The sequence below is a fragment of the Phragmitibacter flavus genome (assembly GCF_005780165.1).
Classification (GTDB): domain Bacteria; phylum Verrucomicrobiota; class Verrucomicrobiia; order Verrucomicrobiales; family Verrucomicrobiaceae; genus Phragmitibacter; species Phragmitibacter flavus.
The window spans coordinates 1-57,671 of sequence record NZ_VAUV01000024.1 but is presented as its reverse complement, the minus strand read 5'-3'; the positions used below and the strand labels follow the sequence as shown (position 1 = coordinate 57,671).

Sequence of the window (57,671 nt, the reverse complement as noted above, 5' to 3'; positions counted from 1 at the left end):
ACCCTTCCAGCAAACCGAACGCATCATGCCGGGACAACCTCGCCCGGGTGGTCGCCGGACTGCTCAAGCCACACAAAAATCGCGCCAGTTGCCGCGGAGCTCTTAACGCCGCATGCCCCTCGGCCATCACCGCCTGAATCTGCTGCACGTGTTCCGTGGTGATCAGCGGCTCAGGCGATTTCGGCAATTGCCTCGGAACGGTCAGCCCTTCCACGCAGCTGCTGCAAGTTCCACAATCTTCCTCCATCACCTCCCCGAAATGCCGCAGCAGATGCCGCGTTAAACATCCTGGATCACTCGCCAACCCCACCACTTCTTCAAGCCGCTTGGCGTCCGCCACCTCCCGCGCCGCAAACAATGCCTGCATGCGTTTGCAAATCACTGCTGGATCACGCTGTCCCGCGTTTTCACACAAGCGATAGCGATGCCTCAACCCGCTCGGTTTTAAAGTGATGTCCCCCGCCTCCTCCATCCACAGCAGCGCTTTCATGATGCGCTCGCGACCGTCCCCCGTCGCCTCCATGGCCACCGTCATGTCCAAAGTGAGCCAGCGATAACCCCGCTTGCCACTGTCAAAAAGCCGCTTCAAAAACTGCTGCCGCTCCGGCTTGTGTCCCGACAACACCCGCTCCTCGCCGTGCGTAAAATGCACCTGATACCCATTGTAAAACGCCCCCAACGGTTGCAACACGCCCTCCAGTTCCAGATAAGTCAGCACCGTTTCCAGCACCAACGGCCGGATGTCGACCGTGTGCGCTAGGTCATACCGGCTGATGTCAAACTCCGACCCCTTCCGCAGCAAATGATCCACCAACTGCTTCAACGCAAGCGCTGTCGGCGTGTCCCCATACACAAAATTGCGCAGCACCCCCAAGTCGTCCAGACACGCCAGCATCTCGCAATGCGCAGGCAATCCGTCCCGGCCCGCGCGACCCGTTTCCTGCTGATAATTCTCCAGCGTTTTTGGCAGATTGTAGTGAAACACCGCCCGCACATCCGCCTTGTCGATCCCCATCCCAAACGCTATCGTCGCCACCATCACGTCCACCGTTCCGCGCATGAAGGCCTCCTGCACCTCCGCGCGCACCTCATCCGGCAACCCTGCATGATAGGCCCTCGCATTCACCCCCTGTTTGGCCAGATGCGTGGCCACCTGTTCCGCCGTCTGTTGCAGCGTCACATACACCACCGCAGGAAACAAACGCCCTTTGCCCGACTGCTTCAGCCTGCGCGTCAAAACCTCCAATCGTTTGTCCACCGCACTCGGCGTCACCAGCAACGCCAGATTCGCCCGCCGAAACGGAGTCTGCACATGATCGACCTCCTTTATGTCAAACGCCTTGCGAATGTCCGTCGCCACCGCCGGAGTCGCGGTCGCCGTCAACGCCAGCACCGGATGCAGCTTCAAGCGACGCGCCACTGCTGCCAGCCGCAGATACTCCGGTCGGAAATTGTGACCCCATTCCGAAATGCAATGCGCCTCATCAATCGCCAGCAGAGCAATCTTTGTCTGCCCGAGCCGTTCCATGAACGATTCATTCATCAATCGTTCCGGCGCGATATACAGCAGCTTCAACCGTCCCGCGCGCATGTCCGCAAACACCCCCTGCACCTCCGCTGCCGACAACGTGGAATCCAACCTTGCCGCCGCAATGCCGCGCGCCTTCAACGCCTCCACCTGATCCTTCATCAACGCAATCAACGGCGAGATCACCAGCGTCAATCCTTCCATCAACAACGCCGGCAACTGATAACAAATCGACTTGCCTCCACCCGTCGGAAACACTGCCAGCGCCGACTTCCCCGCCAGCAATGCCTCGACCACACGCTCCTGCCCCGGGCGGAAACCTTCATGCCCAAAATGTTCCTTTAATGCCCCGCGCAAATTCATCGTCTCCATCACCCCTCCGTGTTCCGCATGAAATCCGCGATCTGCGCAAAAAACGCCCCCAGCACTGGTGCGACCTCCACCGGCACCTCCGCCTCCCGCATCGCCTGCCCCATCAAATCCAGCCAGCGATCCCGCTCCGCCACCCCAATCTTGAACGGCAAATGCCGGCCCCTCAAACGCGGATGCCCGCGCTCTCTGATGTAGGTGTCCGGCCCGCCAAACCGATAGATCAAAAAATCCCGCAAGCGCTTTTCCGCGCCCTCCCAATCATCATCCGGATACATCGGCCCAATCAAATCATCGTCCTTCACCCGGGCATAAAACGCCCCCACCATTCGCGTTATCTTTTCATCACCGAGTTGGGCATGCAGTTGATCAATCACAAAAAATAGAACGGGGGCTAAAAGTTAAAATCACCGACCTATCCATACAGCAAGTGCCCGGCACCGCATGCCACTTTTCACTTTTGACTTTCAACTTTTAACTTTTCTCGACATCTTACCATCATGCCTGTCCGGCCCCCTCACTCCCATGCGCTGCGAGCTTTGCTCTGCCTGCTCATGGTCGTGGTCATGATCGGGTGCAGTCTGCATTCGGCGTTCGCCGCGAAACCTCCCGCGCTGGAGGTTCTTTTTCAACTTCCCCTCGCCCCGGCCGGACTCACCATGGTCCCCAACGGCAACTACCTTCTCAGCGTCAGCTTTGAACAACGCCCGCAAAACCGCATCGTCGAGATCAACAAAAAAGGCGAATCCAAACCCTTCCCCAATGAAAGCGTCAGCCAGGCCGCCCCGGGCGATCCCCTACAACTCGACGCCATTGAAGGCATGCAGGCTGACAAACACGGCATCGTGTGGATGATCGATCACGGTCGCCGCAGCGAGATCACGCCCAAGGTCGTTGCTTGGGACTACGACAAAAACCGTCTGCAGCGCGTGATCCATCTTGGAGCCCCCGCCATCCTTCCCAGCTCGCTCCTCGACGACCTCGTGCTCGATCCCGAAACGCCCTTCATCTACATTGGCGATCCCGCCAGCGGCCCCGACGCGGCCCTGATCGTTCTCGACCTCAACACCGGCATGGCACGCCGTGTTCTGCAAGGTCATCCTTCCGTTCTTGCCAACCCCGGACTCGAACTCATCATCGATCACCAACCGCAGGTTACCAAACGACTCGACGGCACCATCACCGATCCTCAAGGCGGCATCAATCCCATCGCCATCGACCGCAAAGGTGAATGGCTCTACTTCGGTCCCATGCGATCCACCTGGCTCTTCCGCATCCGCACCGAGCACCTGCGCAACGACTTACTCAGCGCCGAGCAGCTCGCCAGTCATGTTGAGCAATACGCCTCCAAACCCCTCTGCAACGGCATCACCATCGATGCCAAAAACAACATCTACGTCTCCGATCTCGCCGCCAAAAGCATCGGCATGATCACCGCCGGCAGCAAACAATACACCCACCTCATCACCGATCCCCGTCTGCTATGGCCCGATGGACTCTGCTTCGGCACCGATGGCAAACTCTACTTCTTCAACAACGCCAGCAAACTCTACAACGTCGGGGCCGCCATCGCCCCACTCGGTTCCCCCCCGCCCGCCACCAACTACCTCTTCCGCATCCAAACCCCTGCCTCCGGTCGCGTTGGCGATTGAAACGCGGCCAAGTGGCAAGTAAGGCAGTAGGCACCTCCTGTTCGACGGGCAGGCCCATGCCCAGACCGGGTTCAAGCCGGCCCCACCAAACCGCAGCTCACCCATAACATCCAGTCGACCTCACGTCTCCGACTTCCGCATTCCGACTTCCGCATTCCGACTTCCGACTTCCCACTTCCCACTTCCAACTTCCGCCTCCGCCCCCAATTCCCCAAAAATTCCAGTTGAGAACCTTACGATCCTGCGCAAGTTATCTATCCTGCTGCAGGAATCATGCTCACGTGGCGGAATTGGTAGACGCGCTAGATTCAGGTTCTAGTGAGTAACATCGTGGAGGTTCGAGTCCTCTCGTGAGCACCATCTCCCCTTTTCGCCGAAACCCGCGAGCCCCCCTTGCGCACTGGAGATCGCCACCATGGAGGAGAAGGAGATGACAGGTCAAGATTCAGGATTCGTCCGCAATGCATTTGCATCCATCGCCGGACGCTACGTGCTCACCAACCACGTGCTCAGCCTCGGCATCGACGTCCTCTGGCGCAAAACCACCGCCCGCCGCGTCCAGGCCCTCAATCCCAAGTTCGTTCTCGACCTCGCCACCGGCAGCGGAGACCTCGCCGCCGAGATCCAGTCCCGCTGCCCCGACGCCCACATCCTCGGTGCCGATTTCTCAGAGCCCATGCTCGACCAGGCCCGTCTGCGCGGACTCAAAAACCTCATCGTCGCCGATGCCCTCGACCTCCCCATCGAAGACGCCACCGCCGATGTCGTCACGGTCGCCTTCGGCCTCCGCAACATGGCTTCCTGGGCCGACGCCCTCAAAGAAATGGCCCGCGTTCTCAAACCTGGCGGTTCCCTCTTCGTCCTCGATTTTTCCCTGCCCACCTCGCGCCCGCTGCGGGCCGCGCACCTGTTTTACCTGCGTCATTTCATGCCACGCATCGCTGGACTTCTCACCGGAGAACGCGCCGCTTATCAATACCTCTGCGGTTCCATTGAAAAGTTCCCCTCAGGCAACGCCATGTGCCAATTGATTGATTCCAATGGTTTCACCGACTGCACCTGCACACCGCTTCATGGCGGCATCGCCTCGCTTTACGAAGCAAAACGATAAAGGACGCAAAAATTTTAAAAAATCTTTGAGCGCTCCTTCCCGATAAAGGTCTAATTCGAGCTACTGCGCTGAAGGCCCCAACTTCTTCAGTGTCAGCGTTCAATTCCCATGAACCTCGCTTCCAGTCCCTACCCTGAAGTCGATGTCGTGGTTGCGGACTCCCCCACCTTCAGCCTGGCAGTCGTTGATGATCACGCGATCATCCGTGCTATTTTTAAAAGTATTGCCGAAGACGCCCCCGATCTCCGGCTCACCTGGACCGCTCCAGACTTGGCCGCCGCGCGCCAGCAACTCGTCAAGACCCGCCCCCATCTGCTCATCGTGGACGTCTCATTGCCGGATGGAGACGGCTTCGAGCTCACTGAACAAGTGCTGCAAACCTGGCCCACCACCCGCGTTCTCATGATTTCCATGCACGACGACATCGATTATGCCCGTCGTGCCCGTGACCTGGGAGCCTGCGGATACGTTGCCAAAACCACCTCACCAAAAAATCTGCTCCGCGTGCTTCAACGTATTTGCGACGGCGACGAATATTTCGATGGCATCTGAACCACGTCGCCACCCTCCATCGGTCCTCGGCTTCAAACCCTGCGTCGCCAAAAGCCGCACGTCCAGGTTGGCCCTCGCTTTGCGTTCAAAAAAACTTGAGCCCATGCGCGGGCTGAAACGTAATGATGGTGCATCCCCAATGACGCAAGCAATCACTTGCATTTTCAGCAGTCTCTCCTTCACTTCCCGTCTCATGGCTCCCCGTCCCACCGCGTTGTTCAGCTTCAGCATTCTCGTCCTCGCCTCCCTGTCCTCCTGCGCAGTCGGCCCCAACTACACCAAACCGGAAACTCCGGTGGACGAAAAATTCAGCACCAAGGAATCCGGTTTCTCGACCGCCGCCGCCGTTCCCCTGTGGTGGCGCAAGTTCAACGATGCCAAGCTGAACTCTCTCATCGACCGCGCCATTGCCGCCAACCACGACCTGCGCATCGCCGCCGCCAACATTGAAGAAGCCCGCGCCCTGCGCAACTCCGTCCGTTTCGACTACTTCCCCACCGTCACCTCCGGCGGAAGCTACACCAACCAACGCTCCAGCACCCAGACCAGCCAGGGCCGCTTCACCGGCTTCGGCGGGGGGGGCAGCAACGGTCGCGGTTCTGAAGTTTATGAAGCCGGATTCGACGCCACTTGGGAACTCGACCTCTGGGGACGCGTCCGCCGTTCCAACTGGGCTGCCCGTGCCGACGTCGAAAGCGCCGAAGCCACCCGCAACGCCGTCATGGTCGCCATCACCGGTGAGGTCGCCTCCGCCTACCTCGACCTTCGCGGATTGCAGAATCAACTCGCCGTCGCCCGCCGAAACGCCAACAACCAGGGCGAAACCCTCAAGCTCACCGAAAGCCTCCTTCAAGGCGGTCGCGGCACCGAGCTCGACACCTCCCGCTCCCGGGCACTGCTGAACTCCACCCTGGCCGCCATTCCCCTCATCGAAAGCGCCATCCATCAGGACATCCATCGCCTCAGCGTCCTCGTCGGCGCCCAGCCATCGGCTTTGAAAAGCGAACTCATCAAGTCCCGCCCCATGCCCGCCCTGCCGAGCCTGGTGCGCATCGGCAATCCTGCTGACCTTCTCCGCCGTCGTCCCGATGTTTACGCGGTCGAAAAACAACTCGAGGCCGCCACCCAGCGTGTCGGAGTTGCCACCGCCGACCTCTTCCCGAGTGTCACCTTCAACGGCACCGCCGCCCTTCAAGCTGAAAGCTTCAGTGGCCTGGGTCGCTCTGGAGCCGATGCCACCTCCTTCGGTCCCAGCATCCGTTGGGCCGCCTTCGACCTCGGTCGTGTTCAGGCACAGATCAAAGCCTCCAGTGCCCGCACCCAACGCAGTCTCGCTGAATACGAACAAACCGTTCTCGGAGCCCTCGAAGAAACCGAAAACGCTCTCGTCGCTTATGGGCGTCAACGCGCCCGCCGCAACTACCTGCGCGAGTCCGCCAATGCCTCCCAACAAGCCGCCGACCTCGCTCGTGAGCGTTATCAAAACGGGGTCGCCGACTTTCTCACCGTCCTGGACGCCCAGCGCGAACTGCTCGACGCCCAAAGTCAGCTAGCCGAAAGCGAAACCCTCACCGCCACCTCCCTCGTTGCCATCTACAAAGCACTCGGCGGCGGCTGGGAAACCAACGGCCGCACCGAGAAGTAAAAAAGTAGAAGGCTCGTCCTCGAGCCTTTCAGTCTCCTTTTATCCACCCGCGTTTGCACTGGCAACCAACGCGGCCCCATATTAAGATAGAAAGACCATCCCGATGGTCTTTCTTTTTTTATCCATCCCTCCTTCCTTTCCATCTTTTCCTCTGATGAAAGCCCTAGCTGCATCCCTCCTCTTCGCTGCCTTAGCCATCAATATCAGCGTCGCCCAACCCGCTGCTTCCGCTCGAGATCCCGCACCTGTCAATCAACGCGCTGTTCCTCTTTGGCCCGAAGGTGCCCCTGATGCCAAGGGACCCGGCCCCGAACACCAGCCAACCCTCGACGTCTACTGTCCCGAAACCAACTCCAGCGGCGCGGCCGTCGTCATCTGCCCCGGCGGCGGTTATGGAGGACTCGCCCTCGACCACGAAGGCAAACAAGTCGCCCAATACTACAACAGCATCGGCGTCACCGCCTTTGTCCTCACTTATCGTCACAGCGGCACCGGCTACCATCACCCCACCCCGCTCAACGATGCCAAACGTGCCATCCGCTGGGTGCGCGACCACGCCGAAGAATACAACATCGACTCCTCCCGCATCGGCATCACCGGCTTCAGCGCCGGGGGACACCTCGCCAGCACCGCCGGCACCCTCTTCGACAAAGGCAACCCCGATGCCCCCGACAAAATCGAACGCGCCTCCTCCCGTCCCGACTTCCTCGTGCTCGGCTACCCTGTCATCTCCATGTCCGACACCTACACCCACAAAGGCAGCCGCAACAACCTTCTCGGACCCGACAAAAAAGCGGACGACGAGCTCGCCAAAAAGCTCTCCAGCCAGCACAACGTCACCGCCGAAACCCCGCCCACCTTCATCTTTCAAACCGATGAAGACACCGCCGTCCCCGCCGAAAACGCCGTCGCTTTTTACCTCGCCCTTCGCCAGAACAAAATCCCCGCCGAACTCCACATCTACCAGCGCGGTGTCCACGGCGTCGGCCTCATGCAAGGCGATCCCATCCTCTCCACCTGGAGCCGACACCTCACCCACTGGCTCCGCAACAACCGCTTCCTCCGTCCCTCCGCCACCGGTGAGGTCAGCGGCAAAATCACCATCAACGGCAAACCCATCACCTGGGGCAGCATCACCTTTGTTCCTGAGGACAACCTCCTCCCCCTCATCACCGCCCGCATCCGCAACGGCGAATTCAGCGCCAAAAACCGCGACCAGATTCCCGTCGGCAAACATCATCTAAAAATCATGTTCTCCGCCGCTGACGCCAATCTCAGCACCCAACAAGCCCCCGCCGGCATCGCTGAAACCACCAAAATCTCCCCCAACAGTCCCGACGAACTCACCACCGAAGTCAGAGAAGGCGTCAACAACCTCACCCTCGACCTCAACTGGGCTCAGTAATTGAGTGTCTTAGCCTTAGATGCGGCCATTGCCACCAACCCGGTTTCAGGATGACGAGCGGCAAAAACCGCCGGGTTGCGTATATGCCATCCTGGGAGGAGGGGCCGGGGGGTGCCTGCTACCAGTGGCGCTGCTTTTCATCGCAGCCGCTTTTGGTGACACAGGTGGTCCGTTATTCTGGCCATTGATAAGTGTCCCCCTCGGCCTGATCGGGATGGCGGTTGGGCTCTCTATTCATTCTAGAAAATCAAAATGATGAATGAATGGTGATTGACCTCTCCTCCCCTCCCACTCTTCATCCGCTCATCCAGCAACCGCTGAACCACATGGATCAACTCCAACGGTTCATACGGCTTCGGCAGCACCGCCGCAAAACCATACGCTGAAGGCTGCGCCATCGCCGGATCATCCGAATACCCGCTACTGACCAAAGCCAACACCTGCGGATCCAAGGCCCGCAACTTCTCCATCGTGCGCACTCCGCCCATCCCATTCGGAATGCTCAAATCCAGAATCACCACATCAAAAGCGCGCCCTTCCTTCATCGACTGCTCATAAAGCCGCACCGTCTCCAATCCATCCACCGTCTCCGTCACCTCATACCCCTGACTCTGTAATCCACGGCAGATCAATGCCCGCACCAGGTGATCATCTTCCAGCACCAGAATTCTCGGCGTCCTGCCCGGTCCTGGTCCTTTCATCTCCAGCATTTCCGGCTCCCCATCATTCCCAGCCGCATCCTCTTCCACCGGCAGAAAAAACCGCACCCTTGTGCCTCGCGGTTTCACCGCATAAACATTGATCGTTCCCCCATGCGCCCGGGCAATGGATTCACAAACCGTCAACCCCAAACCCGTCGCGTTTTGCTTCTTCCGCGTCGTGAAATACGGCTCAAAAATGTGCGGCAAATTCTGCGCCTCAATCCCTTCCCCATTGTCCTCCACCTCCAGCACCATTCCCGCCAGCGACTCCGGCGCATCCTTCAACACATCATGTCCAAACATGCTGCTCGGATCCGCTGCCTCACACTTCACCACAATCCGACCACCCCTCGACGTCGCCTGCTCGGCATTGCGCACCAGGTTCCCCAACAAACGCCGAATCTGATTCGGATCCAACGCCATCGACGGCAGTCCTTCCTGCACCTCGATCCCATACTCAATCCCCACCACCTTCGGATGCTGCTCAAAAAAATGCTTCACCAGATCCGCCAGCGCAATGGCCCGCTTCACCGGCGCTCCCCCTCGAGCAAACGTCAACAACTGCTGCACCAAACCCTGCGCCAAAAGCGTCGCCTGCCGTGCCGACTGAATCTCCATCACCGGTCCACCCGCCCCCAGCCGGTGTTCGGCCAAAGACAGATTGCCCAGCAACACCGTCAGTAGATTGTTGAAGTCGTGCGCAAACCCACGCGCCAGCAATCCCAACGACTCCAGCCGGTCCAACCGGTTGCCGCGCTCCCATTCCAGCTTGCGCGTCGTGATGTCCTTCATCCACATCAGGCGCCCGTCGCCATGCGGATACGATCTCACCTCATACCACGCCCCGCTGCCCTCCATAAAAATCTCCGCCCCCAGCGCTTCGCGTCGCTCCCACGCCTTTACAAAAGCCGCCTCATGCATTTCCCGCGCCGACTCCGGCAACAGCTCCCACCACCATCGCCCCCGCAAATTTTCTCCCACCGCACCCAGCCATCTCGCCGCCGCCCCGTTGGCAAAAACAATCTTCCACTCCGCATCCACCGCCAGCAACGGATCGGTCACGCTGTCCACCAAATTCGAATCCCTTTCCTTCGCCGCCGCCTCAACCTTCGACAAACGCCGGAATAAAATCGCCACCCCCTGCACCTCACCCATCGCATCATGCAGCACCGAGCAACGATCCTCAATCAATCCCACCTCCCCCAGCTTGTTTTTCAAACTCAGCAACCTCGGCACTCCCGTCGCCGCTGAAAAGGACTTCACCTCGCCACCATCCGGCAAATTCACCTGATAAACCGAACTCAGATCGCGCCCCAACAATTCGTTGCCCTCCATCCCCAGCATCAGCGTCGCTGCTCGATTTACCCACTTCACCCGCCCCGCAAAATCCGCCACCAAAAGACCTTCGTCCAGTCCATCCAGCACTTCCATCACTCCCAGCTCCGGCAATTTTGCCTCCATCACACGCAAGCGCCGCGCGACCGCCGCCTGCACCGAAACCGCCAGTTGTTCCTTGCTGAACGGCACCAGCACACACTCCCCTAAATCGTTCCCTAAAACCTCCGAAATCCGCTCCACTTCATCCGCACTCATCAAGTGCACCACCGCCACCGGACCGCCCTCCAACAACAACTGACGCGCCACTGTCAGGATCCGCTGCACATCTTTCTCCTCACTCCCCATCACCACCACATCCACCTCACGCCGCCCCGCCAGATCCAGTGCATCCTGTAACCCGAGTCTCTCTGACTCCGCCCCCACCAATTCAAACCCCGCCTCAATCAAAGCCTCACCCGCCAGCGATCGAACCCCCGCCCCACAGTCAACCATCAACACACTAAGTTTATCAGGGGTATCCATATTTTCCACAGCCGGACTATCGTTGAGTTCCCAAGACTCACGCAAGCAGAAAATCGTCTTCTTCCCCCGTTGAGACCTTGGTTAAGCCCGCTTCACCGGAAACTGCAAAACCACCTCAGCCCCGCCATTCGCGCCATGGTTCATCTTGATCTCCCCACCCAACTGACCCGCAAAAACCCGTAAAATTTTCAGACCCATGCCTTCATGGTGATGATCATCAAAATCCGCCGCGAATCCAATGCCGTCGTCCACCACCGAAAGCGCCCCCATCTCCCCATTCCAATGCAATGCCACTTCCACCACGCCGATCCGATCCCCGGGAAACGCATGCTTGAACACGTTGGAAACCATCTCATTCAACGCCAGTGACAAGGGCAGCAACCACTTCTCCGGCACCTGCTTCTTCGACAAATCGATCTCCACATGCACCCGCCCCGCAGGCACATCAAAACACTCACGCAACCGCTCAATCAACCCCGCCACAAACGCCTTGAAATTCATCTCCTCGCCCGCCGCCATCCGCGACAAATGATGATGCAACGCCGCAATCGAGCCGATGCGATTCTGACTCGAACGCAACGCATGTCGTGCTTCTTCGTTGCGCAACGTGTTCAACTGCAGATTCAGCATCGAGTTGATGATCTGCAATTGATCCTTCACCCGCTGATGCGTCTCCCCAATCACCACCCGCTGCTGCTCCATCGCGTGATCCAGATCGACATCCACTTCTTCCGCATCCACCCCAACGGTCGCAGCCACTTTCTGCTTCTGCTTCAATTTCAACTGCACCGCCAGCGGCGAATCTCCCACTGCATTCAGAACAAATGAGCCAACACTTCGGCCGTGAACCTTGTGATAAAAAGTCCACTCGACCACCTTGCCGCCAAACGCCAGCGCATGGTGCTTCGCCAGATCCTGACAAAACCCCGTCGCGTCCGAGGGACGGAACAACAAATGCAAACCACGACCGAGAATCTCTTCCTTCGCAAACCCAAAAATCTCAGTCGCCTCCTCCGTCCAAGAGGCCACGCGACCATGCGCATCGGTCGACAACAACTCCACCTGCTCCGACTCCAGCGACTCTTCTTCCTCATCCTCCATCTCCTGAAATCGATCCACCAGCATCAGCGGGTGACGAAATTCCGCAGCCGCCTTCTCAACAGGAATTCGAACTTGTGGCTCAGCTTGAACCTGCGCCTCCGCCTTCTCTTCCGTCTCAGTCTTCGCCTTCGACTTCGACTCCAATTCCTGCATGAAGTGCACCGTAAACAACGCACGACGCTCCACATCCATCACCAGTGCCACCCGCATCGCCACCTTCGCCACCGACCCATTCGCGAGCGGCAACAACGCCTCCAATTCGCCCGAAGACGCATCACACAAATTCATCCCCTCCAGCACCTCCGCCCGTCGCTTCACGGATGCCTCATCCATCCACTGATTCAGACGCATCCGACGCAACTCCGCCCGCGGATGCCCGAGCAGCACTTCTGCCGCCGGGTTCGCATCAAACACCGCCCCACTGCGATCCGTCAACACCACCGGCAACGGATTCTCATGCACCAAGGTGCGGAACTTCGCCTCGGTCGACCTCAACATTTCCTCACCCCGACGCATCTCCGTCACATCCTGCAACATCAGCATCATCCCCCCGCCCGGCAACGCCACCGGACGAATCTCAATGTCCTTCAACAAATCGTCCATCGAAACCAGCGTCAGCACCTGCACCAGTTGACGCCTCCAGATGTCTTCCTGCCAGCGCCGCGCCACCTCCCGGGCGTGCACCGCATCGCGACAACCCAAAATCAACCACTCATCCACCCTTTGCCCCTCCATCACCTCGCGACCCAGCAAATGCCGCAAGCGTGCATTTTGAAAAATCAGCCGCCCCTTCTCATCCAGCACCAGCAAACCACAAGGCGCCAGATCCAACACTGACCGCAGCCGGCTCTCCCTCTGCCGTGAAAGCTTCTCTGCATCCGCCGCTTCCGCCAGCCGACGCTGAATCTCCATCGCCTCACCCCGCGCTTCCATCAAAGGCGCTTCAGCAGCCGAAATCGAAAGCGAAAGCGGCACCTGCACCGGGGGCAACATCGGCACCCCCTCAAGTCCCACCACCAGCGCCACCGCTGCCTGCCCCTCTTTCGGCTCACCCATCGGCGTAAACAACCAATGCGCCGGCACCTCGCTCGTTGCCTCCTCATCCGTCGAAAGCGAAGTGCGGATCACCTCCTGCGCCCGTCCCTCCGCCAGCACCGATTGCAGCACTTGCTCGACCCGCTCCCGCAAAGCCCCCTGCCCGCTGCGCTCGCCCAGCACCTCCCAAAAACTCGTCACCCCCTCCTCCAAACCCTTCGGCAGCAAAAAGGTCGAAGCCCCGCAGCTGGCCCGCAAAATTCTCCCGTTCACATCCACCGCCAGCATCGGCAACCTCCCCATCCACATCGCTTCCATCCCGTCCGTGGCGGCTCCACTTTCATTCAGCGATGGCGTTGAATTGGTCGTCGAAGCCGTCGCTTCATCCGGCAAGGGAGCCTGCAATCGCGAACACGAAATCATGATCCCGCCAATGCGCGTATCCGCGTTTCTCCATGGACGCACCTCCCATCGATACACCATTGGCCGGCCATTCTGCATCATCGCATCCCGATCACACTTCACCACCTGACCCTGCAACGCCCTCTCATACACATGACGCCAGCCCGGATGCAGCATCGGAAACAGTTCGTAATGACTGCGCCCCACCAACTCCACCTCCGCCAGCTTAAAATCCTCCACCCAACGACTGTTCGCCAGCAAATAGCGCATCTCCAGATCAAACATCGCCATCGCCACCGGCACATTGTCCAGCAACAACCGAAAATGTTCCATTCCCACACTCTCAATGGCCGATTCCACCCTCTTGGGAGCCACCAGTCCCTTTGCCAGATCACCGTGCGCCGGTCCGACAATCGAAAACGGTGAAACCACCCCACCACTCCCTCCACCCAGTTTGCTAAATGGAGAAGCAACTTCTTGCGAACGATCTGGAGTTTGAGACACCGATCCTGCTTCGAGAATTTGTTTCAAAAAAGAAGGGGACGGTGAAGACATAACAGCAAATTGTTAAAATTTCTCATCCATGAATAATCTTCTTGAGAAGATTCTCAAGTTAGAAATGTATGGAAGACTGAAATTTATTAAAATAATCTTTCCGTAATTTCCATACTTTGCAATGTGAAAATCATAGTAATTGTGGAAAAAAGCAGCGGGTTATGCTCGATGGTAAGGATCACCCCTAAGCATTCCGTAGGCGCGATACAATTGTTCATAAAACAAAACCAGCGCCATCTCGTGCTGCAACGTCATCTTTGACAAACGCCAGCATTCGTCCGCTTCCGACCTCAGCGATTCATCATGTCCATCCGCTCCACCAATCAACACACTCACTCGTTTTAACGAAGCATTTTCCTGTTTCTGCACCCAGCCCGACAGCTCCACACTGGTCAAATCCCTGCCTCTCTCATCCAACACCACCCGCCACGAACCTTTCGACGCCTCCAGCGCCCGCTGCGCCACCTGGGCCGGCGTTCCCTCCTTCAGAACCACCATCTCCACCTGCGCCATGCGTGTCAGCCGACGCGCATAGTCCTCCAAACCCGCCTTCGCCCAAGTCAAAGCTGGTTTGCCTACCGTGATCACCTGCCATTTCATATTTGATTAATCAATTAAACCTTCCTTCGCGCGATCCAATGCTACGCAAAAATTAGATGAGGTTGCATCATGTGCCTTCACCTCTACACTCCGGCAACAAGCCACCTTTTGCATCCATGGTCCACGCAAAAACCCTGATCCCTCGAGTTCTCGTGCTCATCATTGCTGCCCTCTTCAGCAGCATCTCGACCAGCGCCCCCGCCGCGACAAAGAAAGCCAGGATCAAAACAGGCATCGCCGTTCCCTACGCCTCCGACCACGCCCGCTCGCCCTACACCCGCCCTGCCAAGCTGGTCAAACTCGACGGTGCCCGCCCGGGTGACACCATTATCTGCCCCTACACCAAGCGTCCCTTCATCGTTCCCGGCCAGCGCGACGCCCTCAACAATGCCCAATTGCCGACCCAGGCTCCCTCCAAACCGGTCGCCAAATCCAAAATTAAACCCAAACCTAAAGCCACCACTTCCAAGCCGGTCACCAAACCCCAGCTCGTCAAAAAACAGCTCCCGTCTCCTGCTGCTGCCGCTGCTGCTCCTACTCCCGATCCTGCTCCTGCTCCTCTGGAATCTGCGCCCTCACCCACTCCCGCCCTGCTGAATCCAACCGAACCGGCCCCCTCGGTCGACGCCACTCCATCCGCACCCAATCCCATCATGTCCGAGCCTGAAACAACTCCTACCTCACAGACAACAGCAGCCACGCCCCCCACGTCCACACCTTCGATTCCGCCCATTCCCTACGCCGAAAACATTCCCGGCCAGCCCGGCTTTGTTCGCAGCCCGTTCGCTCAACCTCATCAACTCGTTGATGTCGTCGGTCTCACCCCAGGCTCCGAAGTGAAATGCCCTTACAGCGGCAGAATCTTCCGCGTGCCCTCCATCGACCGCACCTCCCCTCCTGTCCCACCGACGCCCTCCAATCCCTGACTAGAAAACTTGCCTCAATTGGTCCCCTCCTGAAGAGGAAGTTTACTCCTGATTGGTCCCCGTGCCGCCCCCAGCGCCGCCGTTGTTGCCATTGCCACCATTCCCGGTTTGTGGATTGCCATTCACATGCCCCGCCGCTGTTAGAGCCTCGATCACCGCATCCACCGCCGCGGCCGAATCCAGATTTTCCTGCACCGCCTTGTTGGTGTAAGCCTCGTCAATTCGGGCCGTCAACTGACTCGCCCCCGCCACGCCAATCGACATCCCGGTGCCAATGAAAGGCAAATCCTGCTCACTGTCAGCGCTCACCGCATACCCCACCATCTTTTCCGCCACCTTGATCTTCCCGCTCAAGTTGCGCGATTCCACGTCAAATTCCTTGGTCGCCGTGCCCAGCGCATAAAACACTGTCGTGCTCACCTCGTTGGCCGCCGTCGCACTCAAAACCATCTTCTGCGACTCCCCCTTCACCGCCACAAACAATTCCCCAAACCCTTCATAAGCAAAATATTGCCTTACATTCCCCGTCGTTAGCGTCAGCACCAACGAGCCTGCCCCACCCTCCATCGGTGCGACGTAATACCCATTCTGGTAAGGCCGGTAATTGATGCTCTCTCCAATCTCCTCAAACGTCAGTCGGTAAACCACCACTTGTGCCTGCGCTTTGCCAGTCGCAATGGCCATCAAAGCCAGCCCCAAAAACAGTAAACGGCGAGAAAAAATCATCATATCGAATACACTAGAACCTCAACTTCTCACCACAGTTGCAAACAAATTTCCCCAGCGCTGTTTTCATCGCCTCCTCAAGAGTTCATTTAGTGGCGCGTATAATTTCCTATGGTAAGCCTTGTATTCTTCACCCCAAAGATAAAACAAGCCAAGATCACCAAATTCAAATCTCGCCATCATTGGCCTGCCAAAATCACCACCATCATCCTTGCCATTACTGCACACACTGTAAAGCCGCTTCTTCTCCAAGTTCCATCGTAGCGGTGCCCCATCGTAAGGATCTAAAGGGACTTTCGGTAAATACTCCGGAACCAATTTCTCTAGGTCCACAGGCAATTTCCCTTTTTCAAGCTCATGTCTCCGCAATGCGATGATGACAGGCATCGCCGTAGACCAAAACTGTCCCCTAATACCTCGATCCACTACTAAATTCAACGAGCCTGCTCGATCATGAGCAGTATGATCTCCAAAGAAATTTAAACTTAGGAACCTCGCCGGATATGGCCTCCATTCACGCCGAGCGTAATTGTGCCTAATAGCGGCCTTCGAAAGTGTCGACGTATCCTTCGAAGCTGAAACTAGCAACGGCCTTTGAAATTCAATGTAGATGTTAAGTGATCGATTAACATCAATCAGCCACTTGGCAGACCTAATCCTTCTCCGTTTCAAGCCCGCAGCTAAATACTCATCCCAATTGTTCAATATCTTTTTCGTTGTCAGATACTCCACTTGCAACATGTGCTTGGTTGCACTGAGACAGTCGCCTTCCAACCGCGACATTTTTGCCTGCAAATCCGTCAGCACCATCCCATCATTCCTACTCGCGATAAGAACTTCTTCCATGCAAGAAACCCCAATTGACTTCACCGTGCTCGACACCAGAAAATCCATGCCATCCCCTTCTGCATGGAATAGAGCCTCTCCACTGGCTATGAGCGCGAGCGCCTTTTCCGCAGCTTCGCTCAGCCGTCCATCCCTGACCAGGAGCACGATTCGGCAGCGATCCAAGTTGCAAACATCTTGCAGTTTTTGCCATCCTTCGAACTCCAAAGGTCGAGACACCAGCGCAGAATCCTGCAAACGCCAGCGCCACGAATCCCGGTCAGACTGAACCAGCTTGTCCCATGCGTTGAGCAAATTCTCGTTGCGCTTCAAATGTTCCCGCAACTCCGGTTCCGAACCCACCCGCAGCTCCTTTGCCTCCTCGGATAACAAGCCGACCCCCACCGCATTCGGTGCGTTTTTAACAAACTCCACCAGCGGATTATTCGGCCCACCTCCCTCGGTGAAAACGGGAATCATTTCCCCATCCTCCGGCGGCGGCGCGTCCGGCCAAAAAATCACCGCCAGTAAAATCAAAACCACCAACCCAATCAATCCTCCAACGCCATAAGCCAGCCATTTGACCAACCGCCTCGCTATCGAACTACGTCGAATCTCAGAAACACGGGAAACTGGGGGTGGTTGCATGAATCAACATGACAAAAAATCCCTGCCCAAGTCCAGCACATTTCTCCATGGGTCACCATCCTCCCCTCACATCTCGCTTCCCACTGACCGAATCCATGCTAAACTCCCTCCCCACCGAACCCACCCAAGCCCCGCTCACTCACCTTTTTCACCCATCATGACCAAAGTCGGACTCGTCAGCCTCGGCTGCGCCAAAAATCTCATCGATTCTGAAATCATGGTCGGCCACATCCAGCAGGCCGGCATGCAGATGACCCCCAAGTCCGACGACGCCGATGTCATGATCATCAACACCTGCTCGTTCATCGACATGGCCAAGAAGGAGTCCATCTCCAGCGTCCATGAAGCCATCGACGGACGCACCGACCGCAAAAAGAAAATCATCGTCGCCGGCTGCATGGCCCAGCGTTTCGCCCAGGAACTTCCCAGCCTGATGCCCGAAGTCGACGCCTTCATCGGCCTCGACCAACTCACCGAAGTCGGCACCATCGTCAACCGCCTCACCGGCCACGAACGCGCCGAAGACGAGTCGCCCGACAACCACGTCACCGAAAAACCCCAATACATCCCCGACTACGACACCCCGCGCTTCCGCCTCACTCCCTCGCACTACGCCTACATCAAAATCGCCGAAGGCTGCAACCACCCCTGCTCCTTCTGCATCATCCCCAAAATCCGCGGCAAACACCGCTCCCGCACCCAGGAAAGCGTCGTCAAGGAAGCCCGCGCTCTCGTCGCCTCCGGCATCAAGGAAATCAACCTCATCTCCCAGGACATCACTTATTTCGGCATGGACAAATGGGAAGGCCAGCGCCCCAACCCGCGCAGCCCCGTCGACAGCTCGCGCGGCGAAAGCCTCGCCACCCTTATCCGCGAACTCAATACCATTGAGGGCGACTTCTGGATCCGCCTCCTCTACACCCACCCCGCCCACTGGAGCGATGACCTCATCGCCGCCATCGCTGAATCCGACAAGGTCGTCAAATACGTCGACATCCCCCTCCAGCACATCAGCGACCACATGCTCACCCTCATGCGCCGCGAAACCAACGGCGACTACATCCGCGACCTCATCCGCCGCATGCGCGCCGGCATCCCCGGCATCGCCATCCGCACCACCTTCATCGTCGGCTTTCCCAACGAAACCGAGGAAGACTTTAAAGAACTCCTCGACTTCATCGACGAATTCAAATTCGAACGCGCCGGCGTCTTCAACTACTCCCGCGAAGAAGGCACCCGCGCCAACAAAATGGAAGGCCACGTCCACCACGCCACCCGCAAACGCCGCTGGAACGAAGCCATGAGCCACCTGCAGGTCCGCGCCGAAGAATTCAACCAGTCCCAAGTTGGAAAAACCGTCCGCGTCCTCGTTGAAAAACCCGGCGAAGCGCGCACCTACATGGACGCTCCTGACATCGATGGCATGGTTTTTGTTGATCCCACCATCCCCGTCGGAACTTTCGCCGATGTCACCATCGCCGACTGGCGCGGTTACGACCTCGTTGCCAAAAGGTAATCGCCTTCGCCAACTGACCTGGCCAAGTTTATCCTTTAGTCTTCATCCTTTAGCCTTTTAGCATGCCCCGCCGCCACTGGATGCTTCTCTTGCGCCTCGCTTGTGGCGGTGCCCTGCTCTGGTGGGCTCTGCGACGTGCTGAGTTCGCCAGCCTGCCCAGTCTCCAAAACACCACCATTCACTTCGGCTGGCTGTTGCTCGCCATGCTTTTTGGCGGCCTCGCCGTTTTAGGATGGGCCATGCGCTGGCGCGCCTTCGTGCAGATGAACGGCATGGCTCTCAGCTTCCGTGAGTCGATCCGGCTGACGATGTTTGCCGATTTTTTTAACTTCTACTTCCTCGGTCCTCTCGGTGCCGACGGCATCCGTGCCGTGTTCCTCAACCGCCAGTTCCCCAATCAAAAACTGCGCATCGCCCAATCCATCCTGCTCGATCACGGCGTTGGACTGATGGCCGGCACCATTCTTTACATCTTGTTTACCCGACCTCAAACGGCCTGGCTCACCTCCAACAACAGCATGGTCCCCGGCATCGCCCTCGTCGCCACCGACATCATCCTGGGCATCATGGGCCTCCTCACCCTCAGCGCCTTTACCGCGATCTGCTTCCCTTCGATCTGGAACCACATCAACAGCAAACCCTTCCTCCGTCGCATCACCTTTCCGCTCCGACCGTTCCTTCATCTTCAGCCCCACCGCAACGCCATCTACCGCGCCCAGATCGTTTCCATCCTCAGCATTCTCTCCGGCTATGCCGCCTACTGGTGTTCCAGCCACGCCGTTGCCCAACCCATCCCCCCGCTGCAAATGCTCGCCATCATGCCCATGGTGGACGCCATCGCCGCCATTCCCATCACCATCAGCGGACTTGGCGTGCGCGAAAACCTTTTTGTCGAACTGCTCGGACACACCCTACCCATGGGAGCCCAGGGGGCCGTCACCGTCTCCCTGCTCGGATTCGCCGTCACCGGCATCTGGGGACTCGTCGGAGGCATCTGGCTTGGCCTGCATCGAATCCGTTCTGGAACACAATCTGCATCCACCAGCGTCACCCAGCAGACCTAAATGACATCCAACCCGGACATGAGCGCCCGATCATCCCACCCAGGCACCGGCATCGCCGTTGCCCTCAGTTCCTCCTTCTATGGATTTTACGCCCATTCCGCCTTCATGGGCGCGCTTCATGAAGCCGGCATCTTTCCCGACCAGATTGCCGGCACCTCTTCCGGAGCCTTCACCGCCGCCATCTGTGGCATGGGCCTGCAAGGTCGCGAAATCGAAAACTTCACCCTCCGCCCCGGTTTGCGCCGGTCCTTCATTGATTGGGCCGCACCGCTGCGCTTTCCCGGCGTCGCCAGCAGCCTCTACAGCTCCGGCATCCTCTCTGGCAACAACGCCGTCAAATACCTCCGCGAACAATTGCAAAGCGCCCGCCTCGAAAACTTCCAGTCTCCACGCATCCAGATCGCCGTCACCAACCTGACCAAACGCGAAAGCCGCCTCATCACCGAAGGCGACGCCGCCGAATGGGTCATCGCCAGCTGCTCGATCCCCGGCCTCTTCTGCAATCGCGTCATCAACGGCGAACGCTGGTGCGACGGCGGTGTCGCCCTCCATGTTCCCTTCGACCACTGGATCGACGACCCCTCCATCCACACCATCGTCATTCACAACATCGACCACACCCCCGGCACCGAACTCGTCATGCAGTGGCCCACCCTTTCCTCCGGCTTCGCCGCCTGCCACGAAACCATCTCCAAGGAAACCACCGATCTCCGCCTGCGCCTCGCCCGCATGCACGGCAAGAACCTCATCATCGCCCGCAGCGAAACTGCCCACCCCAAACTCTTCCCCCACAAACAGCGCGAATCCCTCTTCGAAGTCGGACGTGCCACCGGCAGGGACATCGCCAAAACCCTCCATTCCCGGCAAAGCACCCCCCTCGCCAGCCGCTAGCCCTTCCGCGTGAACCTCATTGACGGAACCCCCCTTTCAAGCCACACTGGCACCTTCCCCTAACTACCGTCATGCCTTTTTCCGTGCGCTTCTGGTCTCTCCTTTCCTCACTCGCCCTGATTTTGGCGTCTGGAGGGATTCCAGTCTCAGCGCAACAGTCCGCCGCCCTCCGAGCCCTTCCCGCCGACGATTCAGACTCCGACACCAGCCTCGACGTTCCGACCGCCAAACGGGAACTTTCTGCCGGCTGGAAAACCCAAACCCAGGCCCGCGCCCTCAGCCTCATCATCCCCGCGCCACGTGGTCAGATCGTCGACCGCAATGGCATTCCTCTTGCCCAAACTCGCGTCGCCCAATATCTCGCCCTCAGCTACCCCTTCCTTGGAAAAGACGCCACCGACACCGAAATCGTCTCCTTCGCCCACGAACGCATTCTCAAAGCCAACCGCCTGCTAGGAAAAAACTGGAACATCACCGGCGATAAACTCCTCAATCACTACAAAAACCGTCGCTGGCTCCCCCTCGTCTTCTCCCTCAACGACGGCATCAACGAAGAAATCAGCGAAGAGCAACAGGCCCTCCTCAAACCTCTTACCCAACCAGGCAGCGGCCTCCTCCTTCAAGCCGCCTACCTGCGCTTCTACCCCAAAGGCGCCAGCGCCCCCCACATGCTCGGCTACGTCGGCAAAAGCCGCCCGCTCCCCGTCACCCCCGCCCAGGATGGCGACCCCATCTTTGAAGAAACCGAAGGCAAAAGCGGCCTCGAACAAAGCTTTGATCGCGACCTCCAGGGCACGCCCGGCATGGTCAGCGTCCTCTTCGATGCCGACGGCGGCAAAATCGACGAACAAACCGTTCGCCGTCCCAAACCCGGCAACAACGTGGTCACCACGCTCGACTACCACATGCAGTCCTATGCCGAGACCGCCCTCGCCAAACACACCAAAGGCGGCGCCATGGTCGTCATGGACGTGCGCACCGGCGACGTCCTCGCCATGGCCTCCTATCCTCTCTACGATCCCAACATGTGGGTCCCCGGCATCACCAGCGAAAACTTCCGCGCCCTCAACGAAGACAAACGCACCCCCCTCTACGCCCGCGCTTTCCAGGGCGAATACCCTCCCGCCTCCACCTTCAAAATCATCGTCTCCCTTGCCGCACTCGAGACCGGCAAAATCACCGCCAAAAGCGCCTACGACTGCAGCACCGCCCTTCGAATCGGCGACCGCGTCTTCCACAACCACACCAAAAATCCCGAAGGCTACATGAACGTCGTGAGCGCCATCAAACGCTCCTGCAACACCTGGTTTTATCAGGCCGGACTCGCCGTGGGTGCCGATCCCATCACCGACATGGCCCAGCGCTTTGGCTTTGGCGAACGCACCGGCATCCCCGTTGGTGGCGAAACCGCCGGCTTCGTTCCCACCAACACCTGGATGATCGAACGCCTCGGCCACCGCATGCAGGGCGGCGATATCGCCAACCTCTCCATCGGCCAGGGCCGCACCCTCGTCACCCCATTGCAAACCGCCCAATCCATGGCCGCCGTCGCCGATGGTGTCAACATGCCACGTGCCCGCCTTGTTTCGCAAGTTCAGGACCCCAACGACCGCGTCCTGCAAGCCTTCCCACCGCAGGTCGCCCGTCAGGTCAACCTCCAACCCGCCGCCCGCGAAGCCGTCATCAAAGGCATGGTCGCCGTCTGCAACTCCCCCGGCGGCACCGGTCGAGCCGCCGCGCTCGACAAAAAATACAATTGCCAGGTTGCAGGCAAAACCGGCACCGCCCAGTGGAAACCCAACGAAGAACGCAACCTTGCGTGGTTCACCGGCTTCCTCCCCGCCAACGACCCCATCTACGCCTACGCCATCGTCTACGAAGGCCAGCCTTATGAATCCGTTTCCGGCGGTGGCAAAGCCGCCCCCATCGTCAAAGAAGTGTTCACCAAAGTCTACGACAACGCCCCGCCTGACGACCCACTCATCCTCCTCTCCCAAGCCGAAGAAGCCGCCAAGGCGATCCCCGTTTCCGAAGAAGACGAAGAAATTGAAGGCAGCGGCGGCATGGGCAACGATGGCGAAGCCGTCACTCCCATCAATGAAGCCGAGCCTGTCGACGAAGGTGAGAAACGCGGCATCGGTGGATTTTTTCGCAAGCTTTTTGGCCGCTAACTTGCTGACCGCTTCACCACTCAACCACCAAATCGCATCGCATGCAGTTGCAACTGATCACCCTTTGCGATTCCGCCGCCGACTACCAGGGCAAACTCTGCATCCTCGGCACCTTTGACACCCTCTGCGCCCGCGAATTTCCCGTCGCCCACCCGCAGTGTTCCCTCGCCCTGCGACTGCTCTTTTCCCCCCACGATGTCGGCCAGCACCAGCTCCGCATCGAGCTTAAAAACGAAGCAGGTCTCTCCATCATGCCCGCCTTCACCCCCATGATGGACGTCAACTTCCCCCCCGGTGCCATCCCTTTCGTCAGTCGCAATCTGGTCCTCAACCTCCAGCGACTGCACTTCGAAAAAGCCGGCGTTTATCACTTCGTCATCCACATCAACGGCGACGAACTCGCCACCCTTCCCCTCCGCGTCACCCGCTACGAAGAAATGCGCGGCTCCAACCAGCCTGCCGGGTAGCTCTTCCTCCTACTCCTACTCCTACTCCTACTCCTACTCGCCTTCATCCTTCCGCCTTTCTCCTTTCGATATGTCCTCGAAAACCTCTTTTGTCTCCTCCCTCAGCACCACCAACGCCCGCTCCCCCGTTCGGCAACTTTCCGTCTTTCTCCACAACCGCGTTGGTGCCTTCCTCACCCTCGTCAAACTCCTCAACGACCACCACATCGAAGTCCTCGGCTTCAGCCTGCAAGACTCCATCGACCTCACCCTCGTCCGTCTCATCGTTAGCGATCCGGAATCTGCCAAAGACCTGTTCGACGAACAAGGCCACTCCTGTGCGATAAAGACCGTGGTGGTCGTCGCCCTTGAAGAAGGCGCCCCCGACCTCTGCCAGGCCCTCGCCTCCCTCCTCGCCGCCGAAATCAACATCCACCACAGCTATCCCCTGCTCGTCCGCCATCAGGACAAGCCCCTCCTCGCCCTCTGCGTCGAAGACGGCGAAGTCGGCGAAGAAGCCCTCCGCAAAACCGGCTACCAAGTCCTCTGCCAAAACGACCTCAGTCGTTGATTGAAAACGTGGCAGCCGACACAGAAAGGCTCGAGTCCCAACCGTTCGATGAATCGCCCGCTGCTCTTCATCACCGTCACGCTCCTTGCCGTGATTTCCCTTGCAGCCATCTGGAAATTCCTGCCCAAAACCCTCGTCACCAGTTCCACCCTACTCTCCAAAAACACCAGTCCCCTATCGGAAACCCTGCAAAAACAAATTCATAAAACCCGCCAGCAACTCACCGGAGGCATCGGCATCGGCATCGTCGGCCACCCGGGTCGTTTTCCTGAAATTGTCGGCACCCTCTCCGGCTCACCTGCACAACTGGCTGGCCTGACCAACGGCGATCAGTTGATCGCCATCGATCAGGAATCCACGCTCGGCTACACCGACAAACAAGTCGTCGCAGCCAGCAGCGGCTGGCCCGGCACCCTGGTTGAGCTCACCATCAAAAAACCGGACGGCATCGAACAAATCGTCATCCTCGAACGCCAGGAATGGCAAGATCTCAACCGCGGCACGATGGCCCCATCGAGCACCTTCCAACTCGTTCCCACCCCGCTCGAAAAACCTTTGGGCGACTCAACACCGTTGTCATCCCCCCTCGACACCGATACCGACATCGCCGTCGAACCCCTTCTTCCGACCAGTCCCGTTCTCGTTCCTGACCCAGTCCTTCTGCCCAACCTGCAAGCTCCTCCGCTGTCCGACTAGTTTCCTCACCTCCTCAACCTCACCCAAGTCGCCCCCCAACCTCCGCTTCCCTGTCCGGCCGGCCAATGCCAGTCCGCCACTTCCTCCATCGTTTCCAGCAACCGATGCACCCCCACCCGTAAGGCTCCCGTGCCCTTGCCATGCACCACGCGCACCTCAAAAATTCCTCGCTTCCGACACTCCAAAAAATACTCCGGCAACAAGCTGCTCACCTCTGACGGCCTGAACGCATGCAGGTCCAGTTCGTTCGTGATCGGCCACTCGACCGGCTCATTCTCGTTTTCTGTAGCATCATCCGCCATCGTTCACTTCCCAGTTACCGGAGCCGCCATCCATTTCCCCGCTTCATCGCGGCTCAATTGCACCGCCTCAACCAAAGAAGTTCCCTTTTCATCCACTCGATAAGTCGCCACCACGAAACCAGGTTCAGCGTTCACAAGTGCCCGCGTCAAAACTGTTCGCTCCTCAGGAAAAGCCGCCAGCGCCTTGGTCAACTCTAGATCTCCCGCCGCGCGAAAATCCCCCGGCGCTTCCCAACGCGAAGACAGCGAAAATTCGTCCGTCTGCCCGCCGAAGTCCGCCCAGCTTCCCACATCCAATCCAGCAGTCACCGATCCAGGCGGCAACGGCGTCGGATCGACCAACCAGGCTTGTGGCGTCACCGACAACAAAGTCTCCAACACACTCCCTCTCAGTTGCTGTTCCCAAAACCCCCGCAGACCCGGTAGCCTTAACAAAGCTGGCCAGATCGATCCATTCGCCCCATCCCCGCCTTCACCAAGCACCCCATCCAGTTTCAATCCGGACGGCGTCATCCTCAGCAGCACCCCAAATCCATCCGGCACGTTGCGAAATTCTGGTGCCCCTTCCAACCAAACCTCCAATCCCTCTACCTCCTTCCCCCCTTTCTTCATCAACACCCGCTGCGCCTCCCAAAACCGCACCAGCACATGCCCCATCGACCCCAGCATCTTCATGTTCGCCTTGCCAATCACCACAGGCTCCTCCCTGCGCACCACCTCATCAACACCGTCAATTCCGATCGAAATCGCAATCGTCCTTAGATCAAAATCAATGTCCATCTCCATAACGCGTAAAAACCCATACGCCCACCATCATCATCAACGCAACGAATTTCCCCCATGGTCCGGCAACGAGAGTCGGACATGTCCTGCCCTTGCTCGCCTTGCAGAACGTGGCCCATTACTCAGCCTATCAACCACGCAACGCCATCCACTTCCCCCAAAGCCTGAACAATCCCCGGTCGCCAGACGTATCCTAAATGCTGCCAGGCTCGCGCCCAACCCATTCCTGCTCGCCCATGACCACCGTTCTTCTCGCCCTTCTTCTCATCACTTCATCACTCCTGCAATTGCAAGCCCAGGACCCTGCCGCTGCTGCTACTGCCACCGCGGCCGACACTGCCCCTAACCTCAACTGGCTCCACGCCCGCGGCAATGAGGCCATGACCGGACTCTCCCCCACCCAGCTCAATCTTCCTCTCGAACTCGTCTGGACCTTCACCACCGGCGACAAGGCCCGCAAAGAAGGCGTTCTCGCCACTCCCGTCGTAAAAGACGGCAAGGTCTACATCGGCGGCCAGTCCGGGCGTTTTTACTGCATCGACCTCGCCACCGGCAAAGAGGTCTGGAAAGTCGAAAAAGAATCTGCCTTTGAAGGCAACGCCGGCTTCTCTGGCAACCTCGTCATCGCCGGGTGTGTCGACAGCTTCGTTTATGCGTGGGACGCCACCACCGGCGAAGAAAAATGGAAATTCGAAACCCGTGGCGAGATCCACGCCGGCATCAATACCTGGAAAAACGCCGAAGGTAAGGAACACGTCCTCATCGGCAGCTACGACAATCTTCTCTACTGCCTCGACGCCGCCACCGGCACCAAACTCTGGGAATACGAAACCACCAACTACATCAACGGTGCCGCCGCCATCTACGAAGATAAGGTCGTCTTCGGCGGTTGCGACGGCATGCTTTACGTCATCGACATCGCCACCGGCAAAGAGGTCAAAACCATCGAAGTCGGCGCCTACATCGGCAACAACATCGCCGTCGACAAAGGCATCGCCTACATCACCCACTACGGCAACAAGGTCGCCGCCTTCGACTTCAACGACGGCACCAAACTCTGGGAATACGGCGAACGCGACTTCCCTTACTACGCAGCCGCGGCCGTCAGTGACGAATGGGTCGTCGCCGCCGGACGCGATAAACGCATTCGCAAACTCGAACGCGCCACCGGCAAGGAGGTCTGGGAGTTTCGCACTCGTGGCGACATCGACGGCTCCCCTCTCATCTGTGCCAACCAGCATGTGCTGTTCGGCAGCGGCGACGGCTACTTTTACGCACTTGATTTGTCCAATGGCGAAGAGAAATGGCGGTATGAAATTGGTGCCGATATCAAAGTCGCCCCCGCCGTCGCCGGAAACTTTATCCTTGTCGGAGCCGATGACGGCAATGTTTACTGCTTCAAGAACGTTCCCTCTCCTGCGCCTTAGATCATTTCAGATCACCCTACTGCCCGCTCCGAAAGTTTATCCTTGATCCTTTCGCCTTTATCCTTTCTCATCCATGTCTTCCACCGCTGATATCCCCATCACCCACCTTTCTGACTCCAAAAAAGGCCAGGAGAAACATCACGCCACTGAGGTCGGCAACTACTTCGTCGCCAACTACCCCCCGTTCTCCTTCTGGCAGAAAGAACAGGCCTTCGCCGTCGAAAAACTGCTCGACACCGCTCCTCCTGAAGACGTTCCCCTCGGCCTCTACTTCCACATTCCTTTCTGCCGCAAGCGCTGCCACTTCTGTTACTTCCGCGTCTACACCGACAAAAATGCCTCCGAAATCCGCCGCTACATTCACGCCGGCATGGAGGAGTTTGCCCGCTACGCCGCCCGCCCCTATCTCAAAGGCCGCAAACCTCACTTCGTTTATTTCGGCGGCGGCACCCCGTCCTATCTGAGCGTCCCCCAGCTTCGCGAACTCACCGACCGCATGAAAGACCTCATGCCATGGGATGAAGTCTCCGAAGTCGCCTTCGAAGCCGAGCCCGGCACCCTCAACCCCAACAAACTCGAAGCCATCCGCGACATCGGCGTCACCCGACTCAGCCTTGGCGTCGAGCATTTTGACGACCACGTCCTCGGCTCCAACGGACGCGCCCATCGCTCCGGTGAGATCGACCGCGCCTACGGCATCGCCCGCTCGCTCGGCTTCGAACACGTCAACATCGACCTCATCGCCGGCATGATGAATGACACCGACGAATTGTGGAAAGCCACCGTCGCCAAAGCCGTCGAGATGTCCCCTGACTGCGTCACCATTTATCAGATGGAGGTCCCCTACAACACCGGCATCTACAAACAGATGAAGGCCGATGGCAAGGAAACCGCACCCGTTGCCGACTGGGAAACCAAACGTGGCTGGGTCAACTACGCCTTCACCGAGTTCGAAAAAGCCGGTTACACCGTCACCAGCGCCTACACCGTCGTCAAAGACCCTGAACGCATCAAGTTCGTCTATCGCGACGCCCTCTGGGAAGGGGCCGACCTCCTGCCCATTGGCGTTGCCTCCTTCGGCCATCTTGGTGGCATCCACCTTCAAAACCAGGCCGAGATCGCCCCCTACATCGACACCATCGAACGCGGCGACAGCGCCATCTTCCGCGCCTACGCGACCAGTCCCGACGAACGCTTCATCCGCGAATTCATCCTCAAACTTAAGCTCGGCTCTGTCCGCCCCAGTTACTACCAGGCAAAATTCGGCGAAGACGTGCTGACCCGTTTTGCCCCCCAGCTTCAGTGGATCGAGAGCGAAGGCTTCGGCAAGGTCGATGCCGCCAACGACAAAATCGAACTCACCCGCGATGGACTTCTGCAAGTCGACCGGCTCCTTCACGAGTTCTTCTTGCCCCACCACCGCACCGCCCGTTACACCTAAGTCAAGAAAGCCATGTCCATCGCCCAGGCTGACATCCTTGCCCCGCTGCGGTTCTTCTACGGACTCGCCAGTCAGGACCTGCGCGTCACCTTCGTTGACCCCGGCGAAATCCCTCCCACCGAGAGAAGCTTGCTGGTTCACGAGAGCGACATGACCCCTACGCTCGCCGAACATCACGGCACTCCAATCGCGCTCGACGTTCACGCCCGGTCTGTTGTTGGCAGCAACTACCTCGTTCGCGCCGTTATCCTGCGCCGTGCTGATGATCAACAACCTGTTGAATTTGGTGCGATTGGCATTCATCTCGACGGTTTTGACGAAAGCATCCGGCAGTTCATCCTCGAAGGCCGCATCCCGCTTGGCGGGCTTCTGCAACAATACCACGTTCCCCATTCCAGTCATCCGAGCGGCTTCTTCCGCATCGAGATCGATCACCGTCTCGCCGACCTCCTCGGAGGTTTCGATGGCCAGCGTTGTTATGGTCGCTGCAATGAACTCCGCCATCCCGACGGATCCCCCATCGCCGAAGTTGTCGAAGTTCTTCCGTGCTGTCAGGTTTGAGCCATTCGATGAAGCGTTTCTTTGCCACGGTATTGTTCGTTGCCGTTAGTTCGTTGCTTATCGCCCAAGAGACGGTTTATGAACAAATTTTCCCTGATCGCTGGGCGCAGGAACTCCTCGTCCATCCACTCCGGGTCTCGTTCCATTTCGTCGACCCAAAAGGCACTATCCACCACGGTGAGCACCATTTCTCCGAATCCCCGCATTCCCTGAACGACGAACAATCCGACCTCGCTTCAAAGATGTTCAGCCAGTCCAGCGCCTTCACTTCGCAAGCGGACAAGAAACTCCTTCGACCTGATGCCCTGCTTCGTTTTGAAAACGAACAACAGACCATCGACCTGGTCTTCTCGCTCAAATCCAACGCTGTCGCTTGCTACCTCAACGGCGAGTTCAGTTCAACTGCTTCGTCGCCCGCCATTTCTCTCTCACCAGAATCAATTCAAACCATCCGCAGACTCTTCGAAGCTGTTAAATCTTAGGGATCGCCCCATACCCAAAGAACTCCGACTTGGCCGCACGCTGCGGCAGGGCAAAGTCAAATACACTCACGCCATTCCTGCGCTGTCCTTCATACGAACGCCCATCGCTTGCGCCAAACACCACCGCCTTGCCATCTTTCTTCCTTTTTCCCAGATACATCATCACATGCGAAATTGGCAACTCCCTTGGCGTGCTCGTCTCATAGGTCCCCGTCCAAAAAAGCAAATCCCCCGGCTTCAGCGCCTTGAATGGCGTCTCGTCCAGCGCGCCCACATTCTCGGTCCGATACAACACCCCGCGCCGCATCACCCAACGACAAATCTCATCGCTCTGACGCGGCACACTTTTAACTCCCGAATCCCTCAACAGGTAATAAATCGCCCCCGAGCAGTCCATGCCGCCCGCCTTCGGTTCCGCTGATCCGAACTGATACCGCAAGTTTAACTTCGTCAGATCCAATGCCTTGCGCACCAGCGACTGCAACTCAGGCGAATACCCTTCAAAGCCTGCCAGTTCCTCCGCCGTCATGGATGACACTGCTGCGGGTTTGACCGGCTCTTTCTCCACCTTGACCGTCTGCGCCACTACGCCCATCGGGACCGTCAAACCAGCCACCACTAAAATTCGAAACAGAAGACAGGGGGTCATGTCTTTATAATCGTCTGGCATCCGTCATCCGGACGCTACTCAAGTCGGTTGGGCCAGCAAATGCGCAAACGGATTGGGGGCAACCACGTTGTATTGGCGGATCGCCAGCTTCCAAAACTGCGACATCTGATCCTCCGACGAAGACCACAAATCATAATGCAGCTGCGTCACCGTATCCGGATCATACATCACCGCGCTCAACTCCCGCGCCGTCAATGCATTCGGCCCCTGGGTGATCAACTTGTGACTTAGATACTTGAAATACTCGCGCGAGTGATGCGGATTTTTGCGACGACGCAACAGGCTCACATGCAGACCGTTCACATACGGATCCAAACACGCCTGCACCAAACCAAACCGGTGCTCCAATTCCGGCTGCAACAACACCCGATCATTCACCTCCTCCAATCTCGCCTGCAACGATTGCAACACCGGCGGCGGATGGAGCTCTTCACGCGTCAAAAACAATCCAAAACGCTGAAAAGTGCGCGTGCTCGACGTGGTGATCGCGAACGGAATCGCGAGGATCATCGCCACCAACACCGGACTGATCCACAACAGAAAAGACTGCGAGATGAAGAACGCAATGATGGACCAGACCACCCCAATCAATGTCAAACTGCCAAAGGTCAGAATCGGTTCCCGCCAGTCAATTCCTGCTGCCAGCTTGCGCCGTTGCGCCACCCAGCTAACTCCCTGCCCGAGAATCGTCTTCACCACAAAACGACTGTGGAAAATCATCATGATTGGTGCCATCAACGAAAAGACAAAAGTATCCAGCAAACTGCTGAACGCCGTCAACAACCGCAACCGAAATGGCTTAAACAAACGCCCCGTCACCAGCTCATCCAGCACGATCAAGGTCTTCGGCATGAAGATGAACATCACCGTGATGCCCAGCAGCAACTGACCCGCAAACCCAGCCTGACTGCCCGTCACCCCCTGCTCTGATCCCGCCATGATCGTTCCCAGAATCAGGAACATCAGCCACAGCGGCGAACTCGCATAACTCATGATGCCGTTGAAGAAATTGATCCGGCTCATCGGATGCCAGCCCTTTGCAAACAACAACCAAAAGTGCTGCATGTTGCCCAGACACCAGCGTCGGTCACGCTTCAGGGTATCAATCAATGTCGGCGGACCCTCTTCATAACTGCCCTCATCCATCGGCAGCAAACGCACCGCATAACCTGCCTTGCGCATCAGCGCTGCTTCGACAAAGTCGTGGCTCATGATGTGCCCGCCAAACGGCACCTTCGTCGGCAAGGGTGGCAGCGCACAATATTCAATGAACGGAGCCAGACGGATGATCGCATTGTGTCCCCAAAAATTGGCTTCGCCACATTGCCAGTAACTCAATCCGGAAAGAAACGCCGGTCCATAAAGCGCCTGCGCAAACTGCATGACCCGACCCAGCAAGGTGTCAGCACCAATCTGTTTTGGAAACGTCTGCAAGATTCCCACCCCGGGATTCTTCTCCATGATGCGCACCAGATTCACCAGCAGCGGACCACTCATCACACTGTCCGCATCCAACACGATCATGTAGCGATACCGTTTGCCCCAACGACGACAGAAATCACTTACGTTTCCGCTTTTGCGATTGATCGGCGTGCGGCGTTTCCGATAAAAAATTCGCCCAAACGCATTCAACTGCCGACACAACTCCAGCCACGCTGTCTCCTCTTCGATCCACTTGTTCGTATCATCCGAATCGCTCAGCACGAAAAAGTCATAGTGCTCCAGCTTGCCCGTTTTTTGCAGGGAATTGTAAATCGCCCGCAGTCCCTCGAACACCCGAGTCACATCCTCGTTGTAAACCGGAATTATGATCGCGGTGGTCGCGTTCAATGGCTCGGCCAGATCGTCTTTCGTGATGGTGCGCAGCAAATCGAGCGTGTCCGGCTTCGGCCGGTTCATCAGCCAGATGCCAAACAGCGCCGTCCAGAATCCAACATTCAACTGATAATAAAGCGGCACAAAAACCAGCATGAGGCCGATCTCCGACCAGACCAGCCCGTCGTTCTGCAGCATCAGATACATCAGCCAGACACCGATCACGGTTCCGACGAAAACAAACGAGAAAAAAGTCGCACGCCGCATGCGCGACTGCGCGCTCGAAGGCAGCCCGGCCTGGGACACCAACGGCGTGGTGCGGGCCGCAGAGAAAGGCACCGGCGCTTCGGGTGGGGTCGAAGAAGTGGGGATGTTCATGCCTTATTTCGTCAACCAATACACAAACCACAACACCCCGACCACAAACACTGTCAGCGCGAGATAGCGCAAAAACGCCGCTGCATTGTTCTCAAAAGTGTCATCCGCCACATCATCAATCAGCCCAAGATCAATCGGACGCGGGGTCATCTTCGACACCTGCAAACGCGGACCCGATGTCCGGATTGCGGACCTCATCGCTTCCGCCATGTCCGGCGGCAGGTTTTCCCGATCAATGAAAAAGTGCGGCCAGCGGCTCGGTCCATCACAAAGATGAAACCCCAACCGACCCGATCCTTCCAGCTGCGCCTCGGTCAGTTCCATGCCTTCATAAATCTTGCCGAGCCACTCACGCAGCATTTCACGCGCCTGTTCAATGGCGTGTGAGGTCGGGGTGCGTTCAGGATTTTTTTGATGCGCTTCCGCCGCACGCCTCAACGTCTCAAGCACCAATTGCGTGCGTCGAATCCGGTTATGCAGACGATAACTGCGGAAGTAATCCGCCAGCCTGGCATAAGCTTCATTCCATTCATTTTCCGAGCCACTGCTGGGCGCGAAATGAATGGTAACAGCCTCCATCGGTTCGGAGGCAGATGCGGGATTCAACGTCGCCATTGGTAAGTCCATCGCTCCGACAAAGGTTTCCCGTCCTGCAAAAGTTCACAAGTCATTTCGAGCAATTTGGTGGATGGTGGAATGTCCAGCTTGAAGAAGGCGCGCCAGCCTCCGGTCTGCGGATTGAACATCACCCGCTTATCAATCATCTTCGCCTCACCCACGATATTAACCGCCTCTTCCGGCAGCCAATCCGCAGGCGTTCCTTCCTTCAAGGTCCCCTTGGTAAAATCGATCACAAACTCATAATCATTCGGCACGTCCATCGTCGCCACCCCTTCGCCCCAACGGGAATCGGTCACTTTGGCCAGGTTGTGCTCATGCTCCTTCAACCAGTGCAACTTATAGACAAACCGCGCGGGCTCCGTCGCAGTTGGCAAAAGATCCGGTTCCCAGAAGGACACGATGTTGTCCCAGGTCTCTTCGCCCGTTGCCAGCTCGATCAAATGCAGTTTGCCGCGTCCAAACCCTTCCACCGGCTCCACCCAAACCGACACCCGGTTGTGATAGTTTGCCTCAAGATCCTGATAGTGTTTGAAGTCGCGATCACGTTGAAGCAACCCAAATCCTTTGGCCGCCTCAAGGCTGAACACGCTGTGACGCATCTCGCGACCATTGTCCAAGGGACGCCACAATATCGGACCGTTGTGTTGTTCGATCAACAATCCATCGGAATCATGCACCTCAGGACGGAAATCCAGCGGTTTGGGATGTGTGTTCTCACCATACCAGAACATGCTCGAAAACGGCGCCAGCCCCAGCATCTTCACCACCTTGCGCATGAACAGGGAACTGCGCACCGTCATCACCGTCGTCTCCCCGGGCTGCACCTCGAAATGATAAGCTCCCGTCACACTCGGACCATTCAACAATGCGAGAAACTGGAAGGTCTTGTCTCCTTCCTTCGGCGTCAAAAACCAGAAGTGCGTGAAGTCAGGAAACTCTTCCGGTTCGCCACCAATGGTGTTGATCGCCACGCCACGCGCCGAGATGCCCCAGCCCAGCTTGGTCGTCACTGCGCGAAAGTAACTCGCCCCCTGAAAAGTCAAAAACTCCGGACGCTCCTTTTTCCCTTCCTCTGCCGACAGCAGCTTCCAACCACTGAATCCCACAGGATACTTGACTTCCGGACCCGGCTTCAGATCCCCATAACTAAAAAATTCCGGACCATTCTTCAGTGGCACTGGTTGTCCGTCTTCCATCTTAAACATGTCCACCGTCTTTTTGAACATCCAGCCCGGATGCGAAAACTCCACCCGGAATCCGTCACCATTGTCCTCAAACAGCGCCTTGTCTTTAAGGAACCGGATCTGCCGGTGCCCGTCATATTGCAATCCTCCGAAAAACGGGTCCAAAGTTATTTCTTGAGGCACAAACGCCTTGCTCGCCAGCTTGGAGGCATACGCTTCTAAATCAAGAAAGGTGCGGATTGGAGGCGGAGCGCCAGGATCGGCAACCACTGGTGCCGGAGCGGGAGCAGGTGCAGTAGCAGGTGCGGCGACTGCAGGCTTTTCTGCAGCTTCAACTGCCGGAGCTGCGGGCTCTTGAGCGTGCAGTGAAATAGTAGCAGCCAAAATCAGGGAACCAGCGGATAACAATCGGATCGAAAACATACAGCGATAAAGGATCGAACAAGCGGCCAAGCATGGACGCACTTTGTTCAACGTCAAGCAGCCACCCACATCACCCCACAAACTTCCTCCTCGCCAATCGTCGCCACTGCTGCTTGAATCTGTCGCGTCGTCCCCAACGCAAAATCGATTCCGCCCAACACTCCCTCATGAAATCCCAGCACCTCCAGACTGATCGCCGACTTGTCGCCGCCCTGCTGGCGTTGCCTCTTCTACTCCTCCTTTTCGTCCCACTACCTGCCATGGAAATCACCCAAGAATCCTGGGGCACCACCAAAAATGGTGAGCCCGTCACCCTCCACACCCTGCGCAACCCCAACGGCATGGAGGTGAAAATCACCAATTACGGCGGCATCATCGTCAGCCTCACCGCTCCCGACCACCAAGGCAAATTCGCCAACACCGTCCTCGGCTACCCCACCTTCAGCGAATACGAAGCCAACAACCCCTACTTCGGCTGCATCACCGGTCGTTACGCCAACCGCATCGCCAAGGGCAAGTTCACGCTCAACGGCACCGAATACCAGCTCGCCACCAACGATGGCCCCAATCATCTCCACGGGGGAAAATTCGGATTCGATAAAAAAATCTGGGCCGCCACGACCGAGAAGAACGATCAGTATGCCGCCCTGATTCTCACCTATACCAGTCCCGACGGAGAAGAAGGCTACCCCGGGGAACTAAAATGCACCGTGACCTATCGACTCCAACCTGACAACACCCTCACCATCGCGTATCATGCCACCACCGACAAACCCACGGTGATCAATCTGACCAATCATACCTATTTCAACCTCGCAGGACAGGGCCAGGGCGACATCCTGGACCACCAGCTGACCCTCTTCGCCAGCCGCTACACTCCAACCGACGACACCCAGATCCCCACCGGTCAGATCGCCCCGGTCAAAGGCACCCCGCTCGACTTCACCACGCCCCAGACGGTCGGCACCCGCATCAACGAACCAACGCCCGACCTTATCTCCGGCCTCGGTTATGATCACAATTTCATCCTCGACGACGCGTCGGAAATCAAAAAAGTTGCCCGTTTGAAAGACCCCAAGAGCGGTCGCGTTCTCGACATCCGCACCACCCTGCCCGCCGTGCAATTTTATTCCGGCAACCACCTCGGCAAAAACGGCGTGCCCCACCCCCATCGCAGCGGCCTCTGCCTTGAAACCCAGGACTATCCCGACAGCCCCAACCAGCCCGCCTTCCCCTCCACCACCCTCCTTCCCGGTGATGCCTACGATCACCGCACCGAATACCAATTTACCGCAGAAGCCCCGTGACCGAGCAACCCACCCAACCTCTCATTCCCACACCCATCGCTGAAGAACCGACCAACGGGCAACTCAACGTCACCTTCGTCACCGATCGCGATTTCGCCGGACGACAGCTCGTCGGTTCCCGCTCCAAACAGGAGGACTTTTACGCCTTCAGCGATGTGTCCGATCCCGGCGAGCCCGCGCTTACCCAACTGCTCGTCGGCCTGGGCGACGGACTCGGTGCCCACAGCGGCGGCAATCTTGCCAGCGCCCACCTCGTCACCGAATTCATCAAGGCCTACAAGTCGACCAAGCTCGCCGAATCCTGGCGCATGCGCATCGCCCTCGAACAGGCCAACGATCATCTCGACGAACTCTCCAAACGCTACGGGGGACTGCTCCCCATGGGCACCACCTTCATCGGCCTGCATATCACCCGCACGTTTTGCCAGTGGATCAGCGTCGGCGACTCCCCCCTGTTCATCTTTCGCAACGGCAAACTCGAACGCCTCAATGCCGACCACTCCCTCACCCCCATTCTTGAAGACCGCGTTCGCAACGGCGAAATCACCGAGGAAGAATCCCTCGCCCATCCCGACCGCCACATCCTCCAGTCCGCCTGCATGGGCCAGCCGCTCACCCTCGTCGACGCGCGCACCTACCCCTACGATCTCCACAGCGGCGACATCCTCCTCGCCGCCAGCGACGGCATCCTCACCCTCGGCACCAAGGAAATTGAAGAACTCCTCCTCAACGGCAGCCGCAACAGCGCCGCCAAACTCGCCAATTCCCTGCTTTTTGCCATCCGCTGCGTCGATCATCCCCGACAGGACAACGTCACCATTGCCCTGGTAAAAGTCCCCTAAAACCCAGCATCATCGAGCCGGGGTTGACGTTCGACCATTCGATGTGATAAAAATTCATCCGTTCATGCGCTGCGTCCTTCAACTCCTCGTCCTCCTCCTCTCGCTTTGCGTTGAGCCTGGCGGCGCTCAGGCGCAGGCACAAAAAGCGACTGAAGCCCGCACCTGGACCAACAGCGAGGGCCGCACCATGCAGGCGCGCCTGGTTCGTCGCGAAGCAGAAAACCTCACCTTCCTCCTCCAAAACGGCCAGCACGCCACCCTCACCATCTCCCAGTTGTCCGCCGTCGATCAACACTTCGTGCGCATCAACTTCCCCACCACCGTCGCTGCCAAATGGCCCGATGTCGTCGAGGTGTCCAACCGTGCCCTCGACGTCAAAGCCGTCGAAGAAGACCTCGCCAAACGCAGCTACATCTACCGATCCGAATTTTTCCAGTTCACCGCCCAGGACAAACTCGCCGTCAGCGTCATGAAGGAAATTGCCCGCACCTTCGAAAGCGCCCACGCCCTTGTCAGCGCCCTCCCCTGGTCGATTGATCCCTCACCCCCGGCGGATCTCGGCTTTTACCAGGCCAAATTCTACCTCAACCGCCGCAACTACATCCTCGATGGCGGACCCGAAAACTCCGGCGGCGTCTACTTCACCGGCGACCGTATTTTTCGCATCCCTTTCGACAGTCTCGGCCTCGAAATGCGCGGCAAAACGTGGTTCAAAAACGACAGCTACCGCAACGACACCCTCGTCCACGAAATCACCCATCAAATGATGCACGATTTCCTGCCCTTCCTCCCCATGTGGATCATCGAAGGCAGCGCCGAATACACCGAAATGATCCCCTACAACGCCGGAAAATTTCTCGCCGGCGCCCATCAACGTGGCATCAAGGAATACGTGCGCGACTTTCAAGAAAACCGCGGCATCAGCTTTTCCGACGCCACCAACCTCGCCGCCAACATGACCGTCACCCACGATCAGTGGAACGAACGCAGCCGGGTCAGTTCCGGCGGCCAGGCGCGCCTTTATCACGCCTCCGCCATCCTCGTGTATTACTTCTGCCACCTCGACGGCGACGGCACCGGCACCCGGTTCATCGACTACATGAAATCCATCGGCAAAGCCCGCGACGCATGGGCTGCCTTTTTCAAAAATCCCGCCGTCAAACGCAATGCCGACGGCAATTTCTCCTACCCCTCCACTCTTCCATTGCCTGAACAGCCCCGCGACGAAACCTATGGCTTCTCCCAACTCTCCATTCTTCTCAACGGACGCACCCCCGAGCAGCTTGAAGAGGATATCCGTGAGGCCTACCGCAAAATCGGCATCCGGTAATCTTATTAAACTGCAATCTTAAGAGGTAAGGAAGTTGGCTTAATACCCCCATCGCCCCCAAGTCGCAGATTCATGAGGTCCTTCACTGGTGGCAAATTCGTCTTGTTATCGAGCATTTGCTCATAGCATAGCGCCAACGGCGCGGTTTTATGAAAGCCTTGGGCAACGCCCAAGGTAGGGTCGATTTTGTTTGTGTAGGGCTGAAAGCCCGCTCCAACCGCGATACGATCTGCGGTCACACCCACTAATCCCCACCTAACTTTGCATGCCAAACTCCAGATCCCGGGCCTGCATCAACAATTCATAGGACCTCAACCGGTCTTCATGACGGAACATCGGCGAATTGAACATCAACTCATCGGCCCGCGTCTCCGCCACCACCTCCAGCAGCTTTTTGCGCACCGTCTCGGGTCCGCCAATCACCGCTGCTGCCAGATGCGATCTCACCCCCGCCTCCTCCATCGGCGACCACAACCTCACCATGTCCCCCGCGCGGTCCAATGGCGGCGGCAACGCAATCGGACTGCCCCGATGCAATGCCAGAATTTGTTGATAAGCCGATGTCGCCAATCGGTGCGCCTCCGCATCCTCATCTGCCGCAAACAATGGCAGCCCAATCATCACATACGGCTTCGGCCAGCGTTCGGAGGGCTGGAATTTCTTCCGATACAAATGCAATGCCTCCTGCATCAACCTCGGCGCAAACTGTCCTGCAAACGCAAATGGCAATCCCATCATCGCCGCCAGTTGCGCGCTAAACGTGCTCGAACCCAACAACCACACCGGCACATTCGTCCCCTCCCCCGGCATCGCCCGCACCTGCTGACCCGGCTTCGCCGTGCCCATCAACGACAACAATTCATCCACCAGTTGCGGAAATAATTCCCCCGCACTGGCATCCCGCATCAACGCCCGGGCCGTCATTTGATCCGACCCCGGTGCCCTGCCAAGTCCAAGATCGATCCTTCCCGGAAAAAGCGTCTCCAATGTCCCAAAATGCTCCGCAATCACCAGCGGCGCATGGTTCGGCAACATGATGCCCCCCGATCCCACACGAATCGTCTTCGTCCCTGCCGCGACATGACCAATCAAAACCGACGTCGCCGCACTCGCAATCCCGGCAATGTTATGATGCTCCGCCAGCCAGAAGCGCTGATACCCCCAACGCTCCACATGCTGGGCCAGATCCAGCGTATTGCGAAACGCGTCCGCAACCGTCCCCCCTTGCACCACCGGAGCAAGATCCAGCACCGAAAACTTCACCTCAGACAACGCATTCATATAGGGAGGAACCGCGAAGCTGAACTTCGCGCAGTTCATTGATTCCGTTCACCATCACCTCAAACCGGCGGTTGATTCCTCTCAAAGCGACGCTGATGCCAATACGGATACACGGGCGTCACCGCACTCGCTGCATCCAATTTGGCCACCTGCTCCGCCGTCAAATTCCACCCCACCGCCCCCAAATTCGAGCGCAACTGCTCTTCATTTCTTGCCCCAATGATCACCGTCGACACACTCGGACGCTGCAACAACCAGTTTAACGCCACTTGCGGCACCGACTTGCCCACTTCCGCCCCCACCTCGTCCAGAGCATCCACCACGCGATAAAGATACTCATCATCCACCTGCGGACCCGCATCATTGCTCATCTGACTCTGCAGGCGCGACGTCTCCGGCAAAGGCTGTCCGCGACGAATTTTGCCCGTCAACTTCGCCCATCCCAGCGGACTCCAAACCACCGCCCCCACCTTCTGATCCAGCGCCAGCGGCATCAACTCCCATTCATACTCCCGGCCAATCAACGAATAATATGCCTGATGCGCCACATGCCGCGCCCAGCCATATCGATCCGAAACCGCCAGCGACTTCATCAGATGCCACCCCGAAAAATTCGACGCCCCAATGTATCGGATCTTGCCCGCCCGAACCAGATCATCCAGCGCACTTAACGTTTCCTCCACCGGCGTCTGCGCATCAAACCCATGCAACTGAAACAAATCAATGTAGTCCGTCCCCAACCGCTTCAACGCCCCCTCCACCGCACGGATCAAATGAAACCGCGAAGACCCCACCTCATTCTGCCCATCGCCCCATCGAAATGTCGCTTTCGTTGAAATCAGCACCTGATCCCGCCTACCCGCAATCGCCTTCCCCAAAATTTCCTCCGCCTGACCATCCGAATAGATATCCGCCGAATCGAACATCGTCAGCCCCGCCTCCAGCGAGATATCCACCAGTCGCGTCGCCTCCTCCACCCCCGCATTTCCCCACGCCTTAAAAAACTCGTTGTTCCCTCCAAATGTCCCCGTGCCCAACGTCAAAACCGGAACTTTAAGTCCCGATCCACCAAGAAATCTGTATTCCATCATCACCATCATATACGCCCCTCCCCCACCCACTGACCCCAAAAACGTCACCCCCCCATTCGTGTAAATTCGTGTCCATTCGTGGTTTCCCCCCTTCAAAGCCCACCCTCATCAGTGAAAATTTGTGTCCATCTGCGTCCATCTGTGGTTGAAAAAAAACGTTCCCTCCAATGCCACACCCCCCATCAAAAGGCCCCAAACTTGCTCCGTGACACTCACTTTTCTTGCATCTTTACAAATTGCCCGTAAGCTGCCCGCCCTCCAAATTCGGTGCCCAAATGCGCATCGTCCGTCCCACCCATCCACTCCATGTCAGACATTAAAATCCGCAACCTTGCCATCATCGCCCACGTTGACCACGGCAAAACCACCCTGGTCGATCAGCTTCTGCAAGCCGGCGGCACCTACCGCGAAAACCAGGCCCAGACCGAACGCGCCATGGATTCGATGGACCTCGAACGCGAAAAAGGCATCACCATCAAGGCGAAGAACACCGCCATTCTTTTTGAAGGTTACACCATCAACATCGTCGACACTCCCGGCCACGCCGACTTCGGCGCTGAAGTCGAACGCGTCATGAAAATGGTCGACGGCGTCCTTCTCGTTGTCGACGCCTTTGGCGGCCCGCAAGCCCAGACCCGCTTCGTGCTCCGCAAAGCTCTCGCCCAGGGCCTGAAGCCAATCGTCGTCATCAACAAAATCGACCGCCCGCTCGCCGACCCTAAAAAAGTCCACGATCAGGTCCTCGAACTCTTCCTTGACCTCGACGCCACCGAAGAGCAGTTCGACGCCCCCTTCAGCTACGGTTCCGCCCGCGACGGATATTTCATGGACAGCCCCGACGACGAAAAAGTCGACTGCATCCCCCTCATCCGTCAGATCATCAAACACATCCCCGCCCCCGTCGCCGATCCCGACGCCCCCTTCTCCATGCTCGTCTCAAACATCGAGTGGGACAACTTCGTCGGCCGCGTGGCCGTCGGCAAAATTCTCGGCGGCAGCATCAAAAAAGGCGACCCCGTCTGGCTCCTCCGTAAAGACGGCACCAAAGTTCAGTCCAAGGTCCTTAAAACCTTCACCTACTCCGGCCTTGCCACCACCGACTCCGAAGGTTGCGGCGCAGGCGGTATCGTCGGCGTCGCCGCCGGCATTGAAAACATCGACATCGGCGAAACCCTCTCCGGCACCGCCGATGCATCTCCCCTGCCCTTCGTCGAGATCGACCCACCCACCGTCCAGATGCAGTTTTCCATCAATGACGGCCCCCTCGCCGGCAAAGAAGGCAAACACGTCACCTCCCGTGCGATTCGCGACCGCCTCATGCACGAGTTGAAAACCAACATCTCGGTGCAGGTCGAAGACACCGACACCGCCGGTATCTTCAACGTCTCCGCCCGCGGAGCCATGCAGATCGCCGTGCTCGTCGAACAAATGCGCCGCGAAGGTTTTGAAGTGCTCGTCTCCCGTCCAACCGTCATTTACCGTCGCGACGACAAGGGCAAACTTCAGGAGCCTTACGAGACCCTCTACATCGAAGCTCCTGGCGACTACACCCAAGGCATCCTCAAGACCCTTGTGAACCGCAAAGGCGTCATGGAAAACATGGACACCGAGCCCTCCGGCCGCACGTTCATCCAGGCCGTCATCCCCACCCGCGGCCTGATCGGCTTCGAGACCGAACTGGTGAACCTTACCTCCGGTCACGGCATCATGTCCCACCTTTTCAAGGAATACGGCCCACACGCTGGCGAGATTGTCAACCGCACCACCGGCACCCTCGTCTCCATGGACAACGGCAACGCCACCACCTATTCCCTGCAAGCCCTCGAAGATCGCGGCATCCTCTTCGCCGCCCCCGGCGATGCCATCTACGCAGGCATGCTCGTCGGTGAAAACCCACGCGTCGGCGACCTTCCCGTCAACCCGGTGAAAGAGAAGCACCTCGACAACATGCGTTCCGCCGGCAAGGACAAAACGTCCAAGCTGACCCCGCCGATCCGTTTCAGCCTTGAGCGCGCCATCGAATACATTGATGCCGACGAACTTGTTGAAGCCACCCCGAAAAGCATCCGCCTTCGCAAACGCATCCTCGATGCCAGTGTCCGTCAACGTGAGAAAAAGAAACTCGACGCCGCCACTGCGGAAGTGACGGTTTAACCGATCACCGACTAATCATCCAACCCCATCGGTGTCTCGCATCGATGGGGTTTTTTGTGGTCCGAGCCTGGTCACGCCTGAAGGAAATCCAAATTCCCCGACGTGATGTTCGGCAACGTCACAAAGCGGCTCAAGTTCGGGAAGATCGTTCCCAATGCCGACGGATCCACTCCGAACCATTTCGCGATGTTCGCCGCATATTGATCCACCGAAGTGCTCGGAATCCACAACCCGCGTGTCCCCGTTGCATCGATCGAATCCGCCACCGCCCCAAGCTTTAACACCGGGAACTTGCCATACACACGGCCCCCTTTCACCGCCCCACCCAACACCAGGGCGTGCCCGCCCCATGCGTGATCGCTTCCCGCGCTGGTGTCGGGCTTGTTGGCCGTGAATGTCCGCGTGAAATCCGATGCCGTGAACGACAACACGTTGTCCCACTGATTGCCCACCTCAGGCCCCTTCAACGCATCTGCAAAGCCCTTCAGCGTGCAGTTCAGCGTGCTCATCAACCCTGTGTGACCCGCCGTGTTGCTGCCCGCCGGGATCTGCGCAATGTGCGTGTCATACCCACCGTGCTGAACAAAGAAAATCTGCCGACCATTGCCCAACGCGCTTTGTCCTGCAATCAACCGCGCCACCAGTTTCATCTGATTGGTGAACGTGTTGTTCGCACTGATCCCCGTTCCGGCGAAGGCATTATTGAAATACGTGTCCAGTGAACTGCCACCCGTGATCGTCGTCGGCAACAACGCACTTCCCACCATCCCTTCGGTCATCCGCGCACTTATCGCCACGTTGCTATACGCATTCTCCATCAGGTTCGCATGCGTCATGTTCAAGATGCTCTCAAACGCCTGAAGTCTCCGACCCGCCTCAGCCGTTTTGTAGTTGGTCGCCTCAAACAACACATTCGGATTGTTGACTGCGCTGGCATAGTTCGTCCCATAACCCGCAAAGCTTACCAAACCATTGCTGCCCATGATGTAAGGCGTCACCGACCCGGTGGGACTTACCTGAAAACTGTTCACCCCGGATATGGAAATGTTCATCGACACATTGCCCGTGCTCGGGTTGTGCACCGGATCAAGAAAGTCCGCAATGCGCCCGCCCCATCCACTGGTGAACGGCCGGTCCGGAATGGAACTCTGCCACTGCACCTGCTGGTCCGAATGCGAATACAACTGCGGCGGTTTCGGTGCCGTTGAATAGTTCGCCCGTGTCACCCCCGGCATCGTCATTGTTCCCACATTCGCCACAAACGCCGCATCCCCTTCATCAAACATGGTCTTGATGGCCCCCAGCTTCGGATGCACCCCAAATGTGCCAAGATAACCTCCCAACGGATCACACTCCGCCACGTTTGTCGCCGCCAGAGGCAGCGCATTCAAGGCCGCATTTGCATCATTGGTGGGGATGGCCAGCATGCCGCGACCATTCACATAATCCGTCCGTGCCGATCCCGAGAAAGGAATCAGCATGTTATTCGAATCATTGCCCCCGTTCAGAAACACACAAACCAGCGCCTTGTATCCCCCGCCGCCGCCCGACTGCGCATTCAACGCCCCCTGCATCAATTTTAGATGCGCCAGTGTGTTGACCACACTGGTGATGCCCATTGCTGAACATCCGGTTTTGACCAGAAACTGACGACGGGTTGGCTCGTTCTTGCGGCGAAAGATGAGGTTCATGGCGAGGAAAAATCAAAGGTTCAACTGAAGTGGGTGGGTGAATTATTTGAGCACAAGAGCCTGGGGACTGCTGATCACCAGATAGATGATGTTGCGAATGCGGGTGCGTGCATCGTTGTTGAAGTTGGTCAGGTCCGACGTGTGGCGGTTGCTGGTGGCGATGAGGTTCACCGCATTGATGATTGCCTGACGCGGATTGCTTCCGGTGTCTCCACCAAACTTCGCCTTGAGATACCCCCCCGTGAACAGCAGATCCTGTTGATCCAGCACCGCCTTCACCGCCTCCGCATGCGCCACCTGTTTTTGCGTCGTCCCCGGAGCCGCCGGAACCGCCGCAGGCGCATACTGGGTCGTGAGCGAGTTCGAATAAGCCGTCGTGTATTGGGCAATCAACGCATCATAAGTCACCTGCAAGTTGTCCTTTTGATTCGATAAACTCGACGGCTGCTGCGTGCCTCCCGGAGAAGCATCAAACGTGGTTGCATTAAAGTAACCCGCACTTACCCCGTAGGCCGGGATGCTCAATTGCGTCCCCGAAGCCGTCTGATACTGGGCAATCAACGGAAAGTCATCCAATCCCCGGCCCGTATTGGGATTCGTCGGCGAAGGCAGTGAGGTGAAGATGGTGTTGTATTGATTGTTCACCGTGTTGACCAGATTTGACTCCGTGGCCACCTGAAACTCGGGAGCCACCAATCCCGCCGCCCCCAACGGACCCGGCATCACGTAATCCGGCAGAAACCAGTTGAATACCGATGGGGCACGCAATGGGCTCTGTGCGATGGTGCCGGTCAGATCGAAGAAGCGGAAGCGCAGCGCCCCGGTTGGGAACTTGCTCAACTCGGACGACGGATAGGGTTCGGTGACCGGCGCCTCCACGCTGGTGAACGGCACGGTCAAGGTATTGAGATTGGCCAATGGCGAACCCGTGAAGGCTTTCGTTGCACGCAGGTAAGTGGTGAAATGAAGCAATGGTTCCTTGGGCTTGCCAGCTGAAGCCGTGTTGTTGGCAAGAGTTAGACTACGAGCCTCATAGTCAAGCAGAATCGCCTTCACCACTTCACCGAGATTTCCGTTTGTTTGTTTGTATCGATCGGCAACACGATAGAGATATCCAGAACTTGGATTGGAGGTGGTGAACCGCTGAATCAACAATCGGCTGATGAATACCGGCGTGTTGGGGTGACCGCTGTAGGTGCCCGAACCGGGCAAACCAGCAAGAGCGTTGAGGGCAAGGTCGACATCCACAAACCCTTCCGACTCGATCGACGTATTGTCGGTTCTCGCCGGAATGGGCGTTTGCCCAACTTTTCCGTTGAACAAGGTCTTGGCCCCAAAGTCATGGTGGGTGTCAAAAATCTTCATCGGATTCATCCATTGGGTTTGCCAATACCTCACGCCATTGCCCAAGGTGAAGTCTGGATTGTTCTCAACCGCACCGATGCGTTGGGTGGATGGCGTCGGATAGGTGGGGGCACCAGTCACATTGGCCGGGCGCTTGCTGAAGCTGAATCCGGTCATCACCCGGGCGAGTTCACGGATATCTTCCTGATCATAAGTGGCCACCGGCAAACCTTGTTGGTTCAACACCAAACTTCCATCGGAATGGCGCAGCACCAGACCTATGGAGAACAACTGCATGATCTCGCGGGCATAGTTTTCATCGGGAGTGATGGTCCCTGAAGCCTTGCGGTTCTTCAGGTGACTCAGATAGATGCCCATGATCGGGTGTTGAGTTACCCCCGATAGAATGTCTCGAAAGCGCCCAAACGCACCGCCCGCCAACATGTCCCAGTAATTGGCCAGCCCGTAATGATACGACCCGACGGTGGTATCGACTTCTGAAACCACGGTAATTTGACTCAAAGCAAAAGCCATGCGCTGGCGCAGTTGATCCTTGCTTTGCAATGCCAACGTCCACCATTCGCGACGCATGTTGGTTTGGTTGGGATAGTTATTTTGATGAATGGTGCTCGCATTCCAGGTGCGCGTCGTCGTGTTCCATCCGAACGAACCACCACCGAACTGGGGATCATTGAAGGCATTGATGTGGCGGTTTCCTCGCAAAATGAAATCCTCCACATCCGCCGCCTGCACCAGGCGCACCAATGAAGGCGATGGCGTCTGCACCAGGTCCATCTGCTGGTTGATCCAGGCGGTGTATCCCGCGATGGCGTTGTTGCCATTGGCAGCAATCAAGGCTCTAACTTCCTGAATCGTTTCTGGTGTGGGTCCAAAAGTGGCTTGAGTCAGAAAACGCGCAATGTCGCGATCCAGATCATCTCCTGCCAATGTCGGCCATTGGGTGCTGCCATAGGTTGGCGGAGCCGATGGGGTGGGCGGAGGTGCCACCGAGCCATTGGCCAGCGCATAGTTCCCGCGTATCTCACCACCGGGATAATTGGCGCTGTGAACATTGATGTAGAGAAACCCGTTCACCAAGGCAGTCAACGTTGCCTGATCCGTGGTCCACCCGACACCTGGCTCGGCCAGCACCGTCCAGACATGTTCGTTGATCTGTCCGAGCGGGATGCTCTCGATGATGGGACCACTGGCCTGCGGATCGTTCGCCGGTGCCGCGTGCAGGTGGGAAGCACTTTGTGCCGAAGTGAGGTTGCTGAAATTGGAGTTCACCACCCCCACCGTGTTGTCACCATTCAACAGCAAGGTTGACACCCCCGTCGCCGTGGTGACGGCACCGCCCTCACGACCATAGTAAGCCACAAAAAGTTTACGATTCGCCTCCGTGTTGGTCGCGTCGCGAATATGCACCGCCCGGGTTTCGCCAAACTGGGTCGTTCCCGCTGGTGAGGTGATCCGGAACGAAAGCCGTAGCATTTCAGGCACCTCCACCACCGCAGGGGTTTCCACCACCGGCGCGATCTGCACATCATGCTGCATGGCCCCATTCGGAATGGTGATGGTGCTTCCGCTGATGGTCGCACCCGCTCCATCTTTCAGAATGTAGTCGCTCAACGAGGCCGATCCCTTGGTCCCATCCGTGTTTCCCGAACGACCAATCGACACCGTCAACGGCATTGTCCCTACCGTGCGGGAAACCCGGATCCGCGCATTGGTATTCTCCTTCTCATACGCATTGGCCGTCACCACACTGGTGGTGATGGAACGCAGACTGCGCAACACATCGCCATCACTGGCCACCCCGCCAGAAGCGTTGTTGGGCGAGTTGGCAAGGTTGATGTCGGTGCCCATCGCCGCCTCTTCCAAATCCGTCGCTCCATCGCCATCAGTGTCCGCATCGCCTTCTGGAGTAAGTCCCTGAAACACCGTGACGTTGTCAAACACCGCGCGATTCTGCAATCCAGCCGTGCTGCTGTTCGTGTAAACCGCCAGTCCAGCCACCGCACGGGTGGGCAGATTGATGATCGAATTGCCCGCCAGGGTCCAGTTGGTTCCATCCGTCGAGAGATAACTCGTCACCAACCCGCCCTTGCGCACCATCTTCAACCAAACCGGAGCCGAGCCCGAAGCCTCGGCAGCGCGAACGGTGCCGGTTCCTCCGGTCGAAAGCCGCTCACGAATCACCACCCCCGAGCCCACCGTTGCAAACACTCCTGCCGACAACCCGGACGCCACGGTCGAATCACGAATCACTATCCCCGCCGCCGCGGTGCTCGGCAGTGCCGACGCGCTTCCCACATTGATCTGACTGACCACGCGAGCCGTGATCTCCCCATCCCCATACAACGGCTGGTGCACCAGCTGATACCGATCTTCCGCCGTGGTGATTGTGCCTGATCCGGTCACCTGGTGAGTGCCTTCAATCGTGTCGTAAGCCAGCACCCCCACCGACCCGGTTGCCCCGACATCATGGTTCTGCCAACCTCCAAAAGGCGTCAGTCTCGCCATCGGCACCGCCTGCTTGACCTGACTCGCTGAAGACCACAACAGTCGCGCCTCCGCCGAGCCACCGTTCTCGAAAAACTCCATCTGCACATTGTAGGATCGACCGGCCTCAAGAAGCAGTGATCCCACATCCTCAGTCACGCCGTGCAAGGTCCAGTTATCCACCAGCAACTGACCGTCCACCCAAAGACGGATGCCGTCATCGCTGCGCGTGTAAAACGTGTAGGACTCAGTAAACTCCGGTTTGACCGTGCCCGTCCAGATCGCGCTGAAGTTGTCCACCGTCACCGCCCCCGTCGCCGGGCTCCCCGAGGCCCAGCCGAAATCCACCGTGGCATCCGTCCGCTTCACCACCGGTGTTCCGGTCAATTCCTTGTTGTTAAAATAGTCCGCTTTCAACCCATTGACCATCACGGGGGAAAGTTGTGTGGCCGCAATCGCCTGCTTCACCCGGCTTGGCGACGACCACAACAAGCGGATCTCTGCATTGCCCCCGGCCTCATAATATTCCAGCACCACATTGTATCGTTTCCCCGCCTCAAGTGCGATGGTGCCCGAGTTCTCCGTCACGCTATGCGGCGTCCAGTTATTGACCAATTGCTGACCATTGATCCACAGGCGCACGCCATCATCACTTTGCGTGTAAAACGTGTAAGTCTCGGTAAACTCCGCCTCCACCGAGCCCGTCCAACGCACGCTGAAATTATTGGCTTCAACACCCGTCGTGGGAATGCCCGAACCCCAGTTATAATTCACCGTTGCATCGGTTTTGGTAACTACCGGGCTGCCAGTGAGCTGAACATTGTTGTAATACTCCCCCTTCAAACCATCGACGGCAAAAACCGGTTGCACTGCTGACAGGAGACCTACACAAGAAACCACCGCACCCCATCCTAAGACGGAGAAATCGGCTTTCCTGCCTTCACCGGGAAACCACGCCCGGGCGTTGACGAGACCACGCAATTGGAACTTCATAATCGCTTAATTTTTTGAAGTGAGGAGCGAAAGATCGCCACGCGAATAATCGCCGACGATTTATTTGAATTTGATAAGAAAATAGGAATTCGATTTTGAAGAGTAAAGATTATTTTTTTGTTACTCATTCATTATCAACGATATACAAGGTAAATACATAGTTCCATTGAACATGTTTTTGCGTAATTGAGTTGCGATGACTATCTCGCTCAACTCAAAGTTGCTCCACGGGATTACAATTCTCATTTTTGGGCGGGCCGAGCCCAACCCTCCTCAATTCAAACCAGTTGTGATCAATGACTGAACACCTGCGGGTATTGCAAAAAATCACTAACTTGCGTCTTGATCCGAGGGTTCAACCAGTCCGACGACGCACATCGAACTAATCACCAGAACATCAGCAGTGATCTCGTCCGATCACCAATTTAATGGTGTTGAATGTGCCGCCAGCTTATCAACCCCGATGGCTGCCACCTCAATGTTCGATTCAAGGCGCTAACTCACGCCTATCTCTGAACTTTCTCGGTCTCCCTGCCCAAACGTTGTTCAATCTCATCCTGCGCCGCATACAGATCCACCGACGTGCTCGAAATCCACCCCGCCACGTCCCAGCGCATCCACCCAATCATCTGACGCGCGAGCATCACAATCCCCGCCCAACCGTCCCCATTGGCCCCCAACATTGAACTTATCCGCCACCACAAAACCCCTTCATCCCTCGCCCCGCCAATATAATATCAAAAAGGACCAATCAAACCCACCTCCGTCTCACCCCCAACAACCAGCCCAACCCCACAACCACCATGACAGCGCGACCCGGCTCCGGCACCGCCATCACCAACAAATCCGAACCTCCCACCAAACCACCCGCACCATACACCTCATATTGCGAACCATAAAACAACGCAAATTCCTGTCCCCCAAAAGTCGCCGTCGCATACTCCACCCCACCAAACAAACCCCAATCACCCACCGCACTAAAATTCGCAAACTCGCCCACCACCGCACTCGCCCCATCCGTCAGCCAAAACATATTCTGGTCCGAATAAGTCCCCGCAAACTCATGGCTCGCATTCCCACCCCAGGCGACGTCCAGCACCGCACCCCCCAAATTCATCGCCCCACTCATCCTCACCAAATCCGTCTGCGCCGCATTTCCGCCAAAAGCCACATTCACCGCCATGATCGCACCCACCTCCAACGTCACCGCTCCCCCTCCATCCAAAGTGCCCGCCCCCAAAAACGTCCCACCCGCATTACTCCCCCGTGACCACGTCGCACCCGACCTCACCACCAACGGCCCCGTCCCCCACACCCCAACTCCCCCCAACATCCCACTCTCCACCGTCGTTCCTCCTGAATAATCACTCACCCCGTTCATCATCAGCGCGCTCAACCCTATCTTCCGCACCGCCATCGATCCCGCACCATCATTCACCTGCCCCGCAAACGCCACACTGCCCGACGTGCTGCTCTCCCCCAACGTCATCACCGAAGCCGTCCCCGCCGCCGTATTCGTCACCAGCCCGCTCCCCTGCAACACATTCCAACTCTCATCCCTTCCATTAAAATCCAAAACCCCTCCCGTATTCACCGTCACCGTCGAGCCAAAATAAATCTGATCCCCACCCGTCCCACCAAACCTCATCGTCCCTCCACTGTTCACCACATGCGACCCCCCACCCAACGCATGATGTGACACCGTCGACGTCTTCGCCAGCACCAGTGTCCCCGCATTCACCGTCGCCTGCAATCCACTGTTGTCCCCCGTCCCCTCCAAACTCAACTGACCCGTCCCCGAATGCGTAAGCCGAATCGAATTCCCCATCGTCCCCGTAAACACCGTCGTCTCATCCCCGGCCACAATCAGATTCGCACCGTTCGCCTGCGTTGAAGTTCCGGGCAACACACTCTCCACCCTCCCCAAGCCGCTCAAAGTCGACAAACTATTCACCGTTTGCGTCCGCCCGTTCAAGTTGAGAACTCCCGTCCCGACCACACCCGCATCAAAAAACAAATCCGTCCCATCCGGCAACGCCCCATCCACCCCCAACGTCAGCCGTGCCGACGTCCCCGAACCACCCGTCCCACCAATCAACGTCGCACCCGCAAAGTCATTTGCCGCATTCATCAGCATCACATCTCCCGAATCATTCCTCACCCGCAACCCCCCCGCCCCTGTCACCAAACCATCCAACCTAATCCGCTTGCCCCAACCCGCGCGAAACGCCCCCTCCCCCAGCTCCAGATCAATCGTCCGCCCCATCACCACCTCCGCCGGACTCGTCGCACTGTTCATCAACGTCCCCCCATTCAACAAAGTCACCCCACTTGCTGCCGCCCCCAAACTACCATCATCCACCATCTGCAAAACCCCACCCTCCACCCGCGTCCCACCCGCATAAGTATTCGTCGTCCCCAACCACCCCATCGTCCCCGTCCCCTTCTTCACCAACGCCAGACCACCAACCCCATCCTCAATTACCCCCGAAAAAGCACCATTTCCCGTCCCCTCCCCCAACGTCATCACCGACCCTGTCGCCCCCGAATTCGTCACCGTCCCCGCCGCCCCACCATTCAACAAATTCCACCCCTCGCTGCGCCCATCAAAATCAATCATCCCACCATTCAACGACACGTTCGCACCAAAATAAATCTGATCCCCACCCGTGCCCCCCATCTTCATCACACCCCCGTTTACCACATGCGTGCCACCACCCAACGCATGAAATCCCGACGTGCTCGCCTTTGCCAACACCAACACCCCCGCATCCACAATCCCTTGCGTCCCGCCATTGTCATTCGACCCCATCAAAATCAACGTCCCCTCACCCTGCTTCCGAAACGTGTCACTCGCCCCAAACTTCGTATTCACCGTCAACGTCCGCCCACTCGCAATGTTCACATTCAATTGCGCCGTCGTCCAGTTGATCACCTGACTCGTCGCACTCTCAATCACCATATCCTGCGTCGCCGCACTCATGTCGATCCCCAAATTCCCCGACGCATCCCCGAAATTCAGCCCGGTCTTCAACTGAATTGTCACCAACCCAGCCGGATCCACCACCTGCATACCCCCCCACGTCACCGTCCCCAAACTCACATCCAACTCCACCGTGCTCGCCCCCGTCACCGTCCCATCCCACGTCGCCACATCCGCAATCCCCGGCGCCACCCCACCCACCCAGCTGCTCCCCAACTCCAAATCGTCCCCATTGTCCGCCTTCAACACCGTCGCCGCTCTAACCCCCTCAAACCCCCACGACAAAATCGAGACCATCAAAAATAAAACAACCCTGCGCATCCCACAGAAAAACCCGTGCAAAACACAACGTCAATACAAAAACACACTACCTCCCGACCTCCTCCGTCACATTTCTTAAGCGTTGCTCGATCCCAGCCGTCAGTTGCTGCCACTCAAAACGCCAGCTCCAAAAATCCCCGCTTTTTCCAGGAATGTTCATCCGCGACTCGCTCCCCAATCCCAGCACATCCTGCAAGGGACAAATCACAAATCCCGCCTTGCTACCCCACACGTCCTTGATGTAGTCCCAGTTGAGTTCACTTCCATCCGTCTGTGTGTAATTCAATATCGTGCGTCGCTCCGCATCCACCATTTCCTGCGTCCGGGTGGTGTGCTCATCCGGACCACTGTTAAAAAGACCTAGCGTCGTGTCATTGTCGTGCGTTCCCGTGTAGGCCACACAATGTTCAGGATAGTTCACCGGCACGTATTCGGGTGCCAGAGAATCCGCCCCAAATGCAAACTGCATCACGCGCATCCCAGGGAAACCATGCCGGTCCCGCAGCGCCTCCACGTCCGGCGTGATCACGCCTAAATCTTCCGCAATGACCGGCACCGAACCGAGTTCTTCAAACAGCGCGTTAAACAAATCGTCGCCCGGGGCCTCCACCCACTTGCCATTGATGGCCGTGTCCTCATCGCCCGGAATCTCCCAATAAGCCGCAAATCCGCGAAAGTGGTCGATCCTCACCACATCCACCAGCGAGAGCGTTTTGCGCATCCGCGCCTTCCACCACGCAAAATCCGTCTCCTTGTGCCGGTCCCAATCATACAGCGGATTTCCCCATCGCTGACCCGTGGCACTGAAATAATCTGGTGGCACACCCGCCACCACGATGGGATTGCCATTCTCGTCCAGATGAAAAAGATCCCGGTTCGCCCACACATCCGCACTGTCGTGCGCCGCAAAAATCGGAATGTCGCCCACCACTTGAATGCCCAACTCGCGGGCCTTCACCCGCAGCTTGTTCCATTGCCGGTGAAACAAAAACTGCAGTGCCTTGCACTCGTCCACCTCGGCTTCGTAGTTCACAATCGCCTGCGCCAGAGCCCCCGGCTCACGCAACGCGAGGTCACGTGGCCATTCCGTCCAGGGCCGGCCCTCATACGCCGTCTTCAAAGCCGTGAACAAGGCAAAATCATCCAGCCAGGCCTGTTCACGCTCGCAAAACGCATCAAACGCCGTCCTCAGTAGAGGGCTTGCATCGCACTGCTCCAAAAACTTCCTCGCCGCCTGTTTCAAAAACGCCGACCGCACCTCGATCACCGGACCAAAGTCCACCCGCTCATCGGGAAATCCCGGCAACAACTGCAAATCCCCCGGGGTCACCACCCCGTCCATCACCAGCGCATCAAAACTGATCAACAACGGATTGCCCGCAAAACTCGACAGCGACTGATACGGCGAATTCCCATAACCGGTCGGTCCCAGCGGAAGGATCTGCCAAAGTTTCTGGCCCATGCGCTCCATCGCCTCCAGCCACAGCACCGAGCCCTGTCCGATCTCCCCGATTCCGAAGCGTCCGGGTAGCGAAGTCGGGTGCAACAAAATGCCAGAGGAGCGCTCGAGTTGGAACATGCTTCAAATGAACGCAACCATCGTGCCGCGCAAGTCCGGGAAGGCAATTCTTTCCCAATCGTAGCCGCCGACGTGGGGAGGCTCTCAATCGCCCCGTCATCCGTCCACCGTCATTTGCTGGTCAGCCTCACCCCCACCGCCGCCACAATGCCACCGACCAAATTCGCCACCAAATCCCACCCTGTGTTCTCATACCCGCCCACATTGGTCTTAGGCATCATCAACGTGGCCGCAAATTCCACCACCTCATTGATCGCACCAAATCCACAGCCCGCCGCCACACACAGCACCAGCAGCCCAAACGTCGGCTTCGGCACCCGACCCTGCAAATCCCGCAGACAGGTCTTCAACACATGCCAGCAAACCCACGTCGTCAGACCAAATCCATAAGCATGCACCACCTGATCATATTTAAGGCGGTCCGGAACCAGCCACCAACTATACAACACCGCATTTTCCCCATCATAGGGCCACCCTTTCGGCAGCGGCACCAATCCACCCGCCATGTGCAAAAGTCCCCACACCGCCAACAACCATAACAACCACGAAGTCAGTCCCACGCGAAAATGCACCAGCAGCACCACCGCGATCAGCACGACCATCACTATGATGTAGAACACAAACTCCGTATTCCCCGCCATCAGCGAAGCCCCGATCGAAAGCGCCATGTAAAGCACCACAAATATCGCCAGCGGCCACAACTTCGGCTGAGTTTGATTGGTCATTTCGTTCGCCCTCTCGGTTTACTTCTCATCAAGCCAGCGCCTCCAGCAAATGCCGGTTGAGCACCATCCCCGCCTCGAAATTCGCCACGGGGAAATTCTCATTCGGCGCATGCGCCTGACAATCCGGCAACGCCAGACCCAACAACAAGGTATCCACTCCCAGCACCTCCTTAAACGCCTGCACAATCGGAATGCTCCCGCCCTCACGGATCAATGCCGGGGGCGCTCCGAAGGTCTTCTCCAATGCCCTCTGCGCCGCCTGTCCGCGTGCTGACATCGGGTCCATCAAATAGGCCTGCCCCACGTGCCCGATCTGCACCTCGACCTTCACCCCCGGCAGCTGCTGTTTCTGCAAATGCGCCTGCACCTTCGCCAAAATGTCCCCGGGCTCCTGATCCGGCACCAACCGGAAACTCAGCTTCGCAAAGGCGGACCGACCAATCACCGTTTTGCTCCCCTCGCCCTGATAGCCGCCGCCGATCCCGTTCACCTCCGCCGTCGGCCTCGCCCAGCGACGCTCCAAATCCGAATACCCCGCCTCGCCAAACAATCCCGGCGAACCCGTCAGCGACAACGTCTCTGCCTCGCTATCTCCCAGTTTTTTCCAAGCCTGACGCTCCCACTCCGCCAGCGGTCGCACCGCATCATAAAACCCGTCCACCAGCACCTTGCCGTTCAAATCATGCAGCCCCGCCACCAGTTTGGACACCATGGTCGCCGGATTTGCCACCGCCCCGCCAAAAATCCCCGAATGAAGATCAATCGCCGGTCCCCGCACCACCACCTCGCAACACGCGATCCCCCGCAACCCATACGTAAACGTCCCCACTCCGGGCGCCACCATGCCCGTGTCCGAAATCGCCACCACATCACAGGCCAGTTCCTCCTTATGTGCCTCCAAAAACGGCTTCAAATTTGGACTGCCGATCTCCTCCTCGCCCTCGAACAGGATCGTCAAATTCACCGGCAACTCTCCCTGCTCCAGCAGAGTCCGCTCCAGTCCACAGACATGCGCCATCAACTGACCCTTGTTGTCCGTGGCTCCCCGGCAAAAAATCCGTCCATCGATCACCACCGGCTCAAACGCCGGAGTTCTCCATTCCTCCAAAGGCTCCGCCGGCTGCACATCATAATGGCCATAAAGTAAAACCGTCTGCCGACCCGGCTTGTGTTCATTCTTCGCCACCACCACCGGATGTCCCGGCGTCTCATGCAACGCCGCTCGAAACCCCATTCCCTCCAGCTTGTTCCTCAACCACTCCCCCGCCGCGCGCGTCGCGCCATCGTGAGCTGAATCCGTCGAAACACTCGCAAAACGCAACAAGGTAAAAAGATCTTCCAAAGGCTGTGTGCTCATAAATGAAATCAAATTTTATCTAAATCTAAAACCAAATTACTGCTGCGGATTCAACATCGAATTGGGCCGCTCCCCGCGAAGGCGCTGCACATTTTCAAAGGCCAGCATGCCAAACATCAGGACTCCGATGATCCCATTTGTCCCAAACAGCACCAGAAAGAAACAGGACATCAATACCGCCGCAACAACACTCACGGTAAAAGTAATCTTGGTTTGCCCCGGCCCCAATGCGCTGTTCAATACCTGACCCCCATCCAATGGATAGATCGGCACCAGATTCAGCAGCGCCCAAAACACGCTCACTTGAATGAATTCGGAAACAAACACCCGAAGAAACAGCGACTCCACCTGCAAGTTTCGAACCAGCATCAACACCAGCACCCCGATCGCAATCTGCACCAGCGGACCTGCCAGGCTCACCACAATGCTCTGACCCCGGCTAAACCAACGATCCGGCGCCGCCAGTCCACCCATCGCGTAAAGCATGATGCTCGCCCTCGCCCCATACTTCCGCATCAGAAATGCGTGACCCAGCTCGTGAATCAGAATCGAAACAAACGCCGCCGCGATGAACATCGCCAGCGCAATGATTTGATCGCGCGTCGTCGCCCCCAGCCCACCCCCGATGAGACCGCAGGTCACCCAAAACAACCAATGCACTGAAACTGGAAACCCAAATAGCGAAAAACGCAGCATTCCCCACCTTGCCCCAGAAGCGCGAAGAGCAAAGAAAAATCAAAAAGGTCACATCGCACCGCCCACCGCCCACCGCCCACTGCCCACTGCCCACTGCCCACTGCCCACTGCCCACTGCCTACTTCCCACCTCCCACTTCCCACTTCCCACTTCCCACTTCCCACTACCCACTGCCCACTGCCCACTGCCCACTGCCCACTGCCCACTGCCCACTGCCCACTGCCCACTGCCCACTGCCCACTGCCCACTGCCCACTGCCCACTGCCCACTTCTCCCGCTTGTGAAAAATTTCACAAATTGCCCTTGCCCCCATTTTCACTCAGCCGCATCTTGTCCCATGGCAAAGGCCGAGCTCTCCAACAAAACAGGCAAACAGCCTCACCCACGCG

Annotated in this window: 44 protein-coding genes and 1 tRNA gene (1 of these 45 running past the window's edge); 22 read left to right on the top strand and 23 right to left on the bottom strand. The window is 57.7% G+C overall.

Annotation, left to right across the window (positions count from 1 at the left end):
- A protein-coding gene (locus FEM03_RS22575) for a RecQ family ATP-dependent DNA helicase (protein ID WP_240772880.1) crosses the window boundary here: on the bottom strand, positions 1 to 1,900 show its 5' portion. The gene continues 41 nt to the left of window position 1, outside the view; the window shows 1,900 of its 1,941 coding nt (coding positions 1–1,900); it begins with the start codon at positions 1,898 to 1,900; the stop codon falls past the left edge of the window.
- On the bottom strand, positions 1,900 to 2,274 hold the full coding sequence (locus FEM03_RS22570) for a globin domain-containing protein (protein WP_138088583.1): 375 nt from the start codon (positions 2,272 to 2,274) through the stop codon (positions 1,900 to 1,902). The genes FEM03_RS22575 and FEM03_RS22570 overlap by 1 nt, the downstream gene beginning before the upstream one ends.
- 123 nt (positions 2,275 to 2,397) lie before the next feature.
- Between FEM03_RS22570 and FEM03_RS22565 the strand changes: the two genes are divergently transcribed.
- The 6 genes from FEM03_RS22565 to FEM03_RS22540 all read left to right on the top strand — a co-directional run bounded on the left by FEM03_RS22565 (position 2,398) and on the right by FEM03_RS22540 (position 8,262).
- Positions 2,398 to 3,549, top strand: a complete 1,152-nt coding sequence (locus FEM03_RS22565; protein WP_138088582.1) for an SMP-30/gluconolactonase/LRE family protein — start codon at positions 2,398 to 2,400, stop codon at positions 3,547 to 3,549.
- Positions 3,550 to 3,824: 275 nt separating this feature from the next.
- A tRNA-Leu gene (locus tag FEM03_RS22560) sits at positions 3,825 to 3,909 on the top strand.
- 70 nt (positions 3,910 to 3,979) lie between these two features.
- Positions 3,980 to 4,660 (top strand): ubiquinone/menaquinone biosynthesis methyltransferase, encoded by a 681-nt coding sequence (locus FEM03_RS22555; RefSeq protein ID WP_138088592.1) that lies wholly within the window; start codon positions 3,980 to 3,982, stop codon positions 4,658 to 4,660.
- Between the two features lie 108 nt (positions 4,661 to 4,768).
- Positions 4,769 to 5,212 carry a response regulator gene (locus FEM03_RS22550; RefSeq protein WP_138088581.1) on the top strand — a complete coding sequence of 148 codons (444 nt, stop codon included), beginning with the start codon at positions 4,769 to 4,771 and terminating at the stop codon, positions 5,210 to 5,212.
- Positions 5,213 to 5,405: 193 nt separating this feature from the next.
- The gene (locus FEM03_RS22545; protein WP_138088580.1) at positions 5,406 to 6,857 is read left to right on the top strand and encodes an efflux transporter outer membrane subunit; all 1,452 of its coding nucleotides are present in this window, start codon (positions 5,406 to 5,408) and stop codon (positions 6,855 to 6,857) included.
- 154 nt (positions 6,858 to 7,011) lie between these two features.
- Entirely contained in the window at positions 7,012 to 8,262 is a 1,251-nt protein-coding gene (locus FEM03_RS22540; RefSeq protein ID WP_138088579.1) for an alpha/beta hydrolase, read from the top strand.
- A 239-nt stretch (positions 8,263 to 8,501) separates the two neighbouring features.
- On the opposite strand, the gene FEM03_RS22535 is transcribed toward FEM03_RS22540, so the two are convergent.
- The 3 genes from FEM03_RS22535 to FEM03_RS22525 form a co-directional block, all read right to left on the bottom strand.
- On the bottom strand, positions 8,502 to 10,823 hold the full coding sequence (locus tag FEM03_RS22535) for a hybrid sensor histidine kinase/response regulator (RefSeq protein ID WP_138088578.1): 2,322 nt from the start codon (positions 10,821 to 10,823) through the stop codon (positions 8,502 to 8,504).
- 81 nt (positions 10,824 to 10,904) lie between these two features.
- A complete protein-coding gene (locus FEM03_RS22530) occupies positions 10,905 to 13,916 on the bottom strand; it encodes a PAS domain S-box protein (protein WP_138088577.1) in 3,012 nt (1,003 codons plus the stop codon).
- A 159-nt stretch (positions 13,917 to 14,075) separates the two neighbouring features.
- The gene (locus tag FEM03_RS22525; protein ID WP_138088576.1) at positions 14,076 to 14,516 is read right to left on the bottom strand and encodes a 23S rRNA (pseudouridine(1915)-N(3))-methyltransferase RlmH; all 441 of its coding nucleotides are present in this window, start codon (positions 14,514 to 14,516) and stop codon (positions 14,076 to 14,078) included.
- Between the two features lie 116 nt (positions 14,517 to 14,632).
- Here FEM03_RS22525 and FEM03_RS22520 point away from each other — a divergent pair, with 116 nt between their 5' ends.
- Positions 14,633 to 15,442: a hypothetical protein gene (locus FEM03_RS22520; RefSeq protein WP_138088575.1), complete on the top strand. Its 810-nt coding sequence runs from the start codon at positions 14,633 to 14,635 to the stop codon at positions 15,440 to 15,442.
- A gap of 42 nt (positions 15,443 to 15,484) precedes the next feature.
- On the opposite strand, the gene FEM03_RS22515 is transcribed toward FEM03_RS22520, so the two are convergent.
- Together FEM03_RS22515 and FEM03_RS22510 are read right to left on the bottom strand one after the other, a co-directional pair.
- Positions 15,485 to 16,171, bottom strand: a complete 687-nt coding sequence (locus FEM03_RS22515) for a hypothetical protein (RefSeq protein ID WP_138088574.1) — start codon at positions 16,169 to 16,171, stop codon at positions 15,485 to 15,487.
- A gap of 63 nt (positions 16,172 to 16,234) precedes the next feature.
- The gene (locus tag FEM03_RS22510; protein ID WP_138088573.1) at positions 16,235 to 17,641 is read right to left on the bottom strand and encodes a hypothetical protein; all 1,407 of its coding nucleotides are present in this window, start codon (positions 17,639 to 17,641) and stop codon (positions 16,235 to 16,237) included.
- A gap of 157 nt (positions 17,642 to 17,798) precedes the next feature.
- Between FEM03_RS22510 and rimO the strand changes: the two genes are divergently transcribed.
- The 7 genes from rimO (at position 17,799) to FEM03_RS22475 (ending at position 24,996) form a co-directional block, all read left to right on the top strand.
- Entirely contained in the window at positions 17,799 to 19,157 is a 1,359-nt protein-coding gene (gene rimO / locus FEM03_RS22505) for a 30S ribosomal protein S12 methylthiotransferase RimO (protein ID WP_138088572.1), read from the top strand.
- Between the two features lie 62 nt (positions 19,158 to 19,219).
- Entirely contained in the window at positions 19,220 to 20,221 is a 1,002-nt protein-coding gene (locus FEM03_RS22500) for a lysylphosphatidylglycerol synthase transmembrane domain-containing protein (protein WP_138088571.1), read from the top strand.
- An 18-nt stretch (positions 20,222 to 20,239) separates the two neighbouring features.
- Complete coding sequence (locus tag FEM03_RS22495) at positions 20,240 to 21,112, top strand: patatin-like phospholipase family protein (RefSeq protein WP_166443078.1); 873 nt, start codon at positions 20,240 to 20,242, stop codon at positions 21,110 to 21,112.
- A gap of 71 nt (positions 21,113 to 21,183) precedes the next feature.
- The gene (mrdA, locus tag FEM03_RS22490; protein WP_138088569.1) at positions 21,184 to 23,283 is read left to right on the top strand and encodes a penicillin-binding protein 2; all 2,100 of its coding nucleotides are present in this window, start codon (positions 21,184 to 21,186) and stop codon (positions 23,281 to 23,283) included.
- Between the two features lie 41 nt (positions 23,284 to 23,324).
- On the top strand, positions 23,325 to 23,750 hold the full coding sequence (locus tag FEM03_RS22485; protein ID WP_138088568.1) for a DUF6941 family protein: 426 nt from the start codon (positions 23,325 to 23,327) through the stop codon (positions 23,748 to 23,750).
- A gap of 70 nt (positions 23,751 to 23,820) precedes the next feature.
- Entirely contained in the window at positions 23,821 to 24,300 is a 480-nt protein-coding gene (locus FEM03_RS22480) for an acetolactate synthase (protein WP_138088567.1), read from the top strand.
- Between the two features lie 48 nt (positions 24,301 to 24,348).
- The gene (locus FEM03_RS22475) at positions 24,349 to 24,996 is read left to right on the top strand and encodes a PDZ domain-containing protein (protein ID WP_138088566.1); all 648 of its coding nucleotides are present in this window, start codon (positions 24,349 to 24,351) and stop codon (positions 24,994 to 24,996) included.
- 5 nt (positions 24,997 to 25,001) lie between these two features.
- Here the strand turns inward: FEM03_RS22475 and FEM03_RS22470 are convergent, their stop codons facing one another.
- Both FEM03_RS22470 and FEM03_RS22465 read right to left on the bottom strand, forming a co-directional pair.
- Positions 25,002 to 25,298: a Smr/MutS family protein gene (locus FEM03_RS22470; protein WP_138088565.1), complete on the bottom strand. Its 297-nt coding sequence runs from the start codon at positions 25,296 to 25,298 to the stop codon at positions 25,002 to 25,004.
- 3 nt (positions 25,299 to 25,301) lie between these two features.
- Positions 25,302 to 26,084, bottom strand: coding sequence for a hypothetical protein (locus FEM03_RS22465; RefSeq protein WP_138088564.1), 783 nt, complete (start codon positions 26,082 to 26,084; stop codon positions 25,302 to 25,304).
- A gap of 233 nt (positions 26,085 to 26,317) precedes the next feature.
- Here FEM03_RS22465 and FEM03_RS22460 point away from each other — a divergent pair, with 233 nt between their 5' ends.
- From FEM03_RS22460 to FEM03_RS22445, 4 genes are all read left to right on the top strand, one after another.
- Complete coding sequence (locus tag FEM03_RS22460; RefSeq protein ID WP_166443077.1) at positions 26,318 to 27,508, top strand: outer membrane protein assembly factor BamB family protein; 1,191 nt, start codon at positions 26,318 to 26,320, stop codon at positions 27,506 to 27,508.
- Between the two features lie 73 nt (positions 27,509 to 27,581).
- Positions 27,582 to 28,949 (top strand): coproporphyrinogen-III oxidase family protein, encoded by a 1,368-nt coding sequence (locus FEM03_RS22455; protein WP_138088562.1) that lies wholly within the window; start codon positions 27,582 to 27,584, stop codon positions 28,947 to 28,949.
- A gap of 12 nt (positions 28,950 to 28,961) precedes the next feature.
- A complete protein-coding gene (locus FEM03_RS22450; RefSeq protein ID WP_138088561.1) occupies positions 28,962 to 29,510 on the top strand; it encodes a hypothetical protein in 549 nt (182 codons plus the stop codon).
- Between the two features lie 8 nt (positions 29,511 to 29,518).
- A complete protein-coding gene (locus FEM03_RS22445; RefSeq protein ID WP_138088560.1) occupies positions 29,519 to 29,992 on the top strand; it encodes a hypothetical protein in 474 nt (157 codons plus the stop codon).
- Here the strand turns inward: FEM03_RS22445 and FEM03_RS22440 are convergent.
- The 4 genes from FEM03_RS22440 to FEM03_RS22425 are packed head-to-tail and all read right to left on the bottom strand — an operon-like array spanning position 29,982 to position 35,083.
- Positions 29,982 to 30,641 carry a C40 family peptidase gene (locus FEM03_RS22440; protein ID WP_166443076.1) on the bottom strand — a complete coding sequence of 220 codons (660 nt, stop codon included), beginning with the start codon at positions 30,639 to 30,641 and terminating at the stop codon, positions 29,982 to 29,984. The two genes, FEM03_RS22445 and FEM03_RS22440, sit on opposite strands and share 11 nt — an antisense overlap.
- Before the next feature lie 39 nt (positions 30,642 to 30,680).
- Positions 30,681 to 32,855: a glucans biosynthesis glucosyltransferase MdoH gene (mdoH, locus tag FEM03_RS22435; RefSeq protein WP_138088558.1), complete on the bottom strand. Its 2,175-nt coding sequence runs from the start codon at positions 32,853 to 32,855 to the stop codon at positions 30,681 to 30,683.
- Between the two features lie 3 nt (positions 32,856 to 32,858).
- Positions 32,859 to 33,434: a hypothetical protein gene (locus FEM03_RS22430; protein WP_166443075.1), complete on the bottom strand. Its 576-nt coding sequence runs from the start codon at positions 33,432 to 33,434 to the stop codon at positions 32,859 to 32,861.
- Positions 33,435 to 33,457: 23 nt separating this feature from the next.
- Entirely contained in the window at positions 33,458 to 35,083 is a 1,626-nt protein-coding gene (locus FEM03_RS22425) for an OpgD/OpgG family glucan biosynthesis protein (RefSeq protein ID WP_166443074.1), read from the bottom strand.
- Positions 35,084 to 35,250: 167 nt separating this feature from the next.
- Here FEM03_RS22425 and FEM03_RS22420 point away from each other — a divergent pair, with 167 nt between their 5' ends.
- The 3 genes from FEM03_RS22420 (at position 35,251) to FEM03_RS22410 (ending at position 38,562) form a co-directional block, all read left to right on the top strand.
- A complete protein-coding gene (locus FEM03_RS22420; protein WP_240772879.1) occupies positions 35,251 to 36,390 on the top strand; it encodes an aldose epimerase family protein in 1,140 nt (379 codons plus the stop codon).
- On the top strand, positions 36,387 to 37,232 hold the full coding sequence (locus FEM03_RS22415; RefSeq protein WP_166443073.1) for a PP2C family protein-serine/threonine phosphatase: 846 nt from the start codon (positions 36,387 to 36,389) through the stop codon (positions 37,230 to 37,232). The genes FEM03_RS22420 and FEM03_RS22415 overlap by 4 nt, the downstream gene beginning before the upstream one ends.
- Positions 37,233 to 37,296: 64 nt before the next feature.
- Complete coding sequence (locus FEM03_RS22410; RefSeq protein ID WP_138088555.1) at positions 37,297 to 38,562, top strand: hypothetical protein; 1,266 nt, start codon at positions 37,297 to 37,299, stop codon at positions 38,560 to 38,562.
- 255 nt (positions 38,563 to 38,817) lie between these two features.
- On the opposite strand, the gene FEM03_RS22405 is transcribed toward FEM03_RS22410, so the two are convergent.
- Positions 38,818 to 39,843 carry an LLM class flavin-dependent oxidoreductase gene (locus FEM03_RS22405; protein WP_138088554.1) on the bottom strand — a complete coding sequence of 342 codons (1,026 nt, stop codon included), beginning with the start codon at positions 39,841 to 39,843 and terminating at the stop codon, positions 38,818 to 38,820.
- Between the two features lie 59 nt (positions 39,844 to 39,902).
- A complete protein-coding gene (locus FEM03_RS22400; protein ID WP_138088589.1) occupies positions 39,903 to 40,931 on the bottom strand; it encodes an aldo/keto reductase in 1,029 nt (342 codons plus the stop codon).
- A 309-nt stretch (positions 40,932 to 41,240) separates the two neighbouring features.
- Here FEM03_RS22400 and typA point away from each other — a divergent pair, with 309 nt between their 5' ends.
- On the top strand, positions 41,241 to 43,088 hold the full coding sequence (gene typA, locus FEM03_RS22395; RefSeq protein ID WP_138088553.1) for a translational GTPase TypA: 1,848 nt from the start codon (positions 41,241 to 41,243) through the stop codon (positions 43,086 to 43,088).
- A gap of 71 nt (positions 43,089 to 43,159) precedes the next feature.
- Here typA and FEM03_RS22390 read toward each other — a convergent pair whose 3' ends face one another.
- The 8 genes from FEM03_RS22390 to FEM03_RS22360 all read right to left on the bottom strand — a co-directional run bounded on the left by FEM03_RS22390 (position 43,160) and on the right by FEM03_RS22360 (position 57,228).
- Complete coding sequence (locus FEM03_RS22390; RefSeq protein WP_138088552.1) at positions 43,160 to 44,779, bottom strand: DUF1501 domain-containing protein; 1,620 nt, start codon at positions 44,777 to 44,779, stop codon at positions 43,160 to 43,162.
- Between the two features lie 42 nt (positions 44,780 to 44,821).
- A complete protein-coding gene (locus tag FEM03_RS22385) occupies positions 44,822 to 49,621 on the bottom strand; it encodes a DUF1800 family protein (protein WP_138088551.1) in 4,800 nt (1,599 codons plus the stop codon).
- Positions 49,622 to 50,127: 506 nt separating this feature from the next.
- Complete coding sequence (locus tag FEM03_RS24580; protein ID WP_166443072.1) at positions 50,128 to 50,304, bottom strand: hypothetical protein; 177 nt, start codon at positions 50,302 to 50,304, stop codon at positions 50,128 to 50,130.
- A 68-nt stretch (positions 50,305 to 50,372) separates the two neighbouring features.
- A complete protein-coding gene (locus tag FEM03_RS22380) occupies positions 50,373 to 52,901 on the bottom strand; it encodes a beta strand repeat-containing protein (protein ID WP_138088550.1) in 2,529 nt (842 codons plus the stop codon).
- A 70-nt stretch (positions 52,902 to 52,971) separates the two neighbouring features.
- On the bottom strand, positions 52,972 to 54,504 hold the full coding sequence (gene malQ, locus FEM03_RS22375) for a 4-alpha-glucanotransferase (RefSeq protein ID WP_138088549.1): 1,533 nt from the start codon (positions 54,502 to 54,504) through the stop codon (positions 52,972 to 52,974).
- Between the two features lie 110 nt (positions 54,505 to 54,614).
- Positions 54,615 to 55,229 (bottom strand): DUF2238 domain-containing protein, encoded by a 615-nt coding sequence (locus FEM03_RS22370; protein ID WP_138088548.1) that lies wholly within the window; start codon positions 55,227 to 55,229, stop codon positions 54,615 to 54,617.
- Positions 55,230 to 55,257: 28 nt separating this feature from the next.
- Positions 55,258 to 56,586, bottom strand: coding sequence for a dipeptidase (locus FEM03_RS22365; RefSeq protein ID WP_138088547.1), 1,329 nt, complete (start codon positions 56,584 to 56,586; stop codon positions 55,258 to 55,260).
- A 36-nt stretch (positions 56,587 to 56,622) separates the two neighbouring features.
- Complete coding sequence (locus FEM03_RS22360) at positions 56,623 to 57,228, bottom strand: metalloprotease (protein ID WP_166443070.1); 606 nt, start codon at positions 57,226 to 57,228, stop codon at positions 56,623 to 56,625.
- Positions 57,229 to 57,671 lie beyond the last annotated feature (443 nt).

What these genes read in the sequence shown, in the direction of transcription:
- FEM03_RS22465 (WP_138088564.1), bottom strand. Translation starts at nt 26,084, where the DNA reads ATGGAGATGGACATTGATTTTGATCTAAGGACGATTGCGATTTCGATC.
- FEM03_RS22405 (WP_138088554.1), bottom strand. Translation starts at nt 39,843, where the DNA reads ATGAATGCGTTGTCTGAGGTGAAGTTTTCGGTGCTGGATCTTGCTCCG.
- typA (WP_138088553.1), top strand. Translation starts at nt 41,241, where the DNA reads ATGTCAGACATTAAAATCCGCAACCTTGCCATCATCGCCCACGTTGAC.
- FEM03_RS22540 (WP_138088579.1), top strand. Translation starts at nt 7,012, where the DNA reads ATGAAAGCCCTAGCTGCATCCCTCCTCTTCGCTGCCTTAGCCATCAAT.
- FEM03_RS22545 (WP_138088580.1), top strand. Translation starts at nt 5,406, where the DNA reads ATGGCTCCCCGTCCCACCGCGTTGTTCAGCTTCAGCATTCTCGTCCTC.
- FEM03_RS22495 (WP_166443078.1), top strand. Translation starts at nt 20,240, where the DNA reads ATGAGCGCCCGATCATCCCACCCAGGCACCGGCATCGCCGTTGCCCTC.
- FEM03_RS22455 (WP_138088562.1), top strand. Translation starts at nt 27,582, where the DNA reads ATGTCTTCCACCGCTGATATCCCCATCACCCACCTTTCTGACTCCAAA.
- FEM03_RS22475 (WP_138088566.1), top strand. Translation starts at nt 24,349, where the DNA reads ATGAATCGCCCGCTGCTCTTCATCACCGTCACGCTCCTTGCCGTGATT.
- FEM03_RS22470 (WP_138088565.1), bottom strand. Translation starts at nt 25,298, where the DNA reads ATGGCGGATGATGCTACAGAAAACGAGAATGAGCCGGTCGAGTGGCCG.
- FEM03_RS22420 (WP_240772879.1), top strand. Translation starts at nt 35,251, where the DNA reads ATGAAATCCCAGCACCTCCAGACTGATCGCCGACTTGTCGCCGCCCTG.
- FEM03_RS22515 (WP_138088574.1), bottom strand. Translation starts at nt 16,171, where the DNA reads ATGATGATTTTTTCTCGCCGTTTACTGTTTTTGGGGCTGGCTTTGATG.
- FEM03_RS22370 (WP_138088548.1), bottom strand. Translation starts at nt 55,229, where the DNA reads ATGACCAATCAAACTCAGCCGAAGTTGTGGCCGCTGGCGATATTTGTG.
- FEM03_RS22400 (WP_138088589.1), bottom strand. Translation starts at nt 40,931, where the DNA reads ATGGAATACAGATTTCTTGGTGGATCGGGACTTAAAGTTCCGGTTTTG.
- FEM03_RS22535 (WP_138088578.1), bottom strand. Translation starts at nt 10,823, where the DNA reads ATGGATACCCCTGATAAACTTAGTGTGTTGATGGTTGACTGTGGGGCG.
- FEM03_RS24580 (WP_166443072.1), bottom strand. Translation starts at nt 50,304, where the DNA reads ATGTTGGGGGCCAATGGGGACGGTTGGGCGGGGATTGTGATGCTCGCG.
- FEM03_RS22460 (WP_166443077.1), top strand. Translation starts at nt 26,318, where the DNA reads ATGACCACCGTTCTTCTCGCCCTTCTTCTCATCACTTCATCACTCCTG.
- FEM03_RS22445 (WP_138088560.1), top strand. Translation starts at nt 29,519, where the DNA reads ATGAAGCGTTTCTTTGCCACGGTATTGTTCGTTGCCGTTAGTTCGTTG.
- FEM03_RS22520 (WP_138088575.1), top strand. Translation starts at nt 14,633, where the DNA reads ATGGTCCACGCAAAAACCCTGATCCCTCGAGTTCTCGTGCTCATCATT.
- FEM03_RS22410 (WP_138088555.1), top strand. Translation starts at nt 37,297, where the DNA reads ATGCGCTGCGTCCTTCAACTCCTCGTCCTCCTCCTCTCGCTTTGCGTT.
- FEM03_RS22430 (WP_166443075.1), bottom strand. Translation starts at nt 33,434, where the DNA reads ATGGAGGCTGTTACCATTCATTTCGCGCCCAGCAGTGGCTCGGAAAAT.
- FEM03_RS22385 (WP_138088551.1), bottom strand. Translation starts at nt 49,621, where the DNA reads ATGAAGTTCCAATTGCGTGGTCTCGTCAACGCCCGGGCGTGGTTTCCC.
- FEM03_RS22440 (WP_166443076.1), bottom strand. Translation starts at nt 30,641, where the DNA reads ATGACCCCCTGTCTTCTGTTTCGAATTTTAGTGGTGGCTGGTTTGACG.
- FEM03_RS22550 (WP_138088581.1), top strand. Translation starts at nt 4,769, where the DNA reads ATGAACCTCGCTTCCAGTCCCTACCCTGAAGTCGATGTCGTGGTTGCG.
- FEM03_RS22565 (WP_138088582.1), top strand. Translation starts at nt 2,398, where the DNA reads ATGCCTGTCCGGCCCCCTCACTCCCATGCGCTGCGAGCTTTGCTCTGC.
- mrdA (WP_138088569.1), top strand. Translation starts at nt 21,184, where the DNA reads ATGCCTTTTTCCGTGCGCTTCTGGTCTCTCCTTTCCTCACTCGCCCTG.
- FEM03_RS22380 (WP_138088550.1), bottom strand. Translation starts at nt 52,901, where the DNA reads ATGGTCTCGATTTTGTCGTGGGGGTTTGAGGGGGTTAGAGCGGCGACG.
- FEM03_RS22480 (WP_138088567.1), top strand. Translation starts at nt 23,821, where the DNA reads ATGTCCTCGAAAACCTCTTTTGTCTCCTCCCTCAGCACCACCAACGCC.
- FEM03_RS22390 (WP_138088552.1), bottom strand. Translation starts at nt 44,779, where the DNA reads ATGAACCTCATCTTTCGCCGCAAGAACGAGCCAACCCGTCGTCAGTTT.
- FEM03_RS22500 (WP_138088571.1), top strand. Translation starts at nt 19,220, where the DNA reads ATGCCCCGCCGCCACTGGATGCTTCTCTTGCGCCTCGCTTGTGGCGGT.
- FEM03_RS22555 (WP_138088592.1), top strand. Translation starts at nt 3,980, where the DNA reads ATGACAGGTCAAGATTCAGGATTCGTCCGCAATGCATTTGCATCCATC.
- FEM03_RS22530 (WP_138088577.1), bottom strand. Translation starts at nt 13,916, where the DNA reads ATGTCTTCACCGTCCCCTTCTTTTTTGAAACAAATTCTCGAAGCAGGA.
- FEM03_RS22510 (WP_138088573.1), bottom strand. Translation starts at nt 17,641, where the DNA reads ATGCAACCACCCCCAGTTTCCCGTGTTTCTGAGATTCGACGTAGTTCG.
- rimO (WP_138088572.1), top strand. Translation starts at nt 17,799, where the DNA reads ATGACCAAAGTCGGACTCGTCAGCCTCGGCTGCGCCAAAAATCTCATC.
- FEM03_RS22485 (WP_138088568.1), top strand. Translation starts at nt 23,325, where the DNA reads ATGCAGTTGCAACTGATCACCCTTTGCGATTCCGCCGCCGACTACCAG.
- FEM03_RS22450 (WP_138088561.1), top strand. Translation starts at nt 28,962, where the DNA reads ATGTCCATCGCCCAGGCTGACATCCTTGCCCCGCTGCGGTTCTTCTAC.
- FEM03_RS22525 (WP_138088576.1), bottom strand. Translation starts at nt 14,516, where the DNA reads ATGAAATGGCAGGTGATCACGGTAGGCAAACCAGCTTTGACTTGGGCG.
- FEM03_RS22365 (WP_138088547.1), bottom strand. Translation starts at nt 56,586, where the DNA reads ATGAGCACACAGCCTTTGGAAGATCTTTTTACCTTGTTGCGTTTTGCG.
- mdoH (WP_138088558.1), bottom strand. Translation starts at nt 32,855, where the DNA reads ATGAACATCCCCACTTCTTCGACCCCACCCGAAGCGCCGGTGCCTTTC.
- FEM03_RS22425 (WP_166443074.1), bottom strand. Translation starts at nt 35,083, where the DNA reads ATGTTTTCGATCCGATTGTTATCCGCTGGTTCCCTGATTTTGGCTGCT.
- malQ (WP_138088549.1), bottom strand. Translation starts at nt 54,504, where the DNA reads ATGTTCCAACTCGAGCGCTCCTCTGGCATTTTGTTGCACCCGACTTCG.